This window comes from Streptomyces sp. NPDC006510 (genome assembly GCF_040611955.1).
Lineage (GTDB): Bacteria > Actinomycetota > Actinomycetes > Streptomycetales > Streptomycetaceae > Streptomyces.
In genome coordinates this window covers 1-57,035 of the sequence record NZ_JBEXPH010000033.1, presented here as the reverse complement: position 1 = coordinate 57,035, position 57,035 = coordinate 1, and the positions used below count along the sequence as shown (strand labels likewise).

At 70.8% G+C, this 57,035-nt stretch carries 48 protein-coding genes and 2 pseudogenes (1 of these 50 running past the window's edge); 28 read left to right on the top strand and 22 right to left on the bottom strand.

Translation table 11 applies throughout. The features are described from left to right. The 4 genes from ABZY11_RS13685 to ABZY11_RS13670 form a co-directional block, all read right to left on the bottom strand. A protein-coding gene (locus ABZY11_RS13685) for a hypothetical protein (protein WP_356479298.1) crosses the window boundary here: on the bottom strand, positions 1 to 153 show its 5' portion. Its footprint begins 348 nt before the window's first position; only the first 153 of its 501 coding nucleotides appear in the window; it begins with the start codon at positions 151 to 153; the stop codon falls past the left edge of the window. After that, the gene (locus tag ABZY11_RS13680) at positions 150 to 590 is read right to left on the bottom strand and encodes a phage tail protein (RefSeq protein ID WP_114242518.1); all 441 of its coding nucleotides are present in this window, start codon (positions 588 to 590) and stop codon (positions 150 to 152) included. The genes ABZY11_RS13685 and ABZY11_RS13680 overlap by 4 nt, the downstream gene beginning before the upstream one ends. Positions 591 to 629: 39 nt before the next feature. Then, positions 630 to 2,159, bottom strand: a complete 1,530-nt coding sequence (locus ABZY11_RS13675) for a phage tail sheath family protein (RefSeq protein ID WP_356479297.1) — start codon at positions 2,157 to 2,159, stop codon at positions 630 to 632. A gap of 472 nt (positions 2,160 to 2,631) precedes the next feature. Next, complete coding sequence (locus tag ABZY11_RS13670; protein ID WP_356479296.1) at positions 2,632 to 3,948, bottom strand: hydrolytic protein; 1,317 nt, start codon at positions 3,946 to 3,948, stop codon at positions 2,632 to 2,634. A gap of 222 nt (positions 3,949 to 4,170) precedes the next feature. On the opposite strand from ABZY11_RS13670, the gene ABZY11_RS13665 reads away from it, so the two are divergent. The 4 genes from ABZY11_RS13665 to ABZY11_RS13650 all read left to right on the top strand — a co-directional run bounded on the left by ABZY11_RS13665 (position 4,171) and on the right by ABZY11_RS13650 (position 11,097). Next, positions 4,171 to 4,881 (top strand): LuxR C-terminal-related transcriptional regulator, encoded by a 711-nt coding sequence (locus ABZY11_RS13665; protein ID WP_356479295.1) that lies wholly within the window; start codon positions 4,171 to 4,173, stop codon positions 4,879 to 4,881. Positions 4,882 to 5,111: 230 nt separating this feature from the next. Further along, positions 5,112 to 8,264 (top strand): hypothetical protein, encoded by a 3,153-nt coding sequence (locus ABZY11_RS13660; RefSeq protein WP_356479294.1) that lies wholly within the window; start codon positions 5,112 to 5,114, stop codon positions 8,262 to 8,264. Next, complete coding sequence (locus ABZY11_RS13655; protein ID WP_356479293.1) at positions 8,261 to 8,965, top strand: DUF4255 domain-containing protein; 705 nt, start codon at positions 8,261 to 8,263, stop codon at positions 8,963 to 8,965. Before ABZY11_RS13660 ends, ABZY11_RS13655 begins: the two co-directional genes overlap by 4 nt. Then, complete coding sequence (locus ABZY11_RS13650; RefSeq protein ID WP_356479292.1) at positions 8,962 to 11,097, top strand: ATP-binding protein; 2,136 nt, start codon at positions 8,962 to 8,964, stop codon at positions 11,095 to 11,097. The genes ABZY11_RS13655 and ABZY11_RS13650 overlap by 4 nt, the downstream gene beginning before the upstream one ends. 79 nt (positions 11,098 to 11,176) lie before the next feature. Here ABZY11_RS13650 and asnB read toward each other — a convergent pair whose 3' ends face one another. Continuing rightward, complete coding sequence (asnB, locus tag ABZY11_RS13645; RefSeq protein ID WP_356479291.1) at positions 11,177 to 13,024, bottom strand: asparagine synthase (glutamine-hydrolyzing); 1,848 nt, start codon at positions 13,022 to 13,024, stop codon at positions 11,177 to 11,179. A gap of 505 nt (positions 13,025 to 13,529) precedes the next feature. Here asnB and ABZY11_RS13640 point away from each other — a divergent pair. After that, positions 13,530 to 14,261, top strand: coding sequence for a carbon-nitrogen hydrolase family protein (locus tag ABZY11_RS13640; protein WP_356479290.1), 732 nt, complete (start codon positions 13,530 to 13,532; stop codon positions 14,259 to 14,261). A 59-nt stretch (positions 14,262 to 14,320) separates the two neighbouring features. Here the strand turns inward: ABZY11_RS13640 and ABZY11_RS13635 are convergent, their stop codons facing one another. Continuing rightward, entirely contained in the window at positions 14,321 to 14,884 is a 564-nt protein-coding gene (locus tag ABZY11_RS13635) for a GNAT family protein (protein WP_356479289.1), read from the bottom strand. 62 nt (positions 14,885 to 14,946) lie between these two features. Here ABZY11_RS13635 and ABZY11_RS13630 point away from each other — a divergent pair, with 62 nt between their 5' ends. Next, on the top strand, positions 14,947 to 15,180 hold the full coding sequence (locus ABZY11_RS13630) for a substrate-binding domain-containing protein (RefSeq protein WP_356479288.1): 234 nt from the start codon (positions 14,947 to 14,949) through the stop codon (positions 15,178 to 15,180). A gap of 43 nt (positions 15,181 to 15,223) precedes the next feature. Here ABZY11_RS13630 and ABZY11_RS13625 read toward each other — a convergent pair whose 3' ends face one another. Continuing rightward, positions 15,224 to 16,879: a CocE/NonD family hydrolase C-terminal non-catalytic domain-containing protein gene (locus tag ABZY11_RS13625; RefSeq protein WP_356479287.1), complete on the bottom strand. Its 1,656-nt coding sequence runs from the start codon at positions 16,877 to 16,879 to the stop codon at positions 15,224 to 15,226. Positions 16,880 to 16,902: 23 nt separating this feature from the next. On the opposite strand from ABZY11_RS13625, the gene tnpA reads away from it, so the two are divergent. Next, a complete protein-coding gene (tnpA, locus tag ABZY11_RS13620; protein ID WP_356479286.1) occupies positions 16,903 to 17,331 on the top strand; it encodes an IS200/IS605 family transposase in 429 nt (142 codons plus the stop codon). A gap of 101 nt (positions 17,332 to 17,432) precedes the next feature. Here the strand turns inward: tnpA and ABZY11_RS13615 are convergent. The 5 genes and pseudogenes from ABZY11_RS13615 to ABZY11_RS13595 form a co-directional block, all read right to left on the bottom strand. Next, positions 17,433 to 17,717, bottom strand: a pseudogene (locus ABZY11_RS13615) (peptidase S15); the annotation flags it as partial. A 205-nt stretch (positions 17,718 to 17,922) separates the two neighbouring features. Next, the gene (locus ABZY11_RS13610) at positions 17,923 to 18,867 is read right to left on the bottom strand and encodes an LD-carboxypeptidase (protein WP_356479285.1); all 945 of its coding nucleotides are present in this window, start codon (positions 18,865 to 18,867) and stop codon (positions 17,923 to 17,925) included. Further along, positions 18,864 to 20,843, bottom strand: coding sequence for a prolyl oligopeptidase family serine peptidase (locus tag ABZY11_RS13605; RefSeq protein WP_356479284.1), 1,980 nt, complete (start codon positions 20,841 to 20,843; stop codon positions 18,864 to 18,866). Before ABZY11_RS13605 ends, ABZY11_RS13610 begins: the two co-directional genes overlap by 4 nt. A gap of 21 nt (positions 20,844 to 20,864) precedes the next feature. Next, entirely contained in the window at positions 20,865 to 22,208 is a 1,344-nt protein-coding gene (locus ABZY11_RS13600; RefSeq protein ID WP_356479283.1) for a M20/M25/M40 family metallo-hydrolase, read from the bottom strand. Then, positions 22,201 to 23,034 (bottom strand): M55 family metallopeptidase, encoded by an 834-nt coding sequence (locus tag ABZY11_RS13595; RefSeq protein ID WP_356479282.1) that lies wholly within the window; start codon positions 23,032 to 23,034, stop codon positions 22,201 to 22,203. The genes ABZY11_RS13600 and ABZY11_RS13595 overlap by 8 nt, the downstream gene beginning before the upstream one ends. A 205-nt stretch (positions 23,035 to 23,239) precedes the next feature. On the opposite strand from ABZY11_RS13595, the gene ABZY11_RS13590 reads away from it, so the two are divergent. Genes ABZY11_RS13590 through ABZY11_RS13580 form a run of 3 tightly spaced genes read left to right on the top strand, consistent with a single transcriptional unit; the run spans position 23,240 to position 25,608 of the window. Then, complete coding sequence (locus ABZY11_RS13590) at positions 23,240 to 24,184, top strand: ABC transporter ATP-binding protein (RefSeq protein WP_356479281.1); 945 nt, start codon at positions 23,240 to 23,242, stop codon at positions 24,182 to 24,184. Then, positions 24,181 to 25,155 carry an ABC transporter permease subunit gene (locus ABZY11_RS13585; protein WP_356479280.1) on the top strand — a complete coding sequence of 325 codons (975 nt, stop codon included), beginning with the start codon at positions 24,181 to 24,183 and terminating at the stop codon, positions 25,153 to 25,155. The genes ABZY11_RS13590 and ABZY11_RS13585 overlap by 4 nt, the downstream gene beginning before the upstream one ends. Before the next feature lie 45 nt (positions 25,156 to 25,200). Continuing rightward, positions 25,201 to 25,608 carry a GntR family transcriptional regulator gene (locus ABZY11_RS13580; protein WP_356479279.1) on the top strand — a complete coding sequence of 136 codons (408 nt, stop codon included), beginning with the start codon at positions 25,201 to 25,203 and terminating at the stop codon, positions 25,606 to 25,608. Between the two features lie 73 nt (positions 25,609 to 25,681). Here ABZY11_RS13580 and ABZY11_RS13575 read toward each other — a convergent pair whose 3' ends face one another. From ABZY11_RS13575 to ABZY11_RS13565, 3 genes are read right to left on the bottom strand one after another with little or no spacing between them, the layout of a single operon-like run. Continuing rightward, positions 25,682 to 26,245, bottom strand: a complete 564-nt coding sequence (locus tag ABZY11_RS13575) for a DinB family protein (RefSeq protein ID WP_356479278.1) — start codon at positions 26,243 to 26,245, stop codon at positions 25,682 to 25,684. A 32-nt stretch (positions 26,246 to 26,277) separates the two neighbouring features. After that, complete coding sequence (locus ABZY11_RS13570) at positions 26,278 to 27,171, bottom strand: alpha/beta hydrolase (RefSeq protein ID WP_356479277.1); 894 nt, start codon at positions 27,169 to 27,171, stop codon at positions 26,278 to 26,280. Continuing rightward, positions 27,168 to 27,818 carry a TetR/AcrR family transcriptional regulator C-terminal domain-containing protein gene (locus ABZY11_RS13565; RefSeq protein ID WP_356479276.1) on the bottom strand — a complete coding sequence of 217 codons (651 nt, stop codon included), beginning with the start codon at positions 27,816 to 27,818 and terminating at the stop codon, positions 27,168 to 27,170. Before ABZY11_RS13565 ends, ABZY11_RS13570 begins: the two co-directional genes overlap by 4 nt. 180 nt (positions 27,819 to 27,998) lie before the next feature. Here ABZY11_RS13565 and ABZY11_RS13560 point away from each other — a divergent pair, with 180 nt between their 5' ends. Then, positions 27,999 to 28,589: an amidase gene (locus tag ABZY11_RS13560; RefSeq protein ID WP_356479275.1), complete on the top strand. Its 591-nt coding sequence runs from the start codon at positions 27,999 to 28,001 to the stop codon at positions 28,587 to 28,589. Positions 28,590 to 28,929: 340 nt separating this feature from the next. On the opposite strand, the gene ABZY11_RS13555 is transcribed toward ABZY11_RS13560, so the two are convergent. The 4 genes from ABZY11_RS13555 to ABZY11_RS13540 all read right to left on the bottom strand — a co-directional run bounded on the left by ABZY11_RS13555 (position 28,930) and on the right by ABZY11_RS13540 (position 35,646). Further along, entirely contained in the window at positions 28,930 to 29,688 is a 759-nt protein-coding gene (locus ABZY11_RS13555) for a class I SAM-dependent methyltransferase (RefSeq protein WP_356479274.1), read from the bottom strand. A 112-nt stretch (positions 29,689 to 29,800) separates the two neighbouring features. Then, entirely contained in the window at positions 29,801 to 32,311 is a 2,511-nt protein-coding gene (locus tag ABZY11_RS13550) for a SpoIIE family protein phosphatase (protein WP_356479273.1), read from the bottom strand. Positions 32,312 to 32,537: 226 nt separating this feature from the next. Then, entirely contained in the window at positions 32,538 to 35,015 is a 2,478-nt protein-coding gene (locus ABZY11_RS13545) for an MFS transporter (RefSeq protein WP_356479272.1), read from the bottom strand. A 187-nt stretch (positions 35,016 to 35,202) separates the two neighbouring features. Beyond that, positions 35,203 to 35,646 carry an SRPBCC family protein gene (locus tag ABZY11_RS13540; protein ID WP_356479271.1) on the bottom strand — a complete coding sequence of 148 codons (444 nt, stop codon included), beginning with the start codon at positions 35,644 to 35,646 and terminating at the stop codon, positions 35,203 to 35,205. 149 nt (positions 35,647 to 35,795) lie between these two features. Between ABZY11_RS13540 and ABZY11_RS13535 the strand changes: the two genes are divergently transcribed. From ABZY11_RS13535 to ABZY11_RS13525, 3 genes are all read left to right on the top strand, one after another. Further along, positions 35,796 to 36,836 carry an Rv2578c family radical SAM protein gene (locus ABZY11_RS13535; protein ID WP_356479270.1) on the top strand — a complete coding sequence of 347 codons (1,041 nt, stop codon included), beginning with the start codon at positions 35,796 to 35,798 and terminating at the stop codon, positions 36,834 to 36,836. A 153-nt stretch (positions 36,837 to 36,989) separates the two neighbouring features. After that, entirely contained in the window at positions 36,990 to 38,594 is a 1,605-nt protein-coding gene (locus tag ABZY11_RS13530) for an alpha/beta hydrolase (RefSeq protein ID WP_356479269.1), read from the top strand. Positions 38,595 to 38,652: 58 nt separating this feature from the next. Next, on the top strand, positions 38,653 to 39,216 hold the full coding sequence (locus tag ABZY11_RS13525) for a GNAT family N-acetyltransferase (RefSeq protein ID WP_356479268.1): 564 nt from the start codon (positions 38,653 to 38,655) through the stop codon (positions 39,214 to 39,216). A 13-nt stretch (positions 39,217 to 39,229) separates the two neighbouring features. On the opposite strand, the gene ABZY11_RS13520 is transcribed toward ABZY11_RS13525, so the two are convergent. After that, the gene (locus ABZY11_RS13520; RefSeq protein ID WP_356479267.1) at positions 39,230 to 39,811 is read right to left on the bottom strand and encodes an adenylosuccinate lyase; all 582 of its coding nucleotides are present in this window, start codon (positions 39,809 to 39,811) and stop codon (positions 39,230 to 39,232) included. Positions 39,812 to 40,173: 362 nt separating this feature from the next. Between ABZY11_RS13520 and ABZY11_RS13515 the strand changes: the two genes are divergently transcribed. From ABZY11_RS13515 to ABZY11_RS13465, 11 genes are all read left to right on the top strand, one after another. After that, on the top strand, positions 40,174 to 41,955 hold the full coding sequence (locus ABZY11_RS13515; protein ID WP_356479266.1) for a 3-hydroxybutyryl-CoA dehydrogenase: 1,782 nt from the start codon (positions 40,174 to 40,176) through the stop codon (positions 41,953 to 41,955). Positions 41,956 to 42,046: 91 nt separating this feature from the next. Then, complete coding sequence (locus ABZY11_RS13510; protein WP_356479265.1) at positions 42,047 to 42,862, top strand: TetR family transcriptional regulator; 816 nt, start codon at positions 42,047 to 42,049, stop codon at positions 42,860 to 42,862. Positions 42,863 to 42,943: 81 nt separating this feature from the next. Beyond that, a complete protein-coding gene (locus tag ABZY11_RS13505; protein ID WP_356479264.1) occupies positions 42,944 to 43,738 on the top strand; it encodes a GNAT family N-acetyltransferase in 795 nt (264 codons plus the stop codon). A 371-nt stretch (positions 43,739 to 44,109) separates the two neighbouring features. Beyond that, complete coding sequence (ccrA, locus tag ABZY11_RS13500; protein ID WP_356479263.1) at positions 44,110 to 45,483, top strand: crotonyl-CoA carboxylase/reductase; 1,374 nt, start codon at positions 44,110 to 44,112, stop codon at positions 45,481 to 45,483. Position 45,484: 1 nt separating this feature from the next. Next, complete coding sequence (locus ABZY11_RS13495; protein WP_356479262.1) at positions 45,485 to 47,497, top strand: protein meaA; 2,013 nt, start codon at positions 45,485 to 45,487, stop codon at positions 47,495 to 47,497. Then, the gene (locus ABZY11_RS13490) at positions 47,494 to 48,456 is read left to right on the top strand and encodes a CoA ester lyase (protein WP_266728439.1); all 963 of its coding nucleotides are present in this window, start codon (positions 47,494 to 47,496) and stop codon (positions 48,454 to 48,456) included. Before ABZY11_RS13495 ends, ABZY11_RS13490 begins: the two co-directional genes overlap by 4 nt. Before the next feature lie 2 nt (positions 48,457 to 48,458). Continuing rightward, entirely contained in the window at positions 48,459 to 48,986 is a 528-nt protein-coding gene (locus ABZY11_RS13485) for a MaoC family dehydratase (RefSeq protein WP_124721487.1), read from the top strand. Between the two features lie 2 nt (positions 48,987 to 48,988). Beyond that, positions 48,989 to 50,194: an acyl-CoA dehydrogenase family protein gene (locus tag ABZY11_RS13480; protein WP_356479261.1), complete on the top strand. Its 1,206-nt coding sequence runs from the start codon at positions 48,989 to 48,991 to the stop codon at positions 50,192 to 50,194. A 181-nt stretch (positions 50,195 to 50,375) separates the two neighbouring features. After that, positions 50,376 to 51,023, top strand: coding sequence for a phosphatidylserine decarboxylase (locus ABZY11_RS13475; RefSeq protein ID WP_356479260.1), 648 nt, complete (start codon positions 50,376 to 50,378; stop codon positions 51,021 to 51,023). Then, on the top strand, positions 51,010 to 51,867 hold the full coding sequence (gene pssA / locus ABZY11_RS13470) for a CDP-diacylglycerol--serine O-phosphatidyltransferase (protein WP_259929500.1): 858 nt from the start codon (positions 51,010 to 51,012) through the stop codon (positions 51,865 to 51,867). The genes ABZY11_RS13475 and pssA overlap by 14 nt, the downstream gene beginning before the upstream one ends. A gap of 519 nt (positions 51,868 to 52,386) precedes the next feature. Further along, positions 52,387 to 52,785 carry a DUF6221 family protein gene (locus tag ABZY11_RS13465; RefSeq protein WP_356479259.1) on the top strand — a complete coding sequence of 133 codons (399 nt, stop codon included), beginning with the start codon at positions 52,387 to 52,389 and terminating at the stop codon, positions 52,783 to 52,785. 299 nt (positions 52,786 to 53,084) lie between these two features. Here ABZY11_RS13465 and ABZY11_RS13460 read toward each other — a convergent pair. Beyond that, positions 53,085 to 53,373: pseudogene (locus ABZY11_RS13460) on the bottom strand (MarR family transcriptional regulator); the annotation flags it as partial. A gap of 103 nt (positions 53,374 to 53,476) precedes the next feature. Between ABZY11_RS13460 and ABZY11_RS13455 the strand changes: the two are divergent. From ABZY11_RS13455 to ABZY11_RS13445, 3 genes are all read left to right on the top strand, one after another. Continuing rightward, positions 53,477 to 54,319: a PP2C family protein-serine/threonine phosphatase gene (locus ABZY11_RS13455; RefSeq protein WP_356479258.1), complete on the top strand. Its 843-nt coding sequence runs from the start codon at positions 53,477 to 53,479 to the stop codon at positions 54,317 to 54,319. Between the two features lie 113 nt (positions 54,320 to 54,432). Then, positions 54,433 to 55,371 carry an MASE1 domain-containing protein gene (locus tag ABZY11_RS13450; protein ID WP_356479299.1) on the top strand — a complete coding sequence of 313 codons (939 nt, stop codon included), beginning with the start codon at positions 54,433 to 54,435 and terminating at the stop codon, positions 55,369 to 55,371. Between the two features lie 128 nt (positions 55,372 to 55,499). Then, positions 55,500 to 56,000: an SRPBCC family protein gene (locus tag ABZY11_RS13445; RefSeq protein ID WP_356479257.1), complete on the top strand. Its 501-nt coding sequence runs from the start codon at positions 55,500 to 55,502 to the stop codon at positions 55,998 to 56,000. 86 nt (positions 56,001 to 56,086) lie between these two features. Here ABZY11_RS13445 and ABZY11_RS13440 read toward each other — a convergent pair. After that, positions 56,087 to 57,035, bottom strand: a 949-nt coding sequence (locus ABZY11_RS13440) for a glycerate kinase (protein WP_356479256.1), incomplete at its 5' end; no start/stop codon positions are given.

Below are 57,035 nucleotides of genomic sequence, written 5' to 3'. Positions count from 1 at the left end.
GAAGTCGAACTCCGTGCGCAGCTCCTGCTGGTCACGCTCCCGGTCCCGGATCGAGGACGGTGCGGGAGCCTCCTCGTGGGCGGCGGGCGGGGCGGAGACGAGGCTGTCGAGGACTTCGTCGAGCCCACCCGACGTAACGGTCCTGCGCCTCATTCGACCACGATCTCCTCGAAGGTGATGGTGACCGTCTCGGTGGCGGCGCTGGACTCGCCGGCCTTCAGTGACGGCCCCTCCCACTTGCTGGCCCACCCCTGCATCAGCTGGATGCGCCGGACCGTCTCACCCTTCGAGTCCTTGATCTCGATGGTCAGGTTCTGGCGCGCGGTGTCGACCGCCCCGTTGTTGAGCGTCTCCTTGATCCAGTTGGTGAACTCGCTGCTCTTGTCGAGTCCGCGGGTGATCGTCACCTCGCCCGCCTGACGGGCGCCGGGCTGCTTGCGGATGATCTGCTTGCCCTCGGCGGTCACTTGACGGACCTCGACGACTTCCTCCTCGACGGTCATGCCGCTGATCTCCTGGATCGACTCGACGAGATAGCCGCCGAGCTGCACGCCGAAGACGTGGGTGGAAAGAGCGTCGCCCTCTGCCATGACTCTGTGTCACCTGTTCCGTTTGCGGACCCGAACGGGTCACTCGTTGACGAGGCTGGTGCTGTCGGAGAACTGCGCGAGGCGGAAGACCACGAACTCCGCGGGCTTCACCGGAGCCACCCCGATCTCGCACACGACCTGACCGAGGTCGATCGACTCCTGCGGGTTGTTGTCGCGGTCGCACTTGACGTAGAACGCTTCCTCGGCCGTGCGGCCGAAGAGGGCGCCCCGGCGCCACTCCTCGGTGAGGAAGGCGGTGACGTTGCGCCGGATGCTCGACCACAGGCGGTCGTCGTTCGGCTCGAACACCACCCACTGGGTGCCCAGGAGGATCGACTCCTCCAGGTAGTTGAAGAGGCGGCGTACATTGAGGTAGCGCCAGGCCGGGTCGGACGAGAGGGTGCGCGCGCCCCAGATCCGGATGCCGCGCCCGGGGAAGGCGCGCACGCAGTTGACGCCGATCGGATTGAGCAGGTCCTGTTCGCCCTTGCTGAGGCGGATCTCCAGGTCCAGCGCGCCGCGGATGACCTCGTTGGCGGGGGCCTTGTGCACACCGCGCTCACCGTCGCTGCGCGCCCAGACGCCGGCGACATGACCGCTCGGCGGCACCAGGGAGTTCTGGCCGGTCGCCGGGTCGAAGACCTTGAGCCACGGGTAGTACACGGTCGCGTAGCGCGAGTCGAATCCGGCGTCGTCGTTGCGCCAGGTACGGACGCGCTGGGCGTTCATGCCCGGCGGGGTGTCGAGCACGGCGACCCGGTCGCCCATCTGCTCACAGTGCGAAATCACCGCCAGCTGAACGGCCTTGACGCCCTCGGCGTCGATGTCCCCGCGCTGGTGGGCGCTCATCAGGTCCGGAACGGCGACCATGGTGATCTCGTCGATCGCTTCGAGTCCCGCGAACCCCGTGCGGGCGGCGGCGTCGCCGACGTACTCGGCCGGGTCGATCCGTGCGACGCCGGCTCCGGGGGCGGCAGCGGCGGGCGCGAGGGGGAGGCTCTGGTTCTCGGGGCGGGTCTGGGCCGCGCCGGGCTGCTCGGTTACCTCGATGAGCTTCGACTGGCGGACCTGGGCGACGAGATAGCCCTTGACGTTCTTGCGGGTGGAGACGTCGTAGGTCTCCACCACCTTGCCGGCCTGCCGCACCAGCAGCCGGAACCGGTCCTCCGGAGGGTTCTCGCCCTCGGCGTCGGTGACCTCGACGGAGACGTCTCCGCTCGTACCGGGCCGTGCGGAGACCAGGAAGCCTCCGATGGCGGCGGGCGGGACCGTCCCGGCCGCGGGCTTTTGCGCCGGGTCCTGCGCGGGGCCGCCGATGCGCACGATGTAGGCCGCGCCGCCGCCGTTGGCGAAGTAGCCGTAGACCGCGGGGGTCAGGTACGTGTCGGCGGTGAAGGTGCCGAAGGTCTGGACGTACTGGTCCCAGTTGGTCACCAGCGTCGGCTGGTGGAAGGGGCCGGACTCCGCGAAACCGACGAAGGCTGCGACCGCGGTGCCGACTCCCTCGATGGGCCGCGCTCCGGACTGCACCTCCTCCACGTAAACACCCGGGGTGAGGTACGACGGCATACTCGCTCCTTCGCGTGGTCATTCGTTCGCTGCCGAGTCTTCCTCGGCGGCCGTGGCGGGCAGTAGGTCTCAAAGTCCTGGGAACGGGGCAAGGGTGCTGCCCTTCGCAGGCACCCGCGGGGCAGGAAATGCTTCCCTTTGCGGACCGGTCCCCGGCGGTCGCCGCATTTCGCGGTTCGGCCGTGTGACGGCAAGGTGGACACCGGATTCACGGAAGGTGTCCACGGTTCACAGGCAGGGAACTTGACGGAAATCAGCCAGAATTCGCAGGCCCCGACCAGCCCGTCGTGGGGCCGGTGGCCGAATCCGGATCACCCGACGCTTCCGATGCCCCCCGAGGGACCTGTGACCGGAACTCCAATGTGCGCAGGGGAAGGAAATTGCCAAACACCGGCAAGCCGGGTTTCCCTCGTTCGGAATTTCTGCTGTTCTCGTCCCCGGTGGAGGAAGCAGGAGGCCAGGCGCTTTGTTTCTACGGTGCGAGATCGCTCAGCACACCGCTGACATTGAGTACCTGATGGCATTCGGAAGCCTGAGTTCCGGTCGCCGGTGTGCCAGGTTTGGCGCAGGTGACGGACGCGGTGACCGTGTCGTTCTCCTGAATCTGGATGGGGGTGACCCAGTGATAGTCCTGGTTGCGAAAGGTCTCCAGAGCGATGGTGGTGATCTTCCGCTCCCCGAAGGAGATGGTCAGTACGCCTTCGTCGCCCTGGAAGTTCGCCACCACGATGTCCGTGATTCCGAATACCTTCCCCTCCGGAACCCGGTACGTGCCCTTCTTCTCGGCCCCGGACCCGGTCTGCACATCGATCGTCGCCGAGCTCTGCTGGGTACCCCCGGTCCCCCCGCCCGTTCCCGAGCTGGAGCCGCCCGAACCGGAGCCTCCGGACGTGTTCGGCTTGCCCTCGCCGTTGCCCTGGTCCTGGTTCTTCTCCTGGCCGCCGGTGCCACCCTCCGTCGCCCCACCCTGTTGCTCGTCGCGGGGCGTCTTTTCCTGCGCGGCCTCGTTCGCCGCCTGCTTCGCGGTGCTCCGCACCGCGGGCCGGACCAGCGCGAACCACGCGAGCAGCAGCGCGAGCAGTGCGGCCAGGACGATCAGCAGCCACCTGGGCAGTACCGGCAGTTGCGCGAACTCGCCGGGCAGCGCCTCCGGCCTGCCGGACTGCTCGCTGCCGGCGTCCCGTTCGTTGCTCCGGGCGGCCTCGACCTCGAACGGCCAAGTAACCGGCTTGCCGAACCAGATCAGCTTCCGGGCCCGTACCCGCAGGCCCATCTCTGCGGACTCCCCCGGTTCCAGGCGCCGTTGGCCCGGGGTGAAGGCCAGGCGGAGTTCCTCCCCGGGCTGCTTGCCGGTGAGGGCGACATCGACAGCGGTGTTCCCCCTGTTCTGCACCGAGGTCCGGAAGCGGGCACCCAGCCAGCCGGAGCGTCGGCCCGGGTCGAGCTCCGCCCGGAGCTCGTGGAAGGGCCCGACGACCACCGTGGCCTCGGGGACCGCCACCGACTCGGGGTGCTCCGCGGGCAGAACGCGGACACCCAGGGGTATCTCGCCGGCCCGAACCTCGTGGGACCGCGGCGGCGCGAGCCGTACGGTCACCACCTCGGAGGTGCCCGGGTAGAGGGAGACCCGCGCCGGCTCGACGGTGCTCCAGGCGGCGCAGTCGCCGACCACTTCGAGCGTGTACGCCTCGACGATGTCGCCGTCGTTGCGCACGGTCAGGGTCGTCGTCGCTTCGGCGCCGGGCGACACCGTCACCGTGGGTGTTTCGAGTTCGGCAGATGTGGTCACGATGCGACGTTAAGCCGCACCTGCCACCGCGCAGCAGAGACGCGAGGGCAACGATCGGGCAGTGGTGGTGCCCCGGCGGCACAGCGGCACGATGCCCCGGCGAGCCCTCCCCGGGCCCGGTCGCCGTGCCGGCGGCCGACGCGGTCGAGAACGGAAACAGGCGTATCGGACGGAAGCACCTGAGGAAGACAGGCACGTAGAAGAATGACGACGACAGCAGACATGAAGAGCAGAGCAGCGGAGCGCGGCCAGTACCGCAGGACCGCCGCATCGGAGCACTCCGCCGAGGGCAGCACCCATGAGACTCCCGGGGGCAGGGTCTCCGTGGCGGTGTACGCGGAGGACCTGATCCTGCGGACCGGTGTGGTCCACCAATTACGCCCACGGCCCGAGATAGAGCTGATAGCGGAGTCCGAGGCGGACCGGGCCCAAGTCTCCCTGGTAGTGGTGGACATGGTGGACGATCGCACCGTCCAGTTGCTGCATCGTCTCCAGCGCAACACCGCGACCCGCACCGGACTCGTCGTCGGTTTCTTCGAATCGGGTGCGCTCCAGACCATGATCGAGTGCGGGGTCGCCGCGGTGCTGAGGCGCGGGGAGGCCGACCAGGACAGCCTCCTCCACCTGGTGACGGCGATGGCGAACGGCGAAGGGGTGCTGCCGGGCGACCTGCTCGGAAAGCTCCTCACCCATGTCAGCAGCCTCCAGCGCACCGTCCTCGACCCCCGGGGACTCTCGCTCTCCACCCTCACGACACGGGAGGCGGAGATGATCAGGCTGGTGTCCGAGGGCTACGGCACCGCGGAGATCGCGCAGAAGACCTCGTACTCCGAACGCACCGTCAAGAACGTGCTGCACGAGGTGGCGACACGGCTCGAACTGCGCAACCGGGCCCACGCCGTCGGCTACGCCATGCGACACGGGCTCATCTGAGTCCCGCCACGGGCCCCCGTGCGGACGGCGTGAGGACGTCGCCGCGCGGGGGCGCGCCGGTGTTCGTGGCCGGTGCGGCCCGGCAGGGGGCCGGGAGGGCGAGCGGCCGGGAGGGCGCCGCAAAGGGCAACAGCTCCTTCCCCCGCTCCGGGTACTCCGGACCTGTCTTCGGCCCCGCGCGAACACGATGCTTGTCATGGAGAGTCATCGACACGACTGTGAGGTGGGCCGTGACCGGCACTGCTGGCCCGGCGAGGCATACCCGGCTGGGCCGACTGACAGGCGCCGTGGTGCTGTTGGCGCCGCTGCTGGTGGCGGGTTCCGCGGCCGCCCCGCAGGGTGCGCCGAGGCTCGCCACGGCGGCGGACGACGCCCCGGCGGATGCCGGACGCATCGCCTACGCCGGTACCGAACACCGCAGCCTCGGCCGGGTATCCCCCTCGGACACGGGCACCAGCGCCCCGCTGTTCGGTCCCGGACCGGCCCACTACGACCAGGATCCCTTCGCACGCGGCGAGGTGCTGGTCTTCACCAGCCTGCGGGACGACGTGCGACCACAGGTGTACGTGCGCGATGCGGGCGGAGCGGTGCGCAAACTCACCACCGGCCGCGACGCCGCTCACCCCGAACTCTCCCCGGACGGACGGACGGTGGTGTTCGACTCCGCGGAGCGGGGGCCGGGTGATGTGGTCCAGCGTGAACTGTGGACTGTCGGGATCGACGGCTCCGGCCTGCGGCGGCTGACGGACACCCCCAACAACGAGACCTCCCCGACGTTCTCCCCGGACGGCTCGCGGATCGCGTACTCCTGTGACTCCGGTCCCGGGCGGAGCGGGCTGATCTACGAACGGGCCGTGGCCGGCGGCGCGGCGAGGGTGATCAGTGACGGTCCGCCCGGCGACGCGACCGAGCCGGAGTGGAACCCGGTGGACGACGACTCCCACCGCGCTCTTGTCGCGTACACCCTCACCACGGACGAGACGACGGGACCCCGGCTCCGGGTGACCGAGGGCATCGGAACCGACCGTCCCCTGCTGGCCGGTGTCCAGGCCGGGTGGCGCACCCGGTCGGCCGCCTGGCTGCCGGACGGAAACGGCCTGGTCCTCCTCAGCCCGGACACGACCTGCGGGTGCAAGGACTACGACCACGTCTACCGGACGACCGCCTTCGACGGGGCCGAGCCGGGCCTGACGCTCGGCGAGGACCGTGCGGTCGAATCGCCCACCTGGATCGGGCCCGCGGACTCCGGGAACGTCGTCGTGACCCGACGGACCCCCCGCGAGGCGAAGGAAGTGACGCTCCAGGACGTCAGGCAGGACGGTTCGGACCCCCGGGACCTCGGGCGCACCATCCTGGAGGAGGACCCGGAGGCCAGTACGAACACCGACCCCGCCAAGGACCCGCTGTTCAACCCGGCGGCGGGCTACGACCCGTGGACCGAGCGGCAGAACTACACCCCGGACGGCAGGCGCATCGTCGTGACCCGCTTCGAGGGCCCGGAGAAGGAGCGCGTCGAACGGATCTGGCTGGCCGACGCCGACGGCTCGAACGCGGCGGCGATGCCGCTCGCCGGACGCGGCCCCCTCGACTGGGACACCGACCCCACGTTCTCGCCGGACGGCACCAAGCTGGCGTTCACCAGGACCTCGCCCGGCAGGGTCGACGGGCAGCCGGGGCCGAGCAGCATTCTCATCGCGGACGTCGCCACAGGGGCGATCGTGGGCAAGGTGGTTCCGCCGGAAGGGCAGTTGGCGGGTGGTGACGCGCAGCCGACCTGGTCGTCGGACGGAACCACCCTCGCCTTCACCCGCAACCATGTGATCCGGGGCCTCGGCGGCATCAAGCATGTGTGGACCGTGCCGGTGGCGGCGCTCGACCGACAGCGGGACCTCAGCGTCACCATCTGCCCCGGTGAATGCAAGAAGATCGACGACAGCCCCGCCTTCTCCCCCGACGGCAGCACACTCGCCTTCAACCGCAAGGACGGCGGCGGCCGGGTCAACGAGCGCACGGGCATCGTCGTGACCTCACTGACCGGCGGCGAGTGCCGGGTCGTACTGCCCTCCGTCCAGCGGGACAACCCCGACGCGTGCCGTCAGGAGATCCCCGACACCTCACGGACCGGGCCCTTCCAGCCCCGCGACGTGGCGTGGTCACCGGACGCGGGACGGCTGGTGCTGAGCTCACGCAGAGCGCTCGCACCGAACTCCCCGGAACAGCTCTCCGTACTCGACCTCTCCTCCGGCGAACTGACGTCGTTCGGCGACAGACTCACCGGGCGGCAGAAGGAACCCGCCTTCCAGCAGTCGGTCGACCTGTCCCTGACCGCACCGCCCGCCGGACCCGCGGTGGAGGTCGATTCCTCCGTCTCGGTGACGGTCACCGTCACCAATCGCGGCCCCGCGCCCTCGCCCGGCACCGTGTTCACCGTCGACGCCCCGCCCGGCGTACGCCTGGACGAGCTCACCACCCCGGCCGGGCCCTGTGCCGCCGGGTCGCCCCAGTGCGATCTGGGCGTGCTCGAACCCGGGGCCGGCGTGGAGATCACCGCCCGGCTGACCGGTGTGACGGCGGGAGACCAGCGGATCGGCTGGTCGGTCACCGGAGCCGTGGTCGACCCGAACCCCACGGACAACGCCAGCGGGACGGTCGTCCCGGTCCAGGACGTGCCTCCGGCCCCGACGCCCACCCCGTCCCCGACGCCGCCCCGGCCTCCGGCCCCCGTGCCGCCCGAACCCGAGGCGGGGCCCGGCGTCACGGTGCGGGCACAGCCCAGCCCCGGCTACGTCGGCGGCCGGGTGGTGGTGACGTACACCGTGCGCAACGGCCGGAACGCGCTCGCCACCGGCCTGCGGCTGAGGCTCGGACTGCCCGCGCGGATCCCGGCGGGTACGCTTCCGCCGGGCTGCGCCGCCGGTGTGTGCACACTGCCCGACCTGGCACCGGGCGCCTCCACGGTGGTCCGTGTCGTGCTCAGGCCGGACCGGGCGCTGAGGACGACCATCACCGGCACACTGACCACGACCGGTACCGACGCCGACATGCGCGACAACGTCTCCAGGAAGCCGCTGCGCATCCTCCGGCCCCGGATCGTCGCGGTGCCCGCCGTCGGCAAACCAGGGTTCGTCACCTCCGTGCGGGGCAAGGACTTCCCGCCCGGAGCACCGGTGAAGCTCACCTGGAAGCCCGGGATCACCGCGAGCGCACCGCGTACCCTCCCGCGCCGGGACGGAACGTTCATCGCGCAGTTGCTGATCCTGGCGAAGGACCAGACGGGACCGCGCACGATCACCGCCAGGGGACCGGGATTCGGCCCGGTCACCACACCGTTCCTGGTGGTCGGCGGCACCGTCGTCCCGCCGGACGAGGTGGGGCGCCGATGATCCACGAAGTGGACGAGGGGCTGCGGCTGTTGCTGGTCGACGCCGGCCTCCAGGAGAGCGGCGTCGACCTGGTCTTCGACGCGCCGACGAAGGACTGGTCCGCCCGGCGCAACGCCCCCACGATCAGTGTCTTCCTCCACCGCATACGCGAGGACGCGGGCCGCCGCCGTACCGGCACGGCCGAGGAGCACGACGACGAAGGAGTGGTCATCGGCCGGCGGACCCCGCCGCGCTGGTTCGAGCTGACGTATCTGGTGACCGCCTGGACCAATCGCCCGCAGGACGAACACCGCCTGCTCTCCGAGGTGTTGCGCTGCCTCGTACGGTCGGATGTGCTGCCCGCCCGGATGCACACGGGCAGTCTCGCCGAGCTCGGGCTGACCGTGGAGATCGAGGCGGCGGGGCCGGGCACCGACGGGCCGTCCGCCTCGGACGTCTGGTCCGCGCTCGGCGGTGAGCTCAAGGCCGCGATCGACCTGCGGGTGTGGGCACCGTTGGCCGGTGAACGGACGTCCGCGGGCCCGCCGGTCACCGAGGGTCTGGTGGTGAAGTCCGTGCCCGCCCGGGACGGCGACAGTACGGAACCGGGGCGGCGGCTGCGCTACGACGGGGCGTCCGACCCCGGCGGGCAGGGCTTCGCCGCGCAGCGGGAACGGCAGTTGCCGCCCGGTCGACGCAGGCGCGGGGGCGGGGCTCGATGACCACGGCACAAGGCACCCGTGCCGTCCACGAACCGGCCGGCTCCCCGCCCGGGGCCGTCGAGGAGCTCTGGGAGCGGCTGGTCCACGTCGAGCAGCGGGTCCGGGACGCCGTGGCGGTCCGGCGGGCCGCCGACCCGCAACCGGACGATCCGTACCGGGGGCAGTACCTCACCCCCGAGGCGGCCGCACGGATCGTGGAGTCCCGCGACGCGTTCGCGCCCGTACCGGCGTACGGCTGCGAGCCTGTGCCCGAGCCGCCGCCGGGGAGCCGGATCCGGCGGCTCGCCGAGGACTTCGGCCTGGCACCGCTGGACATCGACCTCCTGCTCGTCGCGTTGGCCCCGGACATCGACACCCGGTTCGAACGGCTCTACGGCTATCTCAACGACGACCTCACCCGGCGCAGGCCCACCATCGGCCTGGCGCTGGAACTCTGCGGACTGCCCGCCGCGAGCTCCGGCCGCTTCCGGTTCTCGCCGTCCGCCCCGCTGGTCGTGGGCGGACTGCTGGAGGTCCTGGAGGCGGACCGCCCGCTGCTCTCGCGGGTGCTGCGGGTGCCGGACCGGATCGCCGGATACCTGCTCGGCAACGACGGGATCGACGGGAGGCTGCGCGGCCTCGTCCGTGCGGTCGCGCCCGAGGAGGGGCCCGGCACCGGACCGGATGTCCTGCGGGTCGCGGCGGCACTGGGCACGGGCTGCGGTCTGGTGCATCTGCTCGACCGGGGCGGCGACCCCGGCAGGCTGGCGGTCGAGGCGCTGCTCGCCGCCGGGCGTCGTCCGCTGGTGGTCGACATCGCGGGTCTCGCCGCCCTGCCCGAACCGGCGGAAGTCGTACGGACCCTGGCGGCCGAGGCCCGGCTGAGCGGCGGCGGGGTCGTCCTCGGACCGCTCGAAGCGCTCGCCCCCGAGCGGCCCGAGAGAGCCCGGCTGCTCGGGGTCCTCTGCGCGGCGGTCAGCGGTGCTCCCCTGATCGCGTACGGGAAGAAGCACTGGGACCCCCTGTGGGCCGACGAGAGTCCGGTTCCGGTCCAGGTCCTGCCGCCCGGCCCCGAGGGCGTGGCGCGGCAGTGGCGACGGGCGCTGACGGAGGCCGGCACGTCCGTCGGGCTGCCCGCCGGGAGCATGTCGGCCCACGAGGGGCTCATCGAGGCCACCGCCTCCTATCGGCTCGACTCCGAACAGGTGCGCAAGGCCGCCGCGGTCGCCTCCCGGCTGGCCGTCCTGGAGGATCGTCCGGTCGACGCGCAGGACCTGCGCACGGCGGTCCGGGCACAGAACGGAGCGGGGCTGGAACGGCTCGCCCGCCGCATCGAACCGGCGGTCGGCTGGGACGACCTCGTGCTGCCCGCCGCGACCCGCCGGGAGCTGACCGAACTCGCCCTGCGCGCACGCCACCGTGAGCAGGTGCTCGGGCAATGGCGGATGCGGCCGGGTGGCGGCCGGGGGCGCGGTGTCATCGCGTTGTTCGCGGGTGTGTCCGGCACCGGCAAGACCATGTCCGCCGAGGTGGTGGCGTCGGAGCTCGGCATGGAGCTCTACGTCGTGGATCTGTCCACCGTGGTCGACAAGTACGTCGGTGAGACCGAGAAGAACCTCGAAAGGATCTTCGTCGAGGCGTCCGACGTCAACGGCATCCTGCTGTTCGACGAGGCGGACGCCATTTTCGGGAAGCGTTCGCAGGTCAAGGACGCGCACGACCGCCACGCCAACGTGGAGTCGGCCTATCTGCTGCAACGGATGGAGTCCTTCGACGGGATCGCGGTGCTCACCACCAATCTGCGGGGCAATCTCGACGAGGCCTTCACCCGGCGCCTCGATGTGATCGCGGAGTTCCCCATGCCGGACGCCCGGCAGCGACTGGCCCTGTGGGACCGCTGTCTCGGGACGGCGATCCCCCGCGAGGCCGGACTCGATCTGGAGTTCTGCGCGGGCCGCTTCGAGCTGGCGGGAGGGTCGATCCGCGCCTGCGCGGTGACCGCCGCCTATCTGGCCGCGGAATCGGGCAGGCCGCTCGGTATGGAGCAGATCGTCTCGGCCGTGATCCAGGAGTACCGCAAACTCGGCCGACTGGTCCGGGAGAACGAATTCGGCACTTGGCTGGACCGTACCCGGGGGGACGGAAACGGATAGCCTCACCGGCCGCTCCGAGGTGACGGCGGTGATCCGCGAACCGGTCGTCGCCGGCAACGCCCTTACCGGGGCGGCCCGTTCAGCCGAGGATCAGTTCGGGCTCGTACAGGTCCAGCCACATGGCGAGGTCCAGGGTGCGTTCCAGGCCGCGGCGGGACGCCGAGGTGACCCGGGGCGCGTCGTGGTCGGCCGCCGCGCGGAGCCGGCCGCGGTCGACGAGGTCGAACACCCGGTGGTCCGGGCGGGCGAGCAGCTCACGGGCGTGCTGCTGCAGGGCGAGGGCGTACTTGGGGTCCTGGGTCGACGGATAGGGGCTCTTGGTCCTGTCGTACACCGACCGGGGCAGCACATCGGCGGTGGCCTCGCGCAGCAGGCTCTTCTCCCTGCCGTCGAAGGACTTGAGGGACCAGGGCGTGTTGTAGACGTATTCGACGAGCCGGTGGTCGCAGAACGGCACCCGGACCTCCAGGCCGACCGCCATGCTCGCCCGGTCCTTGCGGTCGAGCAGGACGCGTACGAACCGGGTCAGGTGGAGATGGCAGATCCTGCGCATGCGGTACTCGAAGTCGCTCTCGCCGGTGAGCCGTTCGATGCCGGCGACGGCGGATTCATAGCTGTCACGGATGTACTTCTCCAGCCCCAGGGCCTGGTTCACGTCGTCGCGGAGCATGCCCGCGTCCTCGCCGAAGTGCTCGGCGAACCGCACCAGCCAGGGGAAGGTGTCGGCGCTGCGGGCCTGTTCGTCGAAGAACTGGAGGTAGCCGCCGAAGACCTCGTCGGCGGACTCGCCGGACAGCGCGACGGTCGAGTGTTCGCGGATGGCCCGGAAGAGCAGATGGAGCGAGGCGTCCATGTCGCCGAGGCCCATGGGGATGTCCCGGGCCCGGATCATCCGGGCCCGTACCTCCGGGTCGGCGAGGGTGTCGGGGTCGAGCACGATGTCCCGGTGGAGGGTGCCCGCCCGCTGGGCCACGTCGTGCACGAACGGGGTGTCGGGGGTGGTGCGCAGTTCGTCGGCGACGAAGTTCTCGGTGCGTCCCACGAAGTCGACGGCGAAGGTGCGGACCTTCTCGCCGCTCTCGGCGAGCTGCCGGGCGGCGAGGGCGGTGACCGCCGAGGAGTCGAGTCCGCCGGAGAGCAGGATGCAGCGGGGGACGTCGGAGACCAGCTGGCGGCGCACGATGTCGTCCAGCAGTGACCGTACGGTGGCGATCGAGGTGTCCCGGTCGTCGGAGTGCGGGCGGGTCTCCAGCCGCCAGTAGACGTGGCTGCGCAGGCCGCCGCGGTCCACGGTGACGACCGTGCCGGGCTTCACCTCGTACATGCCGTCCCACACGGCGTGGCCCGGGGTCTTGACGAGGGTGAAGAGCTCCCTCAGCCCGTCGAGGGTCACCCGGGGCCGGGCCAGCGGATTGGCGAGGACGGCCTTGGGCTCCGAGCCGAAGAGCACACCGTCGGGCGTCGGCCAGTAGTAGAAGGGCTTGACGCCCATCCGGTCGCGGATCATGACGAGCCGGTCGTGACGGCCGTCCCAGATCGCGAAGGCGTACATGCCGTTGAGCCGCTCGGCGAGGGCGTCGCCCCACTCCAGATAGCCGCGCAGCACCACCTCGGTGTCCGAGTCGGTGGTGAACCGGTGCCCGCGGGCGGTCAGTTCGCCGCGGAGTTCGGTGAAGTTGTACGCCTCACCGGAGTAGACGAGGGCGACCGACCCCTCGGGGGTGTCGACGGTCATGGGCTGGCGCCCGCCGGGCAGGTCGATGATCGCGAGCCGCCGGTGTCCGAGCGAAGCATGACCGTCGGTCCAGGTCCCCCGGTCGTCGGGGCCCCGGCAGGACATGGTCTCCGTCATCGCGTCCAGTTTCGCGAGCTCCTCGGCCGCCCGTAGATCGCGGTCGAAGGAGACCCAGCCGGCGATGCCACACATATGCGTCCTCCCGATCCGGTCCCGGCCGGGAGAGCCCCGTCCGCACGGTGCCGCCCCACCCGTGGGCGGCGTGCCGAAGGCGAAGGCCCGGCAGAACCAGTTGTATCTAGCAGCTATATGACGAGCGTCTGCCTGGGATTGCGTACCGTCAACACGGTCGTCACCTGGGCGAGGGCGTGCCCCTCCTGCTTTCGGCCGCGGTTTTCCACTTCCTGTACGGAGCGCCGTGCCCCGAAGCCCCTGCGGGAGCGGCTTGTGTGTCCTGCGGGATACCGATTCGGCCATAGGCAAAGACTTGCCCAACCCGGGGTGGGCCGGTGGGGTGCACCGGTCCGGTCGGCAGCCGGCCCGAACCGCTCCGGCCTCCCCGGCCCCGGCCCGGGACCACCCCGGCCGTAGACCGCTCGATAGGCTGGTCGCGACCCTGTTCGCCTCGGTGACCTGCGGTCTCTCCCGGGCGGCCCGCCCCGGAGCGCCCGGCCGACCGTCTGATCCGGAGTACCGCGTGCCCGCCCCCGTACCGCTCACCGTCGCCGTCGCCCAGCCCGTCTGCGTCCCTCTCGACGTCGCCGCCAACTCCGCGGCCCATGCGGAGGCGGTCCGCCGTTCGGGGGCCCGGCTGGTCGTCTTCGCGGAGCTCTCGCTCACCGGCTACGACCTCGCCGCCGAGGCCGTGTCCCCCGAGGACCCCCGCCTGCGCCCCCTCGTCACGGCATGCGGCGAGGCGGGAGCGACAGCCCTGGCCGGTGCGCCGGTGCGCGCCGCGGACGGGCGCGAGTACCTGGCCACTCTCGCCGTCACGGGAGAGGGCGCGCGATTCGTGTACGGCAAGATGTGGCTGCACGGCGCGGAGTCCGACCGGTTCACCCCCGGCGAGAAACCGCAGGTGCTGGTGGTCGACGGTCTTCGGCTGGGGCTTGCGGTGTGCTACGACGCCGCGGTTCCCGAACACGCCGCCGCCGCCGCCGCCTTGGGCATCGACGCCTATGTGGCGAGCACCCTCTACGGCCCCGGGCCCGAGCAGGCCGCCCGCCGCGACGGGCACATGAGCCACGCGGCGCTCACCCACGGGGTGTGGGCGGTGCTGGCCACCTCGGCGGGCCCGAGCGGGACGTACGACCGGACGTCGGGCGGCTCCGGCATCTGGGCGCCGGACGGCACCCCGGTCGTGCAGGCCGGGCCCGAGGCCGGCGCCGTGGTGTCCACGGCGGTGGGCGGCGCCCGGCCCGCGGCGTAGAACCCCTCGTTTGAATCATGCCGGGCTCGCGGGGTCCGGCATGATCCAAACGAAAGACCCTAGGACTTCTCGCCGACCATCTCGGCCGTGATGGCCCACCGCTCGTGGTCACGCCAGGCTCCGTCGATGAAGAGGAAGTCCGGCGAGAACCCTTCGAGGCGGAATCCGGCCCGTCGCACCAGGGCGAGCGAACCCTCGTTGCCGGGCTGGATATTGGCTTCGAGGCGGTGCAGACCGAGCGGCCCGAAGGCGTACCGCAGGACCAGCCCCAGGCCCTCGCTCATCAGGCCGCGTCCCGCCGCGTGGGCGAAGGCCCCGTAGCCGAGCGCGCCGCAGCGGAACGCGCCGGCGACGATGTTGTTGATGTTGATGAACCCCGCGATCCCGTCGGCAGGACCGCTCCCGCCGCCGCGTTCGCAGACGAGGAAGCCCGCCCTCGCGGGGTCGTCGATCAGCCGGCCCACGTAGACGGCATACGCGCGGGCGTCGTCGGGCGGGAAGATCCAAGGGCTGTGCATGTCCCGGCTCTCCCGCGCCCGGGTGGTGAACTCCACGGCATCGGCCTGCGTGATGGGGCGGATCGCCGTCCGCCGCCCCTCGGCCAGATAGTCGCTTTCAGGCATCCGGCCAGCCTAAGGGCTGTTCCCCCGGTCCCCGGCGCGCCCACTTCCCGTGACGGCGGCTCATGACGCGGCCCGGCATGGACGACGCCGGCCCCTTCGACCTGCTTCCGCTGACGCTCGCCGCCGCCCGCCTCCCCTCCCAGGAGATGGGCCGGCGGGCGATGGAGATGCTGGTGCAGCGCATCCGGAACCCGGACGGTCCGCACGAGGTACGGCACATCCTGCTGCCCGTCGAGATCCGGACACGTGACTCCGCGCAGGCGTATCTGCGGGTGGTCGGGTCCGGGCCCGCGTAGCGAGCCGGGCCGGTCACCCGGGCCCGGCTCCCGGGAAACGGCGTCACTTCAGCCGGCCGCCGACCACCGGAAGCTCCAGCACGCCGGTGTCCTGCGGGGCGCTGACCACCGTGACCGGCTTGATCCCTCGGTTGCCCGAGTACGCGCTGTCGCTCGCCGCGATCACGAATTCGAGCCGGTGGCCCGCTTCGTACCGGTGGACGATGCCCGGGAGCTGCACGGTGAACGAGCGGGTGACGTCCGGCACCCGCACCGGGGAGACCAGCCGGTTCACCAGCGTTTTGCTGCCGTCCGGGGCGACGTCGTAGACCTTGGCGAACAGGACGAGTCTGTCGGCGGCGTCGCCGCTGTTCTGGACCCGCTCCGTCTTCGGCGAGACGACCTTCAGGGTGGCCTTCGGTGCGCCGACGACATCGACGGGGGACGTCAACGGGGCGCTGGTCCAGCCGAGGTAGGTGCCCTTGGTGTCATAGGGCTTGGGGTCGGGCAGCCCGATGAGGCCGGCCAGCGAGCTCTCCGAATGGCTTGTGGGAACCAGCCAGTTGGCGTACTGGCGGCTGCCCCGGGTGACCTCGGACCGGTTGTCGACGAGCTTGCCGTCGCCGGACAGGTACACCTTCTGCGAGAGGGCCGGTACGGAGCCCGCGGTGCCGTAGCCGCTCTGCCAGTCGCGGTAGTAGGCGAAGTCGGGTCCGGTGTCGGTGTCCGTCCGGTGCTGGAGGTAGCGGTCGAACCAGGCGAGGACGCGCTGTCCGACGTAGCTGGTCTCCAGGTTGCCCTTGCCCAGGTCGAGTTCACCGGGCGCCTGTCCGCCACTGTGCCCCCAGGCCTGCCAGATCATCTTGGCCGTGGTGCCCCGGTCCTTGAGGGTTTCGTAGGTGGCGGTGGCCTCGTTCAGGTTGAACAGGCTGTCGGCCTGGCCCTGGACGAGCAGGGTGGGTGCCTTGACCTTACCGAGGTAGTCGACGGGTGAGACGCTGCGCGCGTAGTCGAGCATCGCGGCGGTCCGGTCGGCCGGGTACCGGCCGGAGTTGAGCAGCCGGATGGTGTCGCAGGCCTGTGACGCGAAGTGGAGGCAGGTGAGGTTGTTGAACCGGGACGGGTCTAGGCTCGCGTTCAGGACCATCTGCCCCTCCCCCATCAGGTAGAAGCCGTTGGTCCACTGCCACTTGAAGACCCCGGCGGTGTCGGACGAAACGCCCTTTCGCGTACCGGCGTTGTTCGGGGCGAGCGCGTACGCGAGGTCGTTAAGGTCTTTGGTCCACCGGAAGCGGACCCGGCCCACCTTGGGAATGTTGACCACGCCCCAGCGGCGGTGCACGCGGGTGATGTTCAGGTCCCGGCCCTGCGGGATGTCCACGGACATCCCCGTGCGGAACCGGCCCTTGAAGTTCGGGGCGTCGGCGCGGCCCTCCCAGCAGTTCTTCCACGCCTGGAAGTACGTCTTGAGTACTGCTTGCGCGGCCTGCGCGGGAAGGACAGCAAGGAAGTCGATGTCCTTGCGGGCCTGGCGTACGGCGGCATCCGCGTGTCCGAGAGTCCGCTTTTCCTTCGGCATCATCTGCCACCAGGCGTGCAGCAGGTTCCACATGGTGCGGGCCGCGTGTGCCTGGCCATCAGTCCTCAACGCCTCGGCAGGCGACAGCGCAAGCCGGGCGCGATGCCCGAACTGCCGCTTGACCACGGTGTCTTGACTCACGATCGAGACCATGGCATTGGTTTATGTCACCGCACTGGAACCCTAATCCCGATGTCAGAACCGGTCGCCATGTTGTCTGCAACCTGCATGTTCATTTGGTTTTTGTCACGAAGTACCGGCGGAAGGCGCTCACCGACGCCATGCTGACCCGCACCGAAGAGATCATGCGGGAGGTCTGCGCCGACTTCGAGGCCGAGCTGAAACAGTTCAACGGCGAACAGGACCACGTCCACCTGCTCGTGCACTACCCGCCCAAGGTCCAGCTCTCCAAACTGGTCAACTCCCTCAAGGGCGTCAGTTCCCGCAGGCTCCGCCAGGAGTACAACGCGCATGTCCGCCGGTACCTGTGGGGCGGACACTTCTGGTCCGGCTCCTACTTCGCCGGATCCTGCGGCGGAGCACCCCTGACCGTCGTCAAGCAGTACATCGAAAACCAGCAGCGTCCCGTCTGACCTCACCCCGGAGGCGCAGAGCACTCCGGCGCTCTGCGCCTCCGGGCCAAGGATGCCCTTCACCCCCGCCCTGAAGGGCGGAGCACTGGCCAAGATCAGAGGTAGACGAGGCCGACATAGCCGCGGGAGGCGAAGGCCTTGCCGATGGCGTCGGTCGAACCGTCCGACTTGCTGCCGCCGAAACCGTTGGTGGCGAGTACCGCGGGGGCCGGATGCTGTGCGTCGACACCGGCGGGGCGGTACAGATCGGCGTCGACGGTGCAGGAGCGACCGCCCGCCTGCATGGTGAACTTCAGTGGGGTGACGGTGTATTGGGACGGCTCGGCCGCGGATGCCTGTGCCGCACCGGTGAGGACCAGCGGTGCGGCGAGCGCGGCTCCGGCCACGCAAGCGACCGACTTCCGGGAGAGCGCCCGGTACCCGGACCGATGGCGGGAAACAGCACGCGACACGAAGACCTCCACACCGAGGGCGACTTACCGACCGGTAAGTAACTGATCGCGCTCATGCTGTGACACGTGTCATAGTGATGTCAACGCTCGGGACGGCGTCTCCTGAATCGTGCTCAACTTCTTGACGATTCCCCGTCGTTCAGAGCAGCGCCGGCACCTCGGCGGTGAGCGTGGCGGGGCCGCCGTCGGCCGGGGCGTCCAGCACGGCGGGCACGCCGAGCGGGATGGTGAGCGCCGTCGGTCCGTGCCCGAAGCCCAGCTCCTCGACGACGGGTACGCCCAGCGGGCCGAGCCGGTCGGCGAGTACGGCCCGCACCTCCTCGTACGGACCGCAGCCCGCCCAGGAACCGCAGACCACCCCGGCCATTCCGTCGAACGCCCCGGCCCGCAGCAGTTGGGTGAGGATGCGGTCGATGCTGTACGGGTCCTCGGTGGTGTCCTCGATCACCAGCAGCCCGCCCCGGGCCGACGTCCGGGCGTGCGGGGTGCCGAGGCCGGCGGCGAGCAGGCTCACACAGCCGCCGTAGGTGATCCCGCGGGCCCTGCCGGGGACCAGTGCCCGCGCCGTGGGCAGACCGAGGGTCCGTACCGAGTCGGGCTCGAACAGGGTGGCCCGCAGGGACTCCTGGGTGTCCGGGTCCTTGAGGAAGGTCTCGGTGCCGGCCATCGGACCGTGCAGGGTGGCGAGCCCCACGCGCTGCGCGAACGCCTCGTGGAGCACGGTGATGTCGCTGTAGCCGATGAACACCTTGGGCCCGGCCGCGCGCATCGCCGCCCAGTCGACCAGGTCGACCATCCGGTGCACGCCGTACCCGCCGCGGGCGCAGATCACCGCGTCCACGGCCGGATCGCACCAGGCCTCCTGGAGATCCCTGGCCCGCGCCTCGTCCGTGCCGGCGAGGTAGTCCAGCTCCGGGTGGACATCGCGTGCGTGCGGTGCTTCGACGGGCTCCAGGCCCCAGCCGCGCAGTACGTCCAGGCCTGCCTCCAGCCGGTCGGCGGGCACCGGCCCGCTCGGTGACACGACGGTGATCCTGGCCCCCGGGCGCAGCCGGGCCGGGCGGGTCAGCGGTGCGAGGGTCACTTCTTCAGCTCCAGCCTCGGTACGTCGGTGCGGTCGATCCCGAAGGTCTGTCCATACAGGGAGAGTTCGGCCTCCAGCGCGCGGACCATGGTGTCGGCGCGCCGGAACCCGTGTCCCTCGCCCTCGAAGGTGAGGTACGCGTGCGGGATGCCGCGTCCGTCGAGCGCGGCCAGGAACCGCTCGCACTGGACGGGCGGGCAGATCGGGTCGTCCAGTCCCTGGAGCAGCAGGAAGGGGGTGGTCAGCCGGTCGGTGCGGCCGACCGGAGAGCGTTCGCGGTAGCGTTCCGGGACTTCGGCGAGCGGGCCCACCAGGGACTCCAGGTACCGCGACTCGAAGTCATGGGTCTCGTCGGTGCCCCAGCCGGTCAGGTCGAGGATGGGGTAGATGATCGTCCCGCAGGCGTAGACCTCGGTACCGGTCAGTGAGGCCGCGGTGGTCCAGCCGCCGGCGCTGCCGCCCCGGATGGCCAGCCGCTGCCGGTCGGCGGTGCCCTCGTCGGCCAGCGCCGCGGCGACGGCCGCGCAGTCCTCGACGTCGACGACGCCCCACTGTTCGCGCAGCCGGTTGCGGTAGGTCCTGCCGTAGCCGGTGGAGCCGCCGTAGTTCACCTCGGCGACGCCGATGCCGCGCGAGGTGAAGTAGGCGATCTCCAGGTCGAGTACGAGTGCGGCGTGGCCGGTGGGGCCGCCGTGCGCCCAGACCACATAGGGCGGCCGCTCGTCCTCGGGGCCGGTCCGGTCGGGGCTGCGGGGCGGGTAGATGTGGGCGTGGATCTCGCGTCCGTCGGGCCCGGTGAAGGTGCGCTCCTCGGGCCGCGGGTAGTACGCGGGGTCGACTGCGTCCTGGTGCGGTGACCCGATGACGCGGGTGCGGCCGGTCGCGGTGTCCAGCTCCACCACCTCGTACGCGCTGTACGGGCTCGCCGCGACGCCGATGACCCGGCTGCCGTGCACGGCGAGCGTCTCGGCCCACTCGGTCCAGGGCCCGGCGACGTCGGCCAGTTCGCCGGTCCGCGGGTCGAGGATGCCGAGCGTGGTGGTGCCCTTGCCGTGGATGGTGGCGATCAGGCCGTTGTCCAGCGGCCGGAACCAGCTGAGGCCGATCTTCCAGAGCGGTCCGGCGAACTCCTGCTCGCGGGGGCAGAGCGCGACCGGGTCCCGGTGCGGATCGGCGCGGTACAGGTTCCACCAGCCGCTGCGGTCACTGGCGAGGAGGAGCTGCCCGTCGACGTCCCACTCGATCTGCGGCACCGACTCCTCGGAACCGCCGGCGAACACCCGGGGGTGCTGGAAGGTGCCGTCCCCGGCGACGTCCGCGAGCATCACCTCGGTACCGTCCCACGGCATCCGGGGATGGTCCCAGGCGATCCAGGCCGCCTGCCGCCCGTCGGGCGAGAGCTTCGGTCCGGTGACGAACCGATGGCTGTCGTCGGTGAGTTCACGTACCGCGGAGCGGTCGTCGGCGGCCGAGCCGTCCAGGGGTACGGCGGCGATCACCCGGCGCAGCTCGGTGGGGCCCTCGCCGGTGAACTCCTCCAGGACGCACCAGACTTCGCCCCGGTCGGGGTGGAGCTGTGGGTCGGCCCAGCGCAGCCCGCCGCCGACGGACACGACCGGGGTGAGCGGCCAGGGCTCGTCGGGACCGTCGGGGGCGTAGGCGTACAGCCGCTGGTCGGCGAAGTGGACGAAGACGATCAGTGGGCCGCCCTCGGCCCGCCCGGTCCCCGTCCAGGGCACTCCGCCGTACTCGATGACCCGGCTCCGTACGTTCCACGGAGCGGGCAGCACGGTGTCGGCGCTGCCGTCCGCCCGGCGGCGGATCAGGGCGCGGCGGCCCGCCTCGGCGGGGCGCGGCTCCGTCCACCACACCTCGTCACCGACGGTGCCGACGTACTCCGGACGTCCGTCGTGGGAGGCGGCGAGCGCGGCGTCGATCGGCGACGGCCAGGTTCCGTGAGCCCCGGTGGGCAGCATGATCGATTCCCCCTGTAGCGGTCAGGCAGTACGCAGGTAGTGGTCGAGGACGCGGACGCCGAAGTGCAGGGCCTCGACGGGGACGCGTTCGTCGACGCCGTGGAACAGCGCCTGGTAGTCGAAGCCGACGGGCAGCTTCAGCGGTGAGAAGCCGTAGCCGGTGATGCCGAGCCGGGAGAACTGCTTGGCGTCCGTGCCGCCCGACATGCAGTACGGCACGACATGGCCGGCCGGGTCGAAGCGTTCGATCGCGGCGCGCAGCTTCGCGAACGTCGGCGAGTCGACCGGGGCCTGGAGCGGGACCTCGCGGTGGTGGAACTCCCACTCGACGTCGGGTCCGGTCAGCCGGTCCAGGGTGGCGTGGAACTCGTCCTCGCCGCCGGGCACCATCCGGCCGTCGATGTAGGCGGTGGCGTGGCCCGGGATCACATTGACCTTGTACCCGGCCTCCAGCATGGTCGGGTTGGAGCTGTTGCGGACGGTCGGCGCGACGAGTTCGGCGGCGGGGCCGAGCTTGCCGAGCAGTTCGTCCACGTCGAAGCCGGGGGCGTCGAGGTCGGGGTGCATGCCGTGCAGCGCGGCGAGTTCGGTGAGCGCGGCGCGGACCGTCGGGGTGAGCCGGACGGGCCATGCGTGGTTGCCGATCCGGGCGACGGCCTCGGCGAGCGTGCTGACCGCGTTGGCCCTGTTGACCTTGGAGCCGTGACCGGCCTTGCCGTGTGCGGTGAGCTTCAGCCAGGCGGTGCCGCGCTCGCCCGCGGCGATCGGGTACAGCGGCAGGTCCGGTCCGGCGTGGAAGGTGAAGGCACCGGATTCGCTGATGCCTTCGGTACAGCCTTCGAAGAGTTCGGCGTGCTGGTCGGCGAGGAAGCCGGAACCGTCGTCGGCGCTGGCCTCCTCGTCGGCGGTGTACGCGATCACGATGTCGCGGCGGGGCCGGACGCCGGCCCGCGCCCAGGCGCGTACGACGGCCAGGACCATCGCGTCCATGTTCTTCATGTCGATGGCGCCGCGCCCCCAGACGACTCCGTCGCGGACCTCGCCGGAGAAGGGATGCACGGTCCAGTCGGCGGCCTCGGCCGGGACCACGTCGAGGTGGCCGTGGACGAGCAGGGCGTCGGCGGACGGGTCGGTGCCGGGAATCCTGGCGACCACATTGGTCCGTCCGGGGGTGCGCTCCAGCAGGGTGGGTTCCAGTCCGGCGGCGGCCAGCCGCTCGGCGACGTACTCGGCGGCCGGGCGCTCGCGGCAGTCGCCGCCGCCGCGGTTGGTGGTGTCGATCCGGATCAGTTCGGAGGTGAACGTCACCGATTCGTCGAGCGCCTGCTGGTCGACGCTTTCCTGGGGACCGGTCGCCTCAGCCATACTGCTCCTCCACGGCGGACGACACGATCGTCGTCACCGCCTTGAACGTGCGGATACCTTCGTACATCGTCGCGCTGGTGTAGGCGACGCGCCGTTCGCCGCTGGGTGCCACGCCGGGGACGACGGTGGCCGCCTGGGCCAGGTGCTCGGCGTCGAACTCCAGCTCCACGGTGAAGGGTCCGCCCTCCACCGGTGTGTGCCGAACGGCGAGCGCGGTGGCTTCCTTCGCGGCGGCGCGGATGTCCGCCGCGGTACGGGCCGGGGTGCGGCAGACCGCCGCGTACCGCGACACGTAGTCCTTGACGGCGACCTTGCGGGCCCGGGGGGCGTACGCCTCGGCGTCCACGCAGGTCAGGTCGTCGCCGGTGACGAGGACGACGGGCACCCCGTACTCGGCCACGACATGGGCGTTGAGCAGTCCCTCGCTCGCGCGGGCGCCGTTGAGCCAGACCCCGGTGATGGAGTTCGCCAGGTAGGTGTGGGCGAGTACGCCCTCCGCCCCGGCGCCCGTGTGGTAGCCGACGAAGGCGATGGCGTCGACGTCACCGTGCTGGATGCCCTCGACCATGGAGAGGGACTTGTGCCGGCCGGTGAGCATCTGGACCCGGTCGTCGAGCCGCTCCAGCAGGAGGTTGCGCATGGACCAGTGGGCCTCGTTGACCAGGACCTCGTCGGCGCCGCCGTCGTAGAAGCCGAGCGCTGCCGCGTTCACGTCGGAGGTGAACATGGAACGGCAGCGCTCCCATTGGGGGGTGCCCGGCAGCACATCGGCCGGCCAGGTCACACCGGTGGCGCCTTCCATGTCCGCGCTGATCAGGATCTTCATGCCGGGTCACGCTACGCGCCCGAGAACCGCCAGGCCAGAGCCACAGGGACGTTCAATGGTCCAGTCCTCCGAAGAGAGCGCGACGCACACCCCGAACAGGCGCATCACGGACACCCGCGCGCGGGGCCGACCTGCGCGCCTTGACACTTTCCGTCGCCTCAGACCATGATTCCATTAATTGACTAATGGAATCGAGGCGAAGTGCATGGCAGACGCATTCACTCCGGACGGCGTATCCGGCGCCTGGGCCCTGGAGGCCCGCGGCCTGGGTAAGCGCTACCGTCGCGGCTGGGCGCTGCAGGACATCTCGTTCCGGCTGCCGGCCGGCCGGATCTGCGGTCTCGTCGGCCCCAACGGAGCCGGGAAGAGCACCCTGCTGGGGATCGCGACCCGGCAGGTGCGGCCCACGGGAGGTGACCTCCGCATCTTCGGCGTGCCCGTGGACGACCCCGAGGTGATGCCCAAGTTCGCGTTCCTCGGGCAGGACAAGCCGCTTTTCAAGCGGTTCACCGTGGCCGAGACACTGCGCATGGGCGCCGAGCTCAACCCCGGCTGGGACGCGGCGGCGGCGGAGCGGATCGTACGGTCCGGCCAGGTGCCGATGGACGCCCGCGTCGGCACCCTCTCCGGTGGCCAGCGCACCCGCGTCGCGTTCGCGCTGGCCTTCGGCAAGCGGCCCGACCTGCTGCTGCTCGACGAGCCGATGTCCGACCTCGACCCGCTCGCCCGCCACGACATGAGTGCCCTGCTGATGTCGGAGGCCGTCGAGCGCGGGACCACGGTGGTGATGTCCTCCCACATGCTCTCCGAGCTGGAGGACATGTGCGACTACCTGCTCGTCCTCGCCGACGGCAGGATCCGGATGGCGGGTGACGCGGACGCGCTCGTCCCGGCCCACGCACTGGTGACCGGGCTCGCCACGGACGGGGACCCGGCGGCCGCGCTGGCTCCGCACACCGTGATCGAGTGCCGCGTCCAGGGCCGGCAGTTCCACGCGCTGGTGCGGACGAACGGCCCGCTGTCGGGTGACTGGGTGGTCGCCGAACCGAGCCTGGAGGAGGTGCTGCTGGCGCATCTCCGCTCGCCGGACGCACCCCCGTTGTTCACACCCGGTGCCCGTATCGAGGCCGAAGGGAGCCACACCTCATGAGCACCACCCTGACCGACGCCCCCCGGACCGGGCGCGCCCCGGGGCCCCGCATGCTGCGCGGGCTGAGCTGGCTCGTGGTGCGCCAGCACCGGGCCGCCCTGCTCAGCCTGCTCGCGCTGACCGTCCTCGGATCGATCTGGCTCGTCTACGAGCGCAGCCGGATGAAGGACGTCCTGGACGCCGCGGGCTGGCCGGGGAAGGAGCTGGCGCAGCCGACGTTCGACTCGGACAGCGTGGGTCTCGTCATCACCGTGCTGGGCGGACTGCCGCTGATCCTCGCCGTCTTCGTCGGCGCCCCGCTGATCGCGGGAGATCAGGAGCAGGGCACCGCGCAGCTGGTCACCACCCAGTCCGTGTCACGCCGCCGCTGGGTGGCGACGAAGTTCGCCTGGATCTACGCGGCGGTGCTCGTGACCGCCGCGGCGCTCTCGGCACTGTTCACCTGGTGGTGGAAGCCCTACCGTTCGGTGTTCCCCAGCCAGTGGTCGGACGGGTCGATGTTCGGTGCCACCGGCCCGGTGCTCCCCGCGCTCTGTCTCTTCATGACCGCCGCGGGCATCACCATCGGTGTGCTGGTCCGCCGCGTCCTGATGTCCATGGCGATCACCTTCGTCTTCGCCGGGGCCGTCGGGGTCGTCTGGGACATGATGATCGTCCACCTCGCCCCGACCCGCACGATCACCTACCCGCTAGACGCGGACATGCCCTCGCGGCTGAACGAATCGTTCGAGGTGGACCGCTGGATCGGTTCCGCCGACGGCCATCTCTACGGCTGGGGCCTGTGCGCCGAGGAGACCGAGGCGGCCTCCGACGCATGCGTCAAGGAGCACGGCATCGTCAACAATGTGTACGAGTACCTCGGCTTCGACCAGATGCCGGCCATGCAGTGGACCGGGGCGGGCATTCTGCTCGCGGGTACCGCCGTACTCACCGCGTTCGTCCTGTGGCGGGTGTCACGTCGCCCGCTCTAGGCCCTGCCGGCGCAGGTACACAGTGTTTCGGCAGTCGAACGGGAGGTGAAGGCAGTGGTCGTATTCCGCATCGACCGGCGCAGCGGAGTGGCAACGTACCTCCAGATCGTGCGACAGGTCGAACAGGCGCTGCGCATGGGCGCGCTGGAGGAGGGTGACCGGCTGCCCACGGCGGCTCAGGTCGCTGCAGAGACCAAGGTCAACCCGAACACGACCCTCAAGGCGTACCGCGAGCTGGAGCGCGCGGGTCTCGCCGAGGTCCGGCAGGGGGCGGGCACCTTCATCACCCGCTCCCTCGCTCCGGCCCAGTCGGGCTCCGGCTCCCCGCTGCGCACGTCGCTCGCCGAGTGGCTGAACGAGGCGAGGTCGCAGGGGCTCAGCGGCCAGGAGGTCGACGCCCTCTTCCGGTCGACCTACGCGGCCGTGTATCCGCCCGAGGCGGACGACGGCTGAGATGGACGGCGGCCGAGGTGCGGCACCGTCCGCCCCGTCGACGAGGAGTGGCCGGTCCCCCGGTGGGGGCCGGTCACCGTCGTTCCGGTGCCGGGTAGTCGCCCGTGGCACCGTCGGTCCGCTCGCGCAGCAGGTCCGCGTGGCCGTTGTGACGGGCGTACTCCTGGATCATCACCAGGAACACCCAGCGCAGGCTGACCGGTCGCCCACGACCGGCCGACATGAAGGTCTCGTCGAGACCGCGCCCCGCCACGGCCGCCTCGCACGCCGCGACCTCGGCCCGGAAGGCGGCGAAGTCGCGCTCGGCGTGAGCGGCGTCGACGCCTTCGAGCCCTTCGTCGCCGTCGCCCGGGGCGGTGAAGACGTCACCGATCGGCTCACCCGCGAAGCTCCGGCGGAACCACCAGCGTTCGATCTCCGCCATGTGCCGCACCAGGCCGAGGAGGGTGAGGTCCGACGGTTCGGCCGTGGTGCGCGTGAGCTGTGCCGGGGCGAGCCCGGCGCACTTGGTGAGCAGAGTCTCCCGGTGCCACCGGAGCCAGCCTTCCAGCATGGCCCGCTCGTCCGCGGTGCTCGGAACGTTCAGCTGGTCGCCGTCGGCTGTCGTGCGTTCGATGCGAGGTGCCGTCCAGGTCATGACGGCCATCCTCACACCGGCGGGCTCACCGCTCAGGTCAATTCCCGCAGGAGCGGCTCCGGGTCGGCCAGAAGGAACAGGTGACCGCCGTCGGGTACGGTGCGCAGCTCGGCGCCGGGGATCTGCGGGTGCGCCCAGCGCGCCACCTCGATGGGGACGTTGCCGTCCGCCTCGCCGTGGAGGAACAGGGTCGGTACGGAGACCGAGCCCAGCGGGTCCGGCAGGGGGCGGGCGTAGCCGGCGAGGTCGGTGATGGCCGCGTCCACGCCCTGGCGCTGGCCCTCGGTCGTGTCCACGTCGGACAGCGCCCGGAAGGCCGGGGTGCTCATGATCAGCCGATCGGAACGGGGCCAGGCATCGAGGTTCGGCTCGCGCCTCGTCTTCTTGAAGATCCCCTTCCCCGCGAGCATCGGCCGAGCGATCGCCGGAGCCCAGAGCACGATCCGGTTCAGCCACTTGACCAGCGGGATCCGGCGCGCGTACGCCTCGCGGGGGGCTCCGGGGACGGCTGCACACGCGAGGATCAGCCGCGTGACCCGCCCGGGGTGCTTCTGGGCCGCCGAGAGCGCGTACCCGCCGCCGCCCGAGATCGCCACGAGGACCGCCCGCTCGTGACCGAGGTGGTCGAGCAGGGCCACGAAGTCGTCGTTCCAGCGGTGGAAGCCGCGGCCGGGTACGGGGTCGGTCTCGCCGTACCCCGGACGGTCCGGGAAGACCAGACGCAGGCCCGCCTCCGTCGCCGCCTGTCGCAGGGCGAGGCCCTCGTAGCGGCTGCCGGGGGTGCCGTGGAGCACGATCACGGGCGGGGCGGCGGGGTCGCCGTACGAGCAGTACGCGATGCGGCGCCCGCCCGGGGTCGTCAGGCGGTGTGTCTCCGGCAGTTCCGTCTCCGGCGTCTTCGGCAGGTCCGGCGGGGAGGGGGTCATCTCTGCTCCTCGTGCGATACGGGGGTGGCGGCAGCGGCGGCGATCCCGCCGATGAGGAAGTCGAGGCCGAAGGAGAACCGGCGGTCGTAGTCGTGGTGGTCCGCGAACACCGACGCGGCCCGGCGTTCCGGCGGGAGATGGTGCAGTTCCAGATCGCCACGGCCGAGGCGGATCGCCACATGGCCGGTGACGAAGTCGTGCAGGGTGCCGTACGCGTACGCGGCGGCCTCCTCGTCGAGTCCGGCGCTGCGCAGCGCCGCGACGACCCGGTACGCGACGTCGTCGGCGCCGGGCCCGACGAGAGAGGCGCGGCGGTGCGCCTCAAGGATCACGGGGTGCCGTATGAGCAGGTCGTGCAGCGTGTCCGCGAACAGCCGGACGATGCCGCGCCAGTCGTCCGGCCAGTCCACCGACCGGGTCACCTCGCCGACGATCCGGGACACCAGCGCGTGCTGGAGTGCGTCGATGCCGCCCGTCGTGCGGTGGATCGCCATCGGTGACACGTCCAGCCGGTCGGCCAGCGCGCGGAAGCTCACGGCGTCCAGTCCCTGGTCGTCGGCCAGCTCGGTCGCCGCGTCCAGGACCGCGTCGAGCGTCACCGCCCGGGGACGGCCCTGCTTGGAAGTGCTTGCCTTCTCGACCACCATGACCGCACCATAACGATACGCGTAACGAAACTTCAATGAGGCGCGCATGACGGAGTTGCACGACCTCACCGCTCTACAGCTGACCGCCGCCTACGAGCGCGGTGGGACGAGTCCCACCGAAGTCGTGGATCACCTGCTCGCCCGGATCGGGGGCGGCGACCGGGTGGGGCGTTCACCACCGTGTCGGCCGACCGGGCCCGCGCCGCGGCGGCCGAGGCCGAACGTGTCCTGCGGTCGACGGATCGCGCCGGGCTGCCGCGCCTGTTCGGCGTGCCCACCGCGGTCAAGGATCTGGAAGCCACCGCGGGCGTACGCACCACGCTGGGTTCCGCGCTGTTCCGCGACTGGGTTCCCGGGCACAACGACGAGATCGTCGATGTCATGGCCGACGCCGGGCTGATCAGCCTCGGCAAGACCACCGTCCCCGAGTTCGGGGCCGCCTGCTACACCGAGCCCGAGGTGTCCGCCCCGGCACGCAGCCCGCTCGACCTCACCCGCAGCGCGGCCGGCAGCAGTGGTGGCGCGGCCGCGGCGGTCGGCGCACTGCTGGTGCCGATCGCGCAGGGCAGCGACACCGCCGGTTCGGTGCGCTCCCCCGCGAGCGCCTGCGGGGTGGTCGGGCTCAAGCCCAGCCGCGGACTCGTCACCGCGGGCCCGGAGGGCAATGACGGGATGGGGCTCTCCGTCCGGGGGCCGCTCGCCCGCACCGTCCGCGACACCGCCGCGTTCCTCGACGCGCTGACCACCCGCGACCCCGTCGCGGCCCGGTAGAGCCGCCGGGCCGGGTGCACCGTGATGCCGGCGGGCAGCTGTCGGCCGGGCCGCCCGCCAGTTCGCCGAGGCCGTCGACACCGCCCGCCCGGACGCCGGCCGCCGCCGCCATCGACCGGCTGACCGACCAACCCGCCGCCGCCGAACTCCGGCTCGACGACGAGATCCTCGACCGCATCGACGAGGTCGTGCCGCCCGGGGTCACCCTCAACCTCTCGGACGCCGACTGCAGCAGGCCTGCCCTGGCCGCGGAGCGGCGGCGCAGGCCCACCGCCCGACCGGCCGCGGCGTCCGGGCCACAGCCGACATCATCGTTCGCCACCCGGTCCTGCCAAAGGAGTCAGGGCCGCCCCGACGGCTCCGGCGCCCGTCCCCGAGCTCCCCGACGACTCAGCACGAACCAGCGTGCCGGCAGCTCGACGCGGGTTCCGTCGGGCAGGTACTCGGTCTGGACCAGGGCGGTCGCACCGTCGGCCAGCGTGGCGAGGCCGGCCTCCTGGAGCAGCCGCCGTACCTCCTCCTCCGTGGCGCTCGCCGGCTTGAGCCCGTGGGCCAGGACCCGGCGCAGCTTCTCCGGCGGGCCGTCCGGGCCCTGCGCCACCTGCTGGAGCACGCCCTTGGAGGCCGGGGTCGGCTCGGCGACGAAGGCTCGCCCCCGCTCCCCCAGCAGTGCCGCGACCGCAGCGGCGACAGCCGGCCTGGCCTCGGGCTCGCTCTGGTGGATCACCGCACGCATATAGACATTGGTGTCGCCCATCCGCACGTGCAGGGCCGCCACGGCCTCCGCGTCGACGAGGTCGAGCTGGGCGAACTCCGCGACGCCCGCGGGGTCCGCGCGGCGGGCGTGCGCGATGGCCGCGTGCGAGAGGTCCACGCCGATCGCACCGGCGAAACGGGTGGCGAGATAGCGGGTCTGGGTGCCGTTGCCGCAGCCGAGATCCACGACGGGCAGCGTGATGTCGGCGTGCGGCAGCAGCAGTTCGGTGTCCGGTACGGAGGTGACAGACGGGTCGGAGTCCCAGATCGCCTCGCCGGGGGTGTCCGAGGTGGCGGACCAGAAGCCCTCCCATGCCTCGCGGTATTGCTGTGACACGTCCATGCGCGCTCCCCGGGTCCGTTCGTCCTGCGGCGTTCCGTTCAGGACCGGACTACCGTCCCGGGACGGCGTCGGCAAGAGCACGCACGGCGTCCACCCGCCCGTGGCGAGGCTTTCACCGGGTGTGCGACCGGGGGCGCGGGATCCCGCTGAGTGCCTGCTCGAACCAGACGGTCTTGCCGTGCGCCGTGGTGCTGGTGCCCCATTCGCGGGCGAGGCTGCTCACCAGGAGCAGGCCGCGGCCGGACTCGTCGTCGGAGGCGGCGTCGAGCAGCGTGGCCGGGGCGGGTTCGTCGTCGCTGACCTCGCACAGCAGCGCGCCGGTGCGGACCAGGCGGAGTCCGATGTGGTGACTTCGGCCGTGCTTCACGGCGTTGGTCACCAGTTCACTGACCATCAGCTCGGCCGCCTCCACCGCATCCGGCAGCTCCCAGTCGAGCAGTTTCCCGCGTACCAGGCGCCTTGATCGCGCCACTTCGCGCGGGTCCAGGGCGAGTTGCCATTCGGCGACGTCGTCGTCCGGGATGCCGTTCAGCCGGGCCATCAGCAGCGCCACGTCGTCCTTGCGGACGCCGCCCGGGTCCAGGGCCCGGATGATCGTGCCGCAGGCGTCGTCCATGGAGGCGGCGGGATGGGCCGCCGAGGCGCAGAGCGCGGCGAGCCCGGCGCCGATGTCCTGGCCGCGCACCTCGACGAGGCCGTCGGTGCACAGGACCAGATGGTCGCCGGGCCGCACCCGTACGGTCGCGGTCTCGAACGCGACGCCGCCCACGCCGATGGGGGCGCCGGTGGGCAGGGCCAGGAGTTCGGCCCGGCCGTCCTCGGCGCGGACGAGCACGGGAGGAATGTGCCCGGCGTTGGCGATCTGGACCTCGGAACGGATCGGGTCGTAGACGGCGTAGAGGCACGTCGCCAGGTACTGCTCGCCGAGGCGCTGCGCCAGGTCGTCGAGATTGCGCAGCAGTAGGGCCGGTGGCATTTCCATGGTGGCCATGGTCAGCACCGCGGTACGCAACTGTCCCATCATCGCGGCGGAGTTGAGGCCGTGGCCCATGACATCGCCGACGACGAGCGCGGTCCGGGAGCCGGGCAGCTTCACCGAGTCGAACCAGTCGCCGCCGATTCTTCCGAGCCGGGTGCCGGGCAGATACCGGGTGGCGATGTCGCAGCCTGCCATCCGGGGCGCGACCTTGGGCAGCATGCTGTCCCGGAGCGTCTCCGCGACGTTCTCCTGGTAGGTGTACATGCGGGCGTTGTCGAGTACGAGCCCGGCGCGGGCGGCCAGTTCGGCGCCGGTGGTGCGGTCCATGTCGTCGAAGGGCTCACGGCCGGGGCGGCGCATCAGGACCATGAAGCCGAGGACCACGTCGCGGGCCTTGAGCGGCACGATCAGCAGGGAGCGGTGGCTGATCAGCGGGCGCAGGTCGCGTTTCTCGAACTCGCCCGAGATCCGGTTGCTCATCTCCTCGTCGACGTACGGGACGAGGACGGGCTCGCCGGTGACCATGCACCGGAAGAACGGGGTGTGTTCGGGGAAGGCGATGGACTCGCCGACCGGGACGGTGTCGTCCCAGCGGCCCGGTTCGTCGTTGTGCTCGACCCAGACCCGGTGCCAGACGGTGGTGACGTCGGGCGGCCCGTCCGGGAAGCCCTCGCCGGCCAGTACGGCGGCGCGCAGATGCGTACCCGCGAAGTCGGCGAAGCGGGGTACGGCGGCGCTGGTGACCTCGCGGATGGTGCGTTCCAGGTCGAGGGAGGTGCCGATGCGGCCGCTGACCTCGTCGAGGAACTCCAGCCGTTCGCGGACCGCCGCGTATTCGAGGTCCGGTTCGGGGCGGGGGACGGTGCGGGGAGCGGTTGATCCGCCGCCGTCGCCGCCCGGGGACCGGGCAGGGGGTCGGGAGGTGCGTCGCGGCACACCCCAGTCGGGGGTGATTGGCACCTGGCTCCGGTGAATGAACTCCAGGAAGGGGTAGCCGAGTTCGAGCATCCGGGCGACGATTCCGGCCGCCTCGCCGACACTCATGCCGGGCAGGATCTCGGGCAGCCGCCCCGCCAGCTCCCGGTAGCCGGGAAAGTCGGTGTGGAGCGCGAAGACGGGGGCGACCGTCCCGGTGTCCCGGCCGTCGCCCTTACCGCCCTCGCCCAGCCGGCCGGCGTCCGCGGCGAGCACCAGGAGTCGCCCGGAACGCGGGCCGACCAGTGGGTAGGCCCACCACAGGACGTCGATCCGGCCGCGTTCCGGTGCGTCGATCCGGGCCCGGCCCGCCGCCGGGTACGAGAGATCCCCGCCCGGCGAACCGTCGAGCACGGAACCGAGCCCCGAACCGGGTCCGGAACCGATCCGGTCGGAACCGAGTCGATCGGTGCCCAGTTCGGGACCCGGTCCAGAACCGAGTCCCGGGCGGTCCTCTTCCGCCCGGCCCAACACCCCGTAGACCGGAAGGAGTTCACCGGCCGGGCAGCCGACCGCCTCGTGTCTGGTGACACCGAAGATCCGTCTCGCGCCGCTCGACCAGTGGGAGACGAGCCCGTCCGCGTCGATCACCACGACGGCCAGCGGCACACGGCCGGTCGCCGCCTCGCGCGACAACGGGCTCCGCTGCGCTGGCACATCGGCATCCATGGGTGGACGGCTCCTTCCCCACCGCAATGTTCTGCGGTTCGTGGCTCCACGGTACGGCTCCGTGTCCGGCGTCCGTCGGTCGTCGTCGGTCGTCGGTCGTCGGTCGTCGGTGCAATCGGCCCCGGGGTGGTGCGCCGGGTGCACCGGGCCGCGCACGGAACGGTCCGGCTGCGGCTCCGGGCCGGCCGGGAAAGCCGCCGGCCAGGCCCGCTGTTCCTCCGGACGGTCAGTCCTCGTGCCCCAGTTGGAGGTCGCGTTCGGTGCGCCCGCCGCCCGCGACCTGGAGGACGGTGGCCACCGGCGGATACCCGGCCGCGATCACGGTGTACTCACCGGTGGACAGGTCCACGAACCGGAATGCTCCGTCGGGCCCCGTGGTGAGTGTGTCGACCACATTGCCCGCCGCGTCCAGGAGGGTGACCCGGGCGTCCTCGACGGGCCGGCCGCCGCTCGCCCGTACGATGCCGCGCAGCACCGCCCCGCCGGCGAGTTCGATGTCCTGCCGGGTCTCCCTGGCCGCCTGCACGCTCACCGGCAGCGCGGCGGGCCGGAAGGCGGGGGCACTGGCGGCGAGGGTGTACTCCCCCGCCACCAACTCCGTGATCACATAGCCGCCTTCGCGACCGCTGCGGGTGGACGCGACGACCTCACCGCGGACATCGGTGAGGGTGACGGCGGCGTCGCGCACCGGGATGCCGTCGGCGGTGACGACGGTCCCGGCGAGACGCCCGGCCCCGCCGAGCACCACATCGAGCTCGACGGGCCGTTCGCCCACGGTGACACTGACGGCCTGCGGCTGGTGTCCACCGGCCGCGGCGATGAGCACGTACGAACCGGCGCCGGGCACGCTCAGCGCGTACCGCCCGTCGTCGCCGCTCGCGCCCCGTCCGACCTGCTGGCCCTGGACGTCGATGAGGGTGAGGGCGGCGCGCGGGACCTTCGTACCGTCGGGGTGCTGGACGCTGCCGCACACGGGTACGCCCGACAGGTAGACGGGCGGCGGCGGAACGGCCTCGGTGGGCGTGATCGTGGTGGTGGTACGGGCGGCCGGAACGGTGACGGACTCGGCGGCGTTTTCGGGGCTGTGGTGGGACACCAGCGGTTTCTCCTTGAGGAAGAAGGCGAAGAACAGGCCGAGCGCGAGCACCGGCACGAGGTAGAGGAAGATCCGCGGCATCGCGTCGGCGTACGCCTGGACATAACTGTCGCGCAGCGCGGGCTCCATCGCATGGACCAGCTGCGGGGTGATCGACTCGGGGTCGGGGAGGTCGGCGCCGGAGGGCAGGCGGACGGCGAGCGCGTCCGCGAGGCGGCCCGCGAAGAGCGTCCCGAAGACGGCGGCGCCGACGCTGCCGCCGATCTGCCGGAAGTAGTTGTTGGCGCTGGTGGCGGAGCCGAGGTCGGCGGGCTCGACGGAGTTCTGCACGGCGAGCACCAGTACTGGCATGATCAGCCCGATCCCGATGCCGAGCACGGCCTGCGCGATGCTGTATTCAAGGCGCGGGGTGTCGGTTTCGAGGCGGGAGAGCAGCCACATCCCGACCACCGAGACCGCGCCGCCGAGGATCGGGTGGATGCGGTAGCGGCCGGTGCGGGAGATCAGCTGGCCGGAGACGACGGACGCGATGACGATGCCACCCATCATCGGCAGCATCAGCAGCCCGGATTCGGTGGCCGTCGCGCCGTCGACCATCTGGAGGAAGGTCGGCAGATAGCTGGCGGCGCCGAACAGTCCCACTCCGACGATCGCCCCGACGAGCGCGGTGACGTTGAAGATCGAGTCACGGAACAGCCGCAGCGGAATGATGGGTTCGGCCGCCCGGTGCTCGACGACCAGGAACAGCAGGGCCGTTCCGACGGCACCGGCCCCCAGCCCCAGGATGGTGCGCGACCCCCACGCGTACTCCGTACCGCCCCAACTGGTCAGCAGCACCAGGCAGGTGGAGGCGGCCGCGAGCAGCAGCGCACCGAGGACGTCGAGGCGGGGCCGGACGGTGGGCCTGGGGAGTTTCAGTACGACGGTGATGACGGCGAGCGTGACCAGACCGAACGGGACGTTGATGTAGAAGCACCAGCGCCAGGAGGCGTGGTCGGTGAAGAAGCCGCCGAGCAGCGGTCCCGCCACGGACGCGAGGCCGAACGCGGCGCCGATGAGCCCCATGAACCGGCCGCGCTCCCGGGGCGGTACGACATCCGCGATGATCGCCTGGACGCCGATCATCAGCCCGCCGCCACCGATGCCCTGGACGGCGCGGAAGGCGATCAGCTCGTCCATGGTGCGGGACCAGCCGGCGAGCGCGGAGCCGATGACGAAGACGACGATGGCGAACTGGAAGACGCCCTTGCGGCCGAAGAGGTCGCCGAGCTTTCCGTAGATCGGCAGTCCGATGGTGGAGGCGAGCAGGTACGCGGTGACGGCCCAGGACATCTTCTCCAGGCCGTGCAGCTCGCCGACGATCTTCGGCAGAGCGGTGGCGACAATCATCTGGTCGAGCGCCGCGAGCAGCAGGGTGAGCATCAGCCCGAGGAAGATCAGCCGGATGCTGCGGGGGCTGTACTCCGGTACGCCGGACGGGGCGGGGGTCGCAGCCCGTGCCGCCGCGGCGGGAGACGACGGGGGCGGCCCGGCGGGCGGTGCGGCCGCCGCTTCGGTGGCCCCCGCGCCGCCCGGCTCCTCCTCCAACAGAGTGATCCCACCCACCACGTGCTGCTCCCCTCGTCGCATCTGCGCCGCCCATTTCTGTCACTGCGCGACAAGGGAGGGCAAACGCGACGGAGGGGCGCCGACGGCGCACTCGGGGGCTTAGTTCCCGGTGGGAGCCACTACGGCGCACAACCGATGGGCCGTGAAAACCACCCGAACCGGTGAGGCCCGTCAAGAACGGGTCGGGCTACTTCTCGACCTCGGCGGCGAGGTTCCGCAGCAGCTCGTCGTAGATCCGCCCGAGTCCCTTGGGCGCGAAGGCCTTCTCGAAGAATCCCCCGATGCCGCCGGCACCGTTCCAGACGGTCGAGACGACGGCTTTCGACCTGCCCTCGCCGGCCGGGGTGACGGTCCAGGTGGTGACCATCGAGGAGTTGCGGTCCTTCTCCACGAGCTGCCCGTCGGTGGGCTCGGTGACCTCCAGCAGACAGTCGCGCACCCGCTTGCTGGTGGCCTGGAGCTTCCAGTGGACGAGGGTGCCCTCGCCGTCACCGCCCTCGCGCACCTCGTACTCGCTGAACTGTCCGGGCAGCACCTTGCCCCGGACCTCCTTGTAGTCGGCCAGCGCGTCGAACACCGTCTCCGCGTCCGCCGCGATGACTCGCTCTGTCGTGGCCTCGACCTTCGCCATGGCTGTTCCTCCAGCACTCGGTTGTTCGGGGGTGTGCTGAGCCAACCACCTCAGGCACGCCGCTCAAAATCCGGCCCGGGACGAAGGGGAGAAAACGATCAAGGGAACAAGTGTTCTATTCTCTGTCCAGTGCTACCGAGGAGGCGTCCATGCGCTGGGAGAATCTGGTCGAGAACCCCGCCACGACCGGGAACAGCGCGCTCTTCACCGCGGACGCGGTGACCACGCGCACCTTTGACACCCCCGAATTCCGGGGGATCACCTTCCATGAGATCCGGGCCCGCTCGATCGTGAACCGGGTGCCGGGCGCGTCGCGGATGCCGTTCGAATGGACCGTCAATCCGTACAGAGGCTGCTCGCACGCCTGTGTCTACTGCTTCGCCCGCAAGACCCACAGCTATCTGGACCTCGACACCGGCCTCGGCTTCGACTCCCAGATCGTCGTCAAGATCAACGCCCCGGAGCTGCTGCGCGCTCACCTCGCCTCCAGCCGATGGCACGGCGCGCACATCGCGATGGGCACCAATGTGGACTGCTACCAGCGGGCCGAGGGCCGGTACCGGCTGATGCCCGGCATCATCTCGGCCCTGCGCGATCACGCGAACCCGTTCTCGATCCTGACCAAGGGAACGCTGATCCTGCGCGATCTGGAACTGCTGCGCCAGGCGGCCGAGGTCACCGACGTCGGCATCTCCGTCTCGGTCGGCTTCGTCGACGACGCGCTGTGGCGCACCGTCGAGCCCGGCACCCCCTCCCCCGGGCGCCGCCTCGACGCCGTCCGCACCCTGAGCGAGAACGGCATCGACTGCGGCGTACTGATGGCCCCCGTCATCCCGTTCCTCGGCGACCATCCGGACCAGCTGCGCGCCACGGTCCGCGCGATCGCCGCCGCCGGGGCGACCTCGGTGACCCCACTCGTCCTCCATCTGCGGCCCGGCGCCCGGGAGTGGTACATGCAGTGGCTCGGGAACCACCACCCCCATCTGGTGCGGCGGTACGAGCGGCTGTACGCGGAAGGGGCCTACGCGCCCAAGTGGTACCAGCGCCGCATCACCCGGTACGTCCACGAGCTGGCGACCGAATTCGGCATCGGGCCCTCGCACCGCGGCGCGGCCCGCCGGCTCCCCGCTCGGAAGGAGCAGTGGTCACCGCTCGACACCCCCGGGCCCACCCAGCTGACCCTGCTCTGATCTGCCCGGACCTTCGCGGACGCCCCAGGCGGAACCGACAAGGGCAAACGGGTCAACTCTTGACGCAACAGGTCCTTCCTGGCGTGAATGCGGGGAGCATGCGGCGGGGGCTGCGCCACGCGCAGCCGTGTTTCCCCCACCACGGGAGGCCATATGACGAAACGTTCGGGAATTCTGATCGCCGTCGGTGCGACGGTCGCCGGTCTGGTGACCGCCGCACCGTCCCCGGCGACCGCCGACAACGGTGCGCGGCCCGCCGCCGCGCAGCTCGAATGGACCGACTGCGGCACCAAGTCGTATCCGCGGCTGCAGTGCTCATCGGTCAGTACACCGCTCGATCATGACGATCCGTCGGGCCGACGGATCACTCTCGCCCTGTCCCGTATCCCGCACACCGCGAAGACGTTCCAGGGTCCGTTGCTCGTCAATCCGGGCGGCCCGGGGGGCAGCGGCCTGTCGATGGCCGGATTCGTGGCGTCCTCACTGCCGAAGGCGGTCGCCGCCCAGTACGACGTGATCGGCTTCGATCCGCGCGGTGTGGGGAAGAGCAGGCCGGCACTGAACTGCGTACCGAAGTACTTCGATCCGCTGCGCCCCGACTCGGTGCCGGACCTGCCCGGCGCCGAGCTGGCCAACCGGAACCGGGCCCGTTCGTTCGCCGAGGCGTGCGGGCGCATGTACCCGGATCTGCTGCCCCACATGGACACGGTCAGCGCCGCGAAGGACCTCGATGTGATCCGGCGGGCCACCGGCTCCCGGCAGCTCAACTACTTCGGGTACTCCTACGGCACCTACCTCGGCGCGGTGTACGCCAAGCTCTTCCCGGAGCGGGTGCGACGCCTCGCCCTCGACTCGAACGTCGACCCGGACGGCGTCTGGTACGACGACAACATCAGCCAGGACTACGCCTTCGACGCCCGCCACAAGGCGTTCGCCGCCTGGGTGGCGAAGCACGACTCCACGTACCGGCTCGGCACCGACCCGGCGAAGGTCGAGAGCACCTGGTACGCGATGCGTGCGGCGGTCAAAGCGCACCCCGCGGGCGGGAAGGTCGGCCCGAGCGAGCTGGAGGACACCTACCTGCCGGGTGCCTACTACAACGGGTACTGGCCGTATCTGGCCGAGGCGTTCGCCGCGTACGCCAACGACGGCGACCAGGACGCGCTCGTGAAGGCACACCAGAGGTTCGGCGCGGTCGACGCCGAGGGCGACAACGGGTACTCGGTCTACGCGGCCGTGCAGTGCCGCGACGCCCAGTGGCCCCGGCAGTGGATCACCTGGCGCGGCGACAGCCGGCGGGTGTACGCCAAGGCGCCCTTCTTCACCTGGAACAACAGCTGGTACAACGCTCCGTGTGCCGACTGGCCGGTGGAGCCGCTGAATCCGGTGCGCGTCTCCAACAGCGCAATTCCGCCGGTGCTGCTCTTCCAGGCCACCGATGACGCGGCCACACCGTACGAGGGCGGGGTCACCCTGCACCGCAGGCTGCGCGGCTCCAGCCTGGTCGTCGAGCAGGGCGGCGGCAATCACGGCGTCACGCTGAGCGGCAACGACTGCCTGGACACCTATCTGGCGGACTATCTCGCCAAGGGCACCGTCCCGCGCGGCGGCGGCAGCCGGGCCGACGTGGACGCGGTGTGCGCCAAGTCCCCCGACCCGCAGCCGCTGACCGGTGAGGCGGCGTCGAAGTCGGTGCGGCGGACGGATTCCGGCAGCAGGGGCAGCACCCTGCACGGGCTGCTCGGCTTCCGCGGCTGACGGCCCGCGGTCCGGATCGCGTACGGGCCACCCTGACGGATGCGCCAGGATGGCCCGTATGACGACACGGACCACACCCGTCCCGCCCGCCGACGTACTGGTGCGGGACATGACCGTCGAGGACTGCGAGGCCGTCGCGCGGGTCCGGGTGCGCGGCTGGCAGGCCGCGTACGCGGGACTGGTGCCGCAGTCGTATCTGGACGACATGGACCTCGCCGAGGACGCGGAGCGGCGCCGCTCGTCCTTCACCGGGGGCAGCACGATCGTGAACATGGTGGCCGAACGGCCGGGCCACGGGGTGATCGGCTGGGCCTGCTACGGCCCGTACCGCGAGAACGGCAGGCGGCTCGCGCGGGGCGAGCTGTACGCGCTCTATGTGGCGCCCGAGCAGATCGGGACCGGGTCGGGCCGCGCCCTGATGGCGGAGATACTCACCCGCACCGCCGCCGAGGGCTTCCCGGACCTGGCGCTGTGGGTACTGAAGGAGAACACCCCGGCCCGCCGCTTCTACGAGCGCGCGGGCTTCCGCCCCGACGGCGCCGAGGAGTCCTTCGAGGCGGACGGCGTACTCGTGCCCGAGGTGCGCTACGTACGCGCTCTCGGCAGCCCCGCCGCTTCCTGAGCCCGGCGCCTCCTCAGGGCGCGCCCAGCCGGCCGAGCGCGTCCCGGGCCGCGCCGCCCAGTCTCGGGTGCGGCAGTGCCGCCTCCAGGAGCGGGCGGGCCTGCTCGTCCCCCAGCTGTCCGAGCCCCTCCACGCAGGCGAGCGCCACCCGCCAGTGCGGATCGTCGGGGGCGAGCAGCCGCTCCAGGGTGCTCATCAGGGCCGGTACCGACTCCGGGGCCCGCAGCGCGGTGAGCAGCCGCACCGGGTGCAGGGCGTACGCGGTGCGCAGGGTGTTGGTCGCCAGGGCCGCGGCGGCCCGGGGCGTACGGGGGTCGCCCAGGCACACCAGGGCGTGGGCGGCCGAGACGCAGCGCTCCGGGTCGCGGTGGTTGAGCAGCAGGACCAGCGCCTCGAAGGCCCGCCGGTCGCCGCCGCAGCCGAGCCGGAAGGCGGCGATCTCACGGGCCCAGAGCGGGCGTTCGCGTTCCACCAGGACGCGGGCCAGCTCCTCCTCGTCCTCGGCGGCGAGCAGTCCGCGGTACGCCGCCGACTCCCCCGCCGCATCCGCTTCATCAGCAAGCCGGTCCGCCAGCGACCGGAACTCCTCGTCCATGACCGTCAGCGTATCGGCGGGGACTCTGCGTATCGAGGGGCGGGGGAAGTGTGGCATGGCGCACATCGACCCGGGGCTGGCGCGCTCGTTACCGGGCAGTTAATCTCATGTGAGCGGGACACGATCCCCGCTTGCTCCGGTGGCCTGGTGACGCAGCCACCCGGAGTGCTTGTCGGTTCGGCAGCTTTGCGAGACGTGACTCCGGGACAGAGTCCGTCGCCCCTTTCCGGGTCCGGGCGTGCTCATCGCGCGCCGGCCCCGAGTACCACGACACGCAATTCCCGCACGTGTCGCGCCGGTTCTCCCTCATCACTGCGCGCCGTGCCTCCTCACAGTCGTCACTCATTCTCTGGAGTCCCGTGATGGACACCCCGCTCAGCACCATTGCCGTCGTCGGCCTCGGAACCATGGGCACCGGCATCGCCGAGGTCCTGGCCCGCGCCGGCCACGAGGTCATCGGCATCGACATCAGCGACGAGGCCGCCCGCCGGGCCGTCGCCGCCCTGGAGACCGCGACCGCCCGCGCCGTGCGGCGCGAGCGGATCACCGAACAGGAGCGGAGCGACGTCCTCGCCCGGTTCCGTACCTTCGCCGACCTCCAGGCCGCCGCGGAGGCGGAGCTGGTCATCGAGGTCGTGCCCGAGTCGTACGAGATCAAGCAGCAGGTCTTCCGGGAGCTCGACGCGATCGTCTCCCCCACCACGATCCTGGCGACCGGCACCAACGCCCTGTCGGTGACCCGGCTGGCCGCCGAATCGCTGCGCCCCGAGCGTGTGCTCGGCCTGCACTTCTTCAACCCGGCGCCGGCCATGAAGCTGGTCGAGGTGGTCTCCTCGGTGCTGACCGCGCCGCCGGCCGTCGAGGCGGTCACCGAGCTCGCCCGCAGCCTGGGGAAGGAACCGGTCGCGGTCGGTGACCGGCCGGGCTTCGTCGCCGACGGGCTGCTGTTCGGGTACCTCAACCAGGCCGCCGCGATGTACGAGGCCAACTACGCCTCCCGGGAGGACATCGACGCGGCGATGAAGCTCGGCTGCGGTCTGCCGATGGGCCCGCTCGCCCTGCTCGACCTGATCGGGATCGACACCGCCCGTACCGTCCTGGAGGCGATGTACTCCGAGTCGCACGACCGGCTGCACGCCCCGGCGCCCGTTCTCCGGCAGCTGAGCGAAGCGGGGCTGACCGGCCGCAAGTCGGGCCGCGGCTTCTACACGTACGAGGGTCCCGGCGGTCAGACCGTGGTGGCGGACGCGCTGACCCCGCGGGACAACGGGTCGGCGGGGGCAGGACGCACGGTGCGTTCGGTGGGTGTCGCGGGTTCCGGGACGATGGCCTCGGGGATCGCCGAAGTCTTCGCGAAGGCCGGGTACGACGTAGTGCTCGCCGCCCGCGGCCAGGAGAAGGCGGACACGGCGAAGGCCCGGATCGCCAAGTCGCTGGAGCGTTCCGTCGCCAAGGGGCGGCTGACGGCCGAGGCACGGGACGGGGCCCTGGCCCGGATCACCGCGGCCGGTTCGCTGGACGCCTTCGCCGATGTCGATCTCGCGGTGGAGGCCGTCGCCGAGGATCTGGCGGTCAAGCAGCAGCTGTTCGGGATCCTGGACAAGGTCTGCAAGCCGGGTGCCGTCCTCGCCACCACCACCTCCTCGCTGCCGGTCGTGGCGATCGCGCGGGCCACTTCGCGTCCGCAGGACGTGATCGGGATGCACTTCTTCAACCCGGCGCCGGCGATGAAGCTGGTCGAGGTGGTCCGTACGGTGCTCACCGCCGACGAGGTCCACGCCACCGTCCGCGAGGTGTGCGGCAAGGTCCGCAAGCACCCGGTGGACTGCGGGGACCGGGCCGGTTTCATCGTGAACGCGCTGCTGTTCCCGTACCTCAACAACGCGATCAAGATGGTCGGGGAGCACTACGCGACCCTCGACGACATCGACGCCGCGATGAAGCTGGGCGGCGGCTACCCGATGGGCCCGTTCGAACTGCTCGACGTCGTCGGTCTCGATGTCTCGCTGGCCATCGAGAAGGTGCTGCACAGCGAGTTCCGTGACCCGGGCCTGGCTCCGGCCCCGCTGCTCGAACACCTGGTGGCCGCCGGCTGCCTCGGCCGCAAGACGGGGCGCGGCTTCCGCGAACATGCCCGGCGCTGAGAAAGCTGCCGGGTGGGGCGGGCTGCTCGATCCGTCGGGCGGCCCGCCCCCACGGGCGCACTCCCCCGACCCGATGCAGTACGTTCACACCATGTCCCAGCCCGCCAGGTCCCCCCGTGTCTCCGCCGCGCCCGACACCCAGGAAAGTGCCGCAGGCACGCGCGCCGCCGCCCAACGGCTCAAAATGCGCCGTGAACTGGCCGCCGCGGCGATGGAACTCTTCGCCACCAAGGGGTACGAGGCGACGACGGTCGACGAGATCGCGGGCGCCGCCGGAGTCGCCCGGCGGACCTTCTTCCGGCACTTCCGCTCCAAGGAAGAGGCGATCTTCCCGGACCACGACGACACCCTCGTCAGGGCCGAGGCCGTCCTCAATGCCGCGCCGGCGCACGAGCACCCCCTCGACACCGTCTGCCGCGGCATCAAGGAAGTCATGAAGATGTACGCGGCGAAGCCCGCGGTCTCCGTGGCCCGTTACAAGCTGACCCGCGAGGTCCCCACCCTGCGCGAGGCGGAGATCGCGTCGGTGGCCCGCTACGAGCGGCTGTTCACCCGCTATCTGCTGGGCCATTTCGACGAGCGCGACCACCATGTCGGCAACGACGACCCACTGCTGGCGGAGGTCGCGGCGTCCGCCGTGGTCACCGCGCACAACCATGTGCTGCGCCGCTGGCTGCGGGCGGGCGGCGAGGGCGACGTGGAGGCGCAGCTCGACCATGCCTTCGCGATCGTCCGCGACACCTTCGGGACCGGCATCGGGGCCGGGCGGACCGTCGGCGCCGAGCCCGCGAAGCAGCCGGCCGCCTCGGTGACCTCCCAGGGCGAGGTGCTGGTCGCCGTGGCCCGGACCGACGCACCGCTCGACGAAGTGATGCGCACGATCCAGCAGGCGCTCCAGGACCGGTGACCGGGGGGCGAGCCGGCCCGGCACGCCCCCACCACCGAAACCTGGTTGCCGCACCCGCGCACCCGGTGTTGTGGTGGGCGGATGACTCGTGATCACAATGCGCTTCTGACCCTTTTCGACCGCGAGATGCGCGAGCACGCCCGCCCCGACGGCCCCGGCGTCCGGGTCGAGCGCACCGGCGACGTCGTACGGCAGGTCGGCGCGGCCGACGACTGGAACGGCGTCGTCTGGTCGGCCCCGGACCTGGATCCCGCACGGGCGGACGCGGTGATCGCGGCACAGGTGGCGCACTACACCGCGCTCGGGCACGGCGAATTCGAGTGGAAGCTGTACGCGCACGACCGGCCGGCCGATCTGGCCCACCGGCTCCTGGCGGCCGGTTTCGAGGCGGAGGAGCCGGAGACCCTGCTGGTCGCCCCGGTCGCGGAGCTCTCGACGGCGGTGGAGCTCCCCGACGGTGTGCGGCTGCGCACCGTGAGCGACCCGGACGACGTGGAGCTGATGGTCCGCGCCCATGAGCGGGCGTTCGGTTCGGACTGGTCGCGGCTGCGGCATCAGGTGCTGGCCCGGCTGGCCGAGGACCCGGACGGCTTCGTCGGCGTCCTCGCCATGGTGGGCGACGAGCCGGTGAGCTCGGCCCGGATGGAGCTGTACCCGGGCACGGGCTTCGCGGGGCTCTGGGGCGGCGGCACGGTCGAGGCATGGCGCGGGAAGGGCATCTACCGGGCGCTGGTGGCCTTCCGCGCCCGGATCGCGGCGGAGCGCGGCTACGGCTACCTTCAGGTCGATGCCTCCGACATGAGCAGCCCGATCCTCCGTCGACTCGGGTTCCTGGCCCTGAGCACCACGACCCCCTACGTGTACCGGTCGCACTGATCGATCATTCACGGTCTTTTACCGGGCATAACTCCGCGAAACACCCCCCACGCTGCTCATACGTGCCCGGCGGGTGACAACTGAGAGAAATTGTTGGCACCGAGTGCCTTGCCAGGTGTCACGGAGTGCCATACGTTGAAGTTGTCCGGGCGGCCGGCGTGCTGAGATCTCACGTACGCCGGCTGTCCCCGCAAGCGAGTTGCCTGCGCGCCCGGACGCCTGCGTCACAGGCAAACCCTTCTGCTCCACAGAGCAAGCCGAAGCTTTGACAGCCGAACCGACGGCAGCACCTCCACACCACACCGCTCCCTCTCTTGCTCGCAGGGACTCGCAAGCGTTCCCTCAGCGCCCCCATCCGCCGGAGGCACACCGTGAAGGAAATCCTGGACGCGATCCAATCGCCGGACAGCACAGCCGCAGACTTCGCGGCCCTGTCCATCCCCGAGTCGTACCGCGCGGTGACCGTGCACAAGGACGAGACCGCGATGTTCGACGGGCTCGCCACTCGCGACAAGGACCCCCGTAAGTCGCTGCACCTCGACGAGGTCCCGGTGCCCGAACTCGGGCCCGGCGAGGCCCTGGTCGCCGTCATGGCGAGCTCGGTGAACTACAACTCCGTCTGGACCTCGATCTTCGAGCCGATGGCCACCTTCGGCTTCCTGGAGCGCTACGGAAAGCTCAGCGAGCTCACCAAGCGCCACGACCTGCCGTACCACGTCATCGGTTCCGACCTGGCGGGCGTCGTCCTGCGCACCGGTCCCGGTGTCAACGCCTGGCACCCCGGCGACGAGGTCGTCGCACACTGCCTCTCGGTCGAACTGGAGTCCTCGGACGGCCACAACGACACGATGCTCGACCCGGAGCAGCGCATCTGGGGCTTCGAGACCAACTTCGGCGGGCTGGCGGAGATCGCGCTCGTCAAGTCCAACCAGCTGATGCCGAAGCCGCAGCACCTCAGCTGGGAGGAGGCCGCGGCTCCGGGCCTGGTCAACTCCACCGCGTACCGCCAGCTCGTCTCGCGCAACGGCGCGGGCATGAAGCAGGGCGACAACGTGCTGATCTGGGGCGCCAGCGGCGGACTCGGCTCGTACGCCACGCAGTTCGCCCTGGCCGGCGGCGCCAACCCGATCTGTGTCGTCTCCAGCGAGCAGAAGGCCGACATCTGCCGGAAGATGGGCGCCGAGGCGATCATCGACCGCACCGCCGAGGGCTACAAGTTCTGGAAGGACGAGCACAACCAGGACCCGCGCGAGTGGAAGCGGTTCGGCAAGCGCATCCGTGAACTCACCGGCGGCGAGGACGTGGACATCGTCTTCGAGCACCCGGGCCGCGAGACCTTCGGCGCCTCGGTGTACGTGACCCGCAAGGGCGGCACGATCGTCACCTGCGCCTCCACGTCCGGCTACAACCACGAGTACGACAACCGCTACCTGTGGATGTCGCTCAAGAAGATCGTGGGCTCGCACTTCGCCAACTACCGCGAGGCGTGGGAGGCCAACCGGCTGGTCGCCAAGGGCAGGATCCATCCCACGCTGTCGAAGGTCTACTCCCTGGATGAGACCGGCCAGGCCGCGTACGACGTCCACCGAAACCTCCACCAGGGCAAGGTCGGCGTGCTGGCACTGGCGCCGCGCGAGGGGCTGGGCGTGCGCGACGAGGAACTGCGCGAGCGGCACATCGACGCCATCAACCTGTTCCGTGACGCGTCAGCGGAACGGACCGACGAGCACAGCAGGAATGTCTGACATGAGCGGGCGTCAGAAGGACCGCCCGTGGCTCATGCGGACGTACGCCGGTCACTCGACCGCCGAGGCGTCCAACGAGCTCTACCGGCGCAACCTCGCCAAGGGCCAGACCGGCCTGTCGGTCGCCTTCGACCTGCCGACGCAGACCGGGTACGACCCCGACCACATCCTCGCCCGCGGCGAGGTCGGCCGGGTCGGCGTGCCGGTGTCGCACCTCGGTGACATGCGCCGGCTGTTCCAGGACATCCCCCTGGAGCAGATGAACACCTCGATGACGATCAACGCCACCGCGATGTGGCTGCTGGCGCTCTATCAGGTGGTCGCCGAGGAGCAGGGCGCCGATCCCACCAAGCTCCAGGGCACCACGCAGAACGACATCGTCAAGGAATACCTCTCGCGCGGGACGCACGTCTTCCCGCCCGGTCCCTCGCTGCGGCTGACCACCGACATGATCACGTACACGGTCAACCGCATCCCGAAGTGGAACCCGATCAACATCTGCAGCTACCACCTCCAGGAGGCGGGGGCCACCCCGGTCCAGGAGATCGCGTACGCCATGTCGACGGCGATCGCCGTGCTCGACGCGGTCCGTGACTCGGGACAGGTGCCGGAGGAGAAGTTCGGCGATGTCGTCGCCCGGATCTCCTTCTTCGTGAACGCGGGCGTCCGCTTCATCGAGGAGATGTGCAAGATGCGCGCCTTCGGCCGCATCTGGGACCAGGTCACCCGCGAGCGGTACGGCATCACCGACGCCAAGCAGCGCCGCTTCCGCTACGGCGTCCAGGTCAACTCGCTCGGGCTGACCGAGGCGCAGCCGGAGAACAACGTCCAGCGCATCGTCCTGGAGATGCTGGCCGTCACACTCTCCAAGGACGCCCGCGCCCGCGCCGTCCAGCTGCCGGCCTGGAACGAGGCGCTGGGGCTCCCCCGGCCCTGGGACCAGCAGTGGTCGCTCCGCATCCAGCAGGTGCTCGCGCACGAGAGCGATCTGCTGGAGTACGAGGACATCTTCGCCGGGTCGCATGTCATCGAGGCCAAGGTGGACGAGCTGGTCACCGAGTCGCTCGCCGAGATCGGCCGGATCGAGCGGATGGGCGGTGCCATGGCGGCCGTCGAGTCCGGCTATCTGAAGTCCGAACTGGTCTCCTCGCACGCCGCCCGCCGGGCCCGGATCGAGGGCGGCGAGGAGCGGATCGTCGGCGTCAACATCTACGAGACGACGGAGCCGAACCCGCTCACCGCGGACCTGGACGGGGCGATCATGACGGTCGACCCCGCCAATGAGGCCAGGGTCGTCGCCGCCCTCCACGACTGGCGCGACAACCGCGACGAGGCCCGCGCCACCGAGGCGCTGGCCGCGCTGAAGAAGGCCGCCGCGGGCACCGACAACATGATGGAAGCGACCGTGGAGTGCGCCCGCGCCGGTGTCACCACCGGCGAGTGGTCCTGGGCGCTGCGCGATGTCTTCGGCGAGTTCCGGGCGCCGACGGGCGTCTCGTCCGCGCCGGTCGCGGTGACCGCCGAGGCGGGCACCCCGCTCGCCCTGGTCCGCGAGAAGGTCGCCCGCACCGCGGCCGACCTGGGCGCCGGACGGCTGCGGCTGCTGGTCGGCAAGCCGGGCCTGGACGGGCACTCCAACGGCGCCGAGCAGATCGCCGTACGGGCCCGTGACGCCGGCTTCGAGGTCGTCTACCAGGGGATCAGACTGACCCCCGAGCAGATCGTCTCGGCCGCCCTCGCCGAGGACGTGCACTGCGTCGGTCTGTCGATCCTGTCCGGCTCGCACGCCGAGCTCGTACCGGACGTGCTCACCCGGCTGCGCGCGGCGGGCGCCGCCGACATCCCGGTCATCGCGGGCGGGATCATTCCGCCCGCCGACGCGTCGGCCCTGATCGGGGCCGGTGTCGCCGCCGTATTCACCCCGAAGGATTTCGGTATCACGGAGATCATCGGCCGTATCGTCGACGAGATCCGGAAAGCGAACAAGCTCGACCCTCTGGAGGTCCCCGCATGACTGCCGTCAACCGCCTGCGTCCGCGCCGTTCGTGTCTGGCAGTGCCCGGCTCGAACCCGCGGTTCCTGGAGAAGGCCCAGGGCCTCCCGGCCGACCAGGTCTTCCTCGACCTGGAGGACGCCTGTGCGCCGCTCGCCAAGGAGGGCGCCCGGCACACCATCGTCGACGCGCTGAACAACGGTGACTGGACGGGCAAGACCCGGGTCGTGCGGGTCAACGACTGGACCACGCACTGGACGTACCGCGATGTCATCACGGTCGTCGAGGGTGCCGGCCAGAACCTCGACTGCATCATGCTGCCCAAGGTCCAGGACGCCCAGCAGGTCGTCGCCCTCGACCTGCTGCTGACCCAGATCGAGAAGACGATGGGCTTCGAGGTCGGGAAGATCGGCATCGAGGCGCAGATCGAGAACGCCAAGGGCCTGGTGAACATCGACGACATCGCCGCCGCCTCGCCGCGTCTGGAGACGCTGATCTTCGGCCCGGCCGACTTCATGGCGTCGATCAACATGAAGACCCTGGTCGTCGGTCAGCAGCCGCCCGGGTACGGCGCGGACGCGTACCACTACATCCTGATGCGCATTCTGATGGCGGCCCGTACACACGATCTCCAGGCGATCGACGGTCCCTTCCTGCAGATCCGTGACGTGGACGCGTACCGCGAGGTCGCGGGCCGGGCGGCGGCGCTGGGCTTCGACGGCAAGTGGGTGCTGCACCCGGGCCAGGTGGACGCGGCCAACGAGGTGTTCTCGCCCTCGCAGGAGGACTACGACCACGCCGAGCTGATCCTCGACGCGTACGAGTGGTGCACCTCCGAGGAGGGCGGCAAGAAGGGCTCGGCGATGCTCGGGGACGAGATGATCGACGAGGCGAGCCGGAAGATGGCCCTGGTCATCGCGGGCAAGGGCCGCGCGGCCGGTATGCAGCGCACTTCCAAGTTCGAAGCGCCGGAGGCCTGATCATGCAGTTCGGACGCACATACGAGGAGTTCGAGGTCGGTGCGGTCTACAAGCACTGGCCCGGAAAGACGGTCACCGAGTACGACGACCACCTCTTCTGCCTGCTGACCATGAATCATCACCCGTTGCACATGGACAGCAACTACGCGGAGCGGACGACCGATTTCGGAAAGAACGTTGTCGTCGGCAACTACATCTACTCACTCTTGCTCGGCATGTCCGTTCCCGACGTCTCCGGAAAGGCGATCGCCAATCTGGAGGTCGAGTCGCTGAAGCATGTCGCACCGACCTTCCACGGCGACACGATCTACGGCGAGACGACCGTTCTCGACAAAACTCCGTCAAAGTCCAGGAGCGACCGCGGAATCGTCTACGTGGAGACCAAGGGCTACAAGCAGGACGGGACACTCGTCTGCGTGTTCCGTCGCAAGGTGATGGTCCCCACCGAGACGTACATCAAGGAGCGCGGCGGCGAGCAGCCCGGCCGCCCCGAGCTGAACCAGCCTTCGCAGAAGAACGTGGAGAAGTAGCCATGACGCGACTCGCCCAGACCGCCGGCCTCAACGACGTCCAGCAGGAAATCCTCTCCACGGTCCGGGATTTCGTCGACAAGGAGATCATTCCGGTCGCGACCCAGCTGGAACACCGTGACGAGTACCCCACCGAGATCGTCGAGGGGCTCAAGGAACTCGGCCTGTTCGGGCTGATGATCCCCGAGGAGTACGGGGGCCTGGGTGAGTCGCTTCTCACATACGCGCTGTGCGTGGAGGAAATCGCCCGCGGCTGGATGAGCGTGTCGGGAATCATCAATACGCACTTCATCGTGGCGTACATGCTCAAGCAGCACGGCACCCAGGAGCAGAAGGACACGTTCCTGCCGCGCATGGCGCTGGGCGAGGTCCGGGGCGCGTTCTCGATGTCCGAGCCGGCGCTGGGCTCGGACGTCTCGGCGATCACCTCCAAGGGCGTCAAGGACGGCGAGGAGTACGTCCTGAACGGCCAGAAGATGTGGCTGACGAACGGTGGCACGTCCTCGCTCGTCGCCGTTCTGTGCCGGAGTGACGAAGGCCACCCCGAGGGGACCGCCCCGCACAAGTCGATGACCACATTCCTGGTGGAGAAGGAGCCCGGTTTCGGCGAGGTCCGGCCCGGTCTCACCATCCCCGGCAAAATCGACAAAATGGGTTACAAGGGCGTAGACACGACCGAACTCATCATGGATGGGCTACGAATTCCGGCCAATCGGGTGTTGGGCGGCACCACCGGTCGAGGGTTTTACCAAATGATGGACGGAGTCGAGGTCGGCCGGGTGAATGTGGCGGCGCGTGGCTGCGGCGTCGCGCAGCGTGCATTCGAGCTGGGAGTTTCCTACGCCCAACAGCGTCAGACCTTCGGAAAGCCGATCGCCCAGCATCAGGCGATCCAGTTCAAGCTGGCCGAAATGGCCACCAAGGTCGAAGCCGCCCATGCGATGATGGTAAATGCAGCGCGCAAAAAGGACTCCGGGGAACGAAATGACCTGGAGGCAGGGATGGCGAAGTACCTCGCCTCCGAGTACTGCAAGGAAGTCGTCGAGGACGCCTTCCGCATCCACGGCGGTTACGGCTTCTCCAAGGAGTACGAGATCGAGCGCCTCTACCGGGAGGCCCCGATGCTGCTGATCGGTGAAGGTACCGCCGAGATCCAGAAAATGATCATCGGGCGCCGACTCCTCGAGGAGTACCGGTTCCAGGGTTGATTGTCCCTTTCGAGGTGATTTAGCCGCGAAGAAGATCACACCCTGTCATCCTCGGGCGGTGCCTTCCAGCCGTCCGACTCGGCTGCTGGCTTGCCCAGTTGTTGCTCGCAACCGATAACATCGCCGGAAAAGCCGCCGTCCCCCGTTGCCAGCGCGGCATCATCCGCTACGAAGGTCATCCATGCCCGACAGCCAAACCTCTGCACCACGCGGCGGGGTCCGCCTTGCGCGCGGAGCTTCGCCGTGGCTCCTCCCGACCGTCGCCACCGCGGCACTCAGCCTCGCCCGGGCCCGCAGGTCCGGGCGCTGGGCCGCGGTCGCCGTGCCCACCACCGCGCTCGCGGCGGGCATGCTGTGGTTCTTCCGCGACCCCGAGCGCGAGATCGCCCAGGGGCGGGTCATTTCGCCCGCCGACGGTGTGGTGCAGAGCATCATGCCGTGGAAGGACGGACGCACCCGTGTCGCGATCTTCATGAGCCCGCTGAATGTCCACGTCAACCGCGCGCCACTGGCCGGCACGGTGACCTCGGTCGAGCACGTCCCCGGCGGGTTCGTTCCGGCATTCAACAAGGAGAGCGAGAACAACGAGCGCGTTGTCTGGCACTTCGACACCGAGCTCGGCGACATCGAGATGGTGCAGATCGCGGGTGCGGTCGCCCGGCGCATCGTCCCGTACATCCCGCAGGGCACGAAGGTGGAGCAGGGCGAGCGCATCGGCCTGATCCGCTTCGGCTCGCGGGTCGACATCTACCTTCCGGAAGGTGTCGATGTCGCGGTCGAGGTCGGCCAGGCCACCACCGCGGGGGTGACTCGAATTGACCGTGATTGATCCTGATACACAAGCAGGCTGGGTACCCGAGGCGGAGTCCGAGGAGGACGCCGGCGAGGACATGCCGCTCTCTCTGCGGCTGTCGATAGCGGACACCCTCACTCTCGGTAACGCCACGTGCGGCTTCATGGCGGTGTACTTCACCACCACCGGAATCCTGATCCCGCACCTCACGGGCAGCGACGAGAGCGGCATGGCCCGGCACTCCGCGGCCACCGCCGTGATCCTCATGCTCCTGGCGGCGGTCTTCGACCTCTTCGACGGACTCGTGGCCCGCAAGTTGCGCTCCTCGCCGATGGGTGCCGAGCTGGACAACCTCTCGGACCTGATCAGCTTCGGGCTCGCCCCGGCGTACTTCGTCCTCGTGTACGGCATGGTCGCGGACGACGCGCACCAGCGGGTGTCGGCGCTGGCGGCGATCGTGGTGCTGCTGGCGGTGGTGCTCAGACTCGCCAGATTCTCCTGCGTGACCATGAAGGACGGCATGTTCCAAGGCATGCCGAGCCCCTTCGGGGCGCTGACGGTCGTCTCGATCGTGCTCCTGGAGCTGCCCTTCGTACCGACGCTGCTCGCGATCGTCGGGGTGGCATGGCTGATGGTCAGCCGGGTCGAGTACCCGAAGCCGCGGGGCGTCCTCGCGGTGGCGATGCTCAGCTGGATCGTGGCCGCGATGGGGCTCCTCGCCGCGTGGGCGTTCGACGCCCCCGGCGGTCAGCTGCTCCTCCAGACCGGCTGTGCGCTGCAGGTGGTCCTGGGAGCGGTCATCCCGCTCTTCGCGACGGCGCGGCGGGTGAACACCTTCCGCGACAACCGGCGCGAGGCACGGACGGCGCAGCTGCCGTAGCGGCTGGCACACCACATGCGAAGGACCCGGGTGCTCCCCAGCACCCGGGTCCTTCTGCGTACGCCCATGACTCGGCGGCCTCGGCGTACCCGCTGCAGGCGAGCCCCTCGCCCCGGCGGGTGTTCCGCGTGACATGGCTGAGCCCCTCCCGCACGGTGTCCGTGTCGAAGTGGACCGACTCGGGCTCCCGTCCACGGCCGGCACTCGGTCGGTGGCCGCGGACCCGTCGTACGCCGATCCCCCTCGGAGATCCGGTTGGCCAACTCACTGATCATGCAACGGTGTTGGCGGCCCACGTCGTCCGCGACCTGGGAGTGCGGGGCGCTGCCGGCCGATGGCCGCGGCGCGACGGTCCGAATCGCCGCCTCCACGGACGCGCAAGAGCTGTTCGGGGACGTGGGCACAGTATGTTTGGGCCCGACCGGCCAGCCGGGTCGATGCGCATCCGATCGGCTGACGGCGCCCGTGGTGGGCGTGGTCTTCGGAGCCGGGCCATGATGATGAAGGACTCGGAACCCGATGACAGACAACTCCGACATGATCGACTTCGTCCGAGCGCGCCTCGCCGAGGAAGAACGCATCGCGCAGGCGGCGGGCGGCGACAGCTGGCGGTGTCCGGCCGATGTCCCCGGCGAAGTCCATGACCGGTCCGGGGGCATCGCGTTCAGCGTGCGGAACCTCGGTTTCGACCAGCACATCGCCTTTCAGGACCCCGCGCGTACGATGCGGCGCATCGAGACGAGCAGAGTGCTCCTCAACGAGTACGCGGAGGTCGCCGGCCTGGACACCGACCGCCCCGATCACGACTTCCGGTCCGGCCGGGCCGTCGGGCTGGGATTCGCCGTCCGGCAACTGGCCGCGGAACACGCCGGCCACCCCGAGTACCGGGCCAGATGGCTCCCCCGGTTCATCCAGTAGCGGTCCGGTGCGGTCGGTGCCCGCCCGCCCAGGCACCGCCCGCGTCACTCAGTGCAGTGCGCCCCGGGAGGTGCCCCGGAGTCCGGCCGCGGCAAGGGCGGCTCCCAGCAGGCAGAGAGATGCCGGTGACGAGCACGGCGGTGTGCACACCGTTCATGAACGCCTGGCCGCCGCCCTCCACGACCGCCGCCCCGAGCCGGGTGGGCATGTCGATCCGCGGTGGACGCGAAAGCCCATGGGTGCCCGCGGAGACGGATACCGCGCGTGGTCGTCGTGTCCCCTCGGTGGGGACACGGGGTCTACTCGGCGGCGGGCGCGGGGCGCAGGTGGCGCGTGAGCGATGTGAGCGCGCCGACGGCCGAACCGAGCGCGCCCATCTCGCCGTCGGTGAGGGACTGGAGGGCATGGGCGATGTGCGCGCCCCCAGACGCTGGACCTCGGTCAGCTCACGCCGGGCCCTGGGGGCAGGTGCAGATGGGCGATCCGCTTGTCGCCGGTGTCCTGACGCCGCTCCAGCAGCCCCTGCCGGGTGAGCTGGGAGACCAGGGCGCTGACGTTGTTCGGCCGCATCAGCAGGGCATCGGCGGCCGTCCATGCGCCGCAAGCTCCGTGCCCCGGCCACGGGCCTCCTGCGGAGGCGGCAGGAGGGCTAAGGTTTCAGAAGGGGCGCATCGCACCGCTCAGGGACGCCATGCACCGACACCGCAGCGCATCGGACAACACCCAGGAGCTCCTCCTCACCCTGGGGCATCTTGTCGATCAGGCATTGGAGAACATCAGACTCCAGCGTGCCCGGGCGGAAATGGGCCTGGCCCTGCAGCAGCACATGCTCCCCGCCGAACTGCCCGACTTTCCGGGCATCAGGATCGGGGCCCGGTACTCGCCCTCGCAGGACGGCCTGGCTGTCGGCGGTGACTTCTACGACGCGTTCTCGATGCGGGACGGGGTCGCGGGGATCACCATCGGCGATGTGCAGGGGCACGGGGTGGAGGCCGCCGCTTTCATGGGTGAGGCCCGAGCCAGCCTCAGGGCCCTCGCCAGCGTCACGGTCGATCCCGGCAAGGTGCTGGCCTGCGCCAACGATCTGCTGATCTCGCTGGGCGGCGACCTGTTCACGACCTGCTGCCTGCTGAGCGTCGCCCCGGAGAGCGGCGAGCTGTCCGTGGCACGGGCCGGACACGTACCGATCGTATGGGGCACCGACGACGGCGACTCCGGCATCTCCCAGGACGACGGCGGGGTGCCCCTGGGCATCCTGCGCGGCCAGCGGTACCCCGTGAGCCGCCGACGTCTGCTGCGGCCCGGGTACCTGGTCCTGCTGACCGACGGGGTCGTGGAAGGGCCGTCGTATCCGATGGACGAGGGGCTCGCCGCGGTGTCGGAGCTGGTCGGCGCGGCCGACGCAGCCGATCCCGGCGATCTGGCCGCGCGGCTGATCCAGGTGGCGGACCTGACCGGTCACGAGGACGACGCCGCCGTGCTCGTCGTCCGCTACGACGGTCCGCCGGGAGCGACCGGCCGGGACGGGGCATGACACGTTCGCGGGCCGGGCCGGTGGCGGGACGTACCCGTTCGCCGCCTGACCGGCGCGGAGTCGGCGCGCCCACCCCGGCGGCATGCGGCGGCTTGGTGTCTGATGCTGGAGTGGTGGACAGAGCACGGCTCCGGCAGCTGACGGTCAAGGTCCTGACGGTCCTCGCGGTGGCCGTCTGCTACTACGCGACGGCCCGTCTGGGGCTGCTCCAGCAACTGGTGCGCGGACAGGTCACCCCGTTGTGGCCGCCGAGCGGGATCGCGGTCGCCGCACTGCTGGTCCTCGGGTTGCGGATCTGGCCCGGAATCGCTCTCGGCGCCCTCGCCGTCAACATCACCATCGGGCCTTCCGTTCTGCCCGTACTGGCCATCGCCGCCGGAAACACGATCGCCCCGGTCTGTTCCTGCCTGCTGCTGCGGCGCGCGGAGTTCCGCAACGAACTCGACCGGCTGCGGGACGCGCTGGCGCTGGTCTTCCTGGGCGCGCTGGCGGGCATGCTGATCAGCGCGACGGTGGGCGCCGGCACCCTGCTCCTCTCCGGTGCGATCCGGGCCGACGGCTTCTGGCCGACCTGGTCGGTCTGGTGGACGGGCGACGCCATGGGCGTCATGGTCGTGACACCGTTCCTGCTCGCTGTCCGCAGAGCCCGTCTGCCGTACGGCATCGGCCCGGCCAGATGGGCGGAGGCCGCCGCGCTGGGGGTGTGCACCGGGGCCGTCACCGTGCTGGCGACCGACATCGCCGGTGCTTCGCTGCTCTTCCTCGTGTCACCGTTCCTGATCTGGGCCGCTTTCCGCTTCGAGCGGGCCGGCGCCGCGTGCTGCGCACTGGGCGTGTCCACTCTCGCGATCCTCGCCGCCGGACGGATGACCGGTCCCTTCGCCCACCACGGCCTGCTCACCAACATGATCACCCTCCAGGCCTTCATCGGCTCCACCGCGCTCACCTCCCTGCTGCTGGCCGCGGTCGTCACCGAACGGAACCGCACCTATCACGAGATCAAGCGGCTCTGTGTGCAACTCTCCGAGAAGGTGACCCGGCCGGACTCCTGAGTCACTCCATCGGTCCCGCGACGGGTGCGGGGGCCGGCGATCCGCAGCATTCTGATGGGCGACGGCACCGCGACGAAGGCAACCGGACGCCGGAACTCGGGCGGACGGGCGCCGTAAGAGGTGGAGCCATGCCCCATGTGTCTGCGAATGTCCATGTGTCCCGCCCCGCCGACGAGATATTTTCGTTCCTCCGGGATCCGCGGAACCTGGCCGAGTGGTCCTCGAGTATCGACCGGGTGATAGAGGGCCCGATCGCCACCGAGCTGGGTGACGAGTACACCTGCAAGTTTCCGGGCAGACGACGGGCGCACCGTCTCCGGTGCACCGCGAGCACACCCGTCGAATACCTGGCTTTCCGCGGTGCGGGCATGTGGACGCCACTGGGCCGGCACTCCCCGGAGCTGGAGTTCCGGCTGAGCCCGAGCCGGCAGGGCACGACGGTCACCGTTTCCGTGAAGCCCCATCTGGACGGCGGAATGATCATTCTCGCGCCGCTCGTGACGATGGCCTGGCGTCGGGACCTGCCTTCGGAGCTCCGGTGTCTGGCCGATCTGCTGAGCGGTGGGGACGGGGCGGGCGACACGGGGGACGGACAGGACACGGCGCCATCCGTGGGGTCGCCCGGGTGACCGGAGTGACCCGGGGCCGGGGGCGCGCCCCCGGCCGCAACACCAGCACTGTCCGCAATCGCCGGACAGGCCCGATTTCCGTCCGGCTACAGCAGGAAGTCGCGCGCGATCGCCTCGGATGCCCGCTCCAGCAGCGGTCCGGCCTGGGCCATGGAGACCGCGGGGTCCGGTTCCAGGTCCGCGAGGGCGTACGCGCGGCGGATGCCCGCCGCGGTCAGGGCCTCCGGCGGCAGGGCCAGGCGGCCGCAGACCGCCACGACCTCGATCCCCGCGGCGCGGGCCGCCGCCGCCACTCCCGCCGGGGCCTTGCCGTGGAGGGTCTGCTCGTCGAGCGAACCCTCCCCGGTGATCACCAGGGTGGCGCGGGCCAGTGCCGGGGCGAAGCCGAGTACGTCGAGCATGACCTCGATGCCGGGGCGGAACCGGGCGCCGAGGCCGACCAACGCCCCGTAGCCGATACCGCCGGCGGCCCCCGCACCGGGCAGCGCGGCATGGTCCGGGCCCAGGACGGACGCGTAGTGGGCGAGCGCCGCGTCGAGGGTCGCGATGTCCTGCTCGGTCGCGCCCTTCTGCCTGCCGTAGACCTCGGGGGCGCCCTTCGGGCCCGTCAGCGGGTTGTCCACGTCGCTGGCGAGGATCAGGTCCACATCGGCCAGTCGCGGATCGAGTCCGGAGAGGTCCGCCTCCGCCAGGTCGGCGAGGCCGCCGCCACCGGGGCCGACGGGTTTGCCGTCCGCGTCCAGGAAACGGGCGCCGAGCGCGGCCAGCATGCCCGCGCCGCCGTCCGTCGTCGCGCTGCCGCCGACGCCGAACACGATCGTCCGGGCACCCGCGTCGAGCGCGGCGGCGAGCAGCTCGCCGGAGCCGTACGTCGTGGCCGTGAGCGGGGCGAACACCCCTGCGGGCAGGTGCTGGAGGCCCGACGCCTCGGCCATCTCCACCACCGCCGTGGTGTCGCGCAGCGCGTACGCCGCGGTCACCGGGTCGCCGAGAGGTCCGGTCACCCTCGCCTCGCGGCGCTCGAACCCGGCGGCC

Excerpts from the sequence above, each read along its gene's own strand:
- ABZY11_RS13680 (WP_114242518.1), bottom strand. The coding sequence starts at position 590 with ATGGCAGAGGGCGACGCTCTTTCCACCCACGTCTTCGGCGTGCAGCTC.
- ABZY11_RS13675 (WP_356479297.1), bottom strand. The coding sequence starts at position 2,159 with ATGCCGTCGTACCTCACCCCGGGTGTTTACGTGGAGGAGGTGCAGTCC.
- ABZY11_RS13665 (WP_356479295.1), top strand. The coding sequence starts at position 4,171 with ATGAAGAGCAGAGCAGCGGAGCGCGGCCAGTACCGCAGGACCGCCGCA.
- ABZY11_RS13655 (WP_356479293.1), top strand. The coding sequence starts at position 8,261 with ATGATCCACGAAGTGGACGAGGGGCTGCGGCTGTTGCTGGTCGACGCC.
- ABZY11_RS13650 (WP_356479292.1), top strand. The coding sequence starts at position 8,962 with ATGACCACGGCACAAGGCACCCGTGCCGTCCACGAACCGGCCGGCTCC.
- asnB (WP_356479291.1), bottom strand. The coding sequence starts at position 13,024 with ATGTGTGGCATCGCCGGCTGGGTCTCCTTCGACCGCGATCTACGGGCG.
- ABZY11_RS13635 (WP_356479289.1), bottom strand. The coding sequence starts at position 14,884 with ATGCCTGAAAGCGACTATCTGGCCGAGGGGCGGCGGACGGCGATCCGC.
- ABZY11_RS13630 (WP_356479288.1), top strand. The coding sequence starts at position 14,947 with ATGACGCGGCCCGGCATGGACGACGCCGGCCCCTTCGACCTGCTTCCG.
- tnpA (WP_356479286.1), top strand. The coding sequence starts at position 16,903 with ATGTCACCGCACTGGAACCCTAATCCCGATGTCAGAACCGGTCGCCAT.
- ABZY11_RS13605 (WP_356479284.1), bottom strand. The coding sequence starts at position 20,843 with ATGCTGCCCACCGGGGCTCACGGAACCTGGCCGTCGCCGATCGACGCC.
- ABZY11_RS13600 (WP_356479283.1), bottom strand. The coding sequence starts at position 22,208 with ATGGCTGAGGCGACCGGTCCCCAGGAAAGCGTCGACCAGCAGGCGCTC.
- ABZY11_RS13595 (WP_356479282.1), bottom strand. The coding sequence starts at position 23,034 with ATGAAGATCCTGATCAGCGCGGACATGGAAGGCGCCACCGGTGTGACC.
- ABZY11_RS13590 (WP_356479281.1), top strand. The coding sequence starts at position 23,240 with ATGGCAGACGCATTCACTCCGGACGGCGTATCCGGCGCCTGGGCCCTG.
- ABZY11_RS13585 (WP_356479280.1), top strand. The coding sequence starts at position 24,181 with ATGAGCACCACCCTGACCGACGCCCCCCGGACCGGGCGCGCCCCGGGG.
- ABZY11_RS13575 (WP_356479278.1), bottom strand. The coding sequence starts at position 26,245 with ATGACCTGGACGGCACCTCGCATCGAACGCACGACAGCCGACGGCGAC.
- ABZY11_RS13570 (WP_356479277.1), bottom strand. The coding sequence starts at position 27,171 with ATGACCCCCTCCCCGCCGGACCTGCCGAAGACGCCGGAGACGGAACTG.
- ABZY11_RS13565 (WP_356479276.1), bottom strand. The coding sequence starts at position 27,818 with ATGGTGGTCGAGAAGGCAAGCACTTCCAAGCAGGGCCGTCCCCGGGCG.
- ABZY11_RS13555 (WP_356479274.1), bottom strand. The coding sequence starts at position 29,688 with ATGGACGTGTCACAGCAATACCGCGAGGCATGGGAGGGCTTCTGGTCC.
- ABZY11_RS13550 (WP_356479273.1), bottom strand. The coding sequence starts at position 32,311 with ATGGATGCCGATGTGCCAGCGCAGCGGAGCCCGTTGTCGCGCGAGGCG.
- ABZY11_RS13540 (WP_356479271.1), bottom strand. The coding sequence starts at position 35,646 with ATGGCGAAGGTCGAGGCCACGACAGAGCGAGTCATCGCGGCGGACGCG.
- ABZY11_RS13535 (WP_356479270.1), top strand. The coding sequence starts at position 35,796 with ATGCGCTGGGAGAATCTGGTCGAGAACCCCGCCACGACCGGGAACAGC.
- ABZY11_RS13530 (WP_356479269.1), top strand. The coding sequence starts at position 36,990 with ATGACGAAACGTTCGGGAATTCTGATCGCCGTCGGTGCGACGGTCGCC.
- ABZY11_RS13525 (WP_356479268.1), top strand. The coding sequence starts at position 38,653 with ATGACGACACGGACCACACCCGTCCCGCCCGCCGACGTACTGGTGCGG.
- ABZY11_RS13520 (WP_356479267.1), bottom strand. The coding sequence starts at position 39,811 with ATGGACGAGGAGTTCCGGTCGCTGGCGGACCGGCTTGCTGATGAAGCG.
- ABZY11_RS13515 (WP_356479266.1), top strand. The coding sequence starts at position 40,174 with ATGGACACCCCGCTCAGCACCATTGCCGTCGTCGGCCTCGGAACCATG.
- ABZY11_RS13510 (WP_356479265.1), top strand. The coding sequence starts at position 42,047 with ATGTCCCAGCCCGCCAGGTCCCCCCGTGTCTCCGCCGCGCCCGACACC.
- ABZY11_RS13505 (WP_356479264.1), top strand. The coding sequence starts at position 42,944 with ATGACTCGTGATCACAATGCGCTTCTGACCCTTTTCGACCGCGAGATG.
- ABZY11_RS13495 (WP_356479262.1), top strand. The coding sequence starts at position 45,485 with ATGAGCGGGCGTCAGAAGGACCGCCCGTGGCTCATGCGGACGTACGCC.
- ABZY11_RS13490 (WP_266728439.1), top strand. The coding sequence starts at position 47,494 with ATGACTGCCGTCAACCGCCTGCGTCCGCGCCGTTCGTGTCTGGCAGTG.
- ABZY11_RS13485 (WP_124721487.1), top strand. The coding sequence starts at position 48,459 with ATGCAGTTCGGACGCACATACGAGGAGTTCGAGGTCGGTGCGGTCTAC.
- ABZY11_RS13480 (WP_356479261.1), top strand. The coding sequence starts at position 48,989 with ATGACGCGACTCGCCCAGACCGCCGGCCTCAACGACGTCCAGCAGGAA.
- ABZY11_RS13475 (WP_356479260.1), top strand. The coding sequence starts at position 50,376 with ATGCCCGACAGCCAAACCTCTGCACCACGCGGCGGGGTCCGCCTTGCG.
- ABZY11_RS13465 (WP_356479259.1), top strand. The coding sequence starts at position 52,387 with ATGACAGACAACTCCGACATGATCGACTTCGTCCGAGCGCGCCTCGCC.
- ABZY11_RS13455 (WP_356479258.1), top strand. The coding sequence starts at position 53,477 with ATGCACCGACACCGCAGCGCATCGGACAACACCCAGGAGCTCCTCCTC.
- ABZY11_RS13445 (WP_356479257.1), top strand. The coding sequence starts at position 55,500 with ATGCCCCATGTGTCTGCGAATGTCCATGTGTCCCGCCCCGCCGACGAG.